The sequence below is a fragment of the Kribbella sp. NPDC050281 genome, assembly GCF_040655855.1.
Taxonomy (GTDB): Bacteria; Actinomycetota; Actinomycetes; order Propionibacteriales; family Kribbellaceae; genus Kribbella.
Map to the genome: position 1 here is coordinate 56241 of NZ_JBFAKS010000010.1, position 56363 is coordinate 112603.

Consider the following 56363-nt stretch of genomic DNA (forward strand, 5'->3'; position numbering starts at 1 on the left):
CGAGGCCGGCCGGACCTCCACCGAGAAGCTGGCCGGTCAGGACTCGTAGACGTCGAGCAAGATGTGGGCGAGGGCCGCCAGCTCGGCCCGCAGCTCCGGCGGCTCGAGCACCTCTACCGCGTTCCCGAACCGGCAGAACGCGGCGGCGGCGTTGGGGATCGACTCGATCGGCACAGTGACGGTCACGCTGCCGTCGTCGGCCGGCTCGGCGGCCGCAACCGCCTTCACCAGCAGGGGAAACGACACGTCGTGCATCTTCGCGGCGAGCCGGGCCGAGACCCGTACGACCGCCTGCCCGGTGAACCGAACCTGATCGAACTGGTCCAGGTGCTCCTGCCAGAATCCCGCCAGGTCGAACCCCTCCGACCGGTCGAACTCCTCCTCGGTCGGCGTCAGCTCGAGGATGTTCGACACGCGATACGTCCGCATCCCGTTGGCCGTCGCGGACACGACGTACCAACTGCCGTTCTTCAGCACGAGGCCGTACGGCTCGAGCACGCGCTCGACCTCGCGCGGCGCCTCCCAACGTCGGTAGAGCACCCTGATCCGCCGGTCGTGCAACACGGCATCGGCCACCTGCGCGAGGTACGGCGATGTCTCGGCGTCCTGGTACCACGCGGGCAGATCCAGGTGGAAGCGGTTCTTCAGCCGCCCGGCCCGGTCCCGCTGGTCGGGCGCCAGCGCGGCCAGCAGCTTCAGTTCGGCAGCGCTGGTCTGCTCGGTCAGCCCGAGGGCCGCGGCCGCGCCGGGCATGCCGACCAGGAAGAGCGCGGCGGCCTCCTGCTCGTTCAGTCCGGTCAGCCGGGTCCGGTACCCCTGGACCAGGCGATAACCACCCGCCCGCCCCTGATCGGCGTACACGGGCACGCCGGCCGCCGCGAGCGCGTCGACGTCGCGGTAGATGGTCCGGAGCGAGACCTCCAGCTCGTCGGCGAGCTCACGCGCGGTCAGCTGCCTGCGGGTCTGGAGCAACAGCAGGATCGACAGCAGCCGGCTCGAACGCATGCCCCGAGGTTATCCTTTTTGACTGCCATGGTTTGTCAGGTTTCACGGCCACGCTGGCTGCATGACGACTTGGACCAAGGCGACCGGCGACTTCGACTTCCTGAACGGGTACTTCGACGTCCGGCACCGCACCCTGAAACAAGCCTTCGCCGGTTGCGACGAGTGGCAGGAGTACGACGGGACGACCACGGCGCACACGTACTTCGACGGCGCCATCAGCATCGACGAGATGCGCTTCCCGACCAAGGGGTCGTACGGGCTCTCGGTCCGGCTGTTCGACCCGGTCGCGAGGGAGTGGAGCATCTGGTGGGTCGACAGCCGGACGATGCGGCTGTATCCGCCCGTGCGCGGCGGCTGGTCGGAGGACGGGTCGAGCTGCCGGCTGGTCGGTGACGACGAGCTGGACGGCAAGCCGATCCTGTGCAGCTACGAGTGGTCGGACATCACCGAGACCACGGCGCATTGGGAGCAGGCCTACTCCAACGACGGCGGGGAGACCTGGGAAACCAACTGGATCATGGACTTCACCCGACGCGACACTCCCCCGCCGCCGCTCGACGTACCCAAGCTGACCGGCGACTTCGACTTCCTGGTCGGCCGGTGGGACATGCACAACCGACGCCGCAAGCCGGCGCTCGGGGAACCGGCCGAGTGGTACGAGATGCAGTCGGAGATGGAAGTCACGACGTACTTCGACGGTGCCGTGAGCTTCGACGAGGGCTGGTTCCCGACCGAGGGCTTCCGCGGCGCGACGCTACGGATCTACAACCCGTCGGCGAAGACGTGGGCGATCCACTGGATCAACAGCCTCCGGGGCCAACTGGAGACACCGGTCATCGGAGCGTTCGGCCCCGACGGCACCGGCATCTTCGAAGGCCCGGACGTGTGGGAAGGCCAGCCCATCGACGTCCGCTTCACCTGGACCCCCGGAGTCGACAAAGCCGCCTGGGAACAGTCCTTCTCAACCGACGCCGGCCGAACCTGGACCCCCAACTGGAAAATGAACCACACCAGAATCCAGTAGCTAACTACAGCTCGCGGATTGCGAGGAGGGTGGATAGGGCTGCTTGGGTGGCTTCGTAGCCTTTGTCTTCTCGGCTGTCGGGGAGGCCGGCCCGGTCCAGTGCCTGTGGGTCGTTGTCGCAGGTCAGTACGCCGAAGCCGACCGGGATTCCCGTGGTCACGCCGACCTGCATCAACCCCTCGGTCGCGGCCTGGCAGACATACTCGAAGTGCGGGGTGTCACCGCGGATCACGACACCCAGAGCGATCACGGCGTCGTACCCGTTCTTCGCAGCATGCAGGGACGCGACCGGCAGCTCGAACGATCCCGGCACCCGCACCACGGTGTAGTCGGTCACGCCGGCATCGTCGAGCGCGCGGATCGAGCCGGCGACCAGTGCGTCGGTGACCTTCGGGTGCCATTGGGCGGCGACGACCGCCACCCGGGCGCCCTCCACCCGGGGGATCTCGATCGAGGGTGCTCCACTGCCCGACATCAGCCGGCTCCGTTCTCTTCGGTCAGCAGTCCGCCGGGCAGGTGGTGGCCCATCCGGTCGCGTTTGGTGCGCAGGTACCGCAGGTTGTGCTCGGTCGGGTCGATGGAGATGCCGCGGCGCTCGACCACGTCGATGCCGTAACCCTGCACGCCCGCCAGCTTGTCCGGGTTGTTGGTCAGCAACCGGACTTCCTTGACGCCGAGATCCGCCAGGATCTGCGCGCCGGTGCCGTAATCGCGTGCGTCCGCGGGCAGCCCGAGGTCCAGGTTCGCGTCGACCGTGTCCCGGCCCGCGTCCTGCAACTCGTACGCCTGCAGCTTGTGCAGCAGCCCGATCCCACGCCCCTCATGCCCGCGCTGGTACACCACGACGCCACCCTCGGCCGCGACCTGCCGCATCGCCTCGTCCAGCTGCGGACCGCAGTCACACCGCAGCGAGCCGAACACATCACCCGTCAGGCACTCCGAGTGCAGCCGCACCAGAGTCGGCCCGTCGCCGATCTCACCGCGCACCAACGCCAGCTGCTCAGACCCGTCCACCGTGTTCCGGTAGCCATGGGCAACAAAATCGCCGTACCTGGTCGGCAGCGTGGTCGTCGCCACCCGCTGGATCTGGGTCTCGTTCAGCCGCCGGTACCGGATCAGGTCGTCGATCGAGACCAGCACGAGCCCGTGCTCGTCGGCGAACGTGCGCAGCTGTGGGCCGCGCTTCATCGTGCCGTCGTCGTTCACCATCTCGGAGATCACCGCCGCCGGGGTCAGCCCGGCCAACCGGGCCAGGTCGATCGACGCCTCGGTGTGCCCCGGCCGGACCAGTACGCCGCCATCGCGGCCACGCAGCGGGAACACGTGTCCCGGCTGGACCAGGTCGTACGGCTCGGACGCGGAGTCGGTCAGCACCCGGATCGTCCGGGCCCGGTCCGCGGCCGAGATCCCAGTGCTGATGCCGTCGCGGGCATCGACCGAGATCGTGTACGCCGTCCGCATCCGCTCACGGTTGTGCGGGGTCATCAGTGGGATGCCGAGCCGGTCGAGCTCCTCGCCCTCCATCGGCACGCAGACCACGCCGGAGCTGTACCGGATCAGGAACGCGAGCAGCTCCGGCGTCGCCTTCGACGCGGCGAAGATCAGATCGCCTTCGTTCTCACGGTCCTCGTCGTCGACGACGATCACCGGACGGCCGGCGCGGATCTCCTCGATCGCATGCTCGATCGTGTCGAGCTTCAGTACGGTGCCCATGTCAGCCCACCACCACAGGTTCTGGAGTCACAGCGCGCTCCTTGTTCTGGATCTTCCACCAGGACGCGAATCCGACGATGCAGAACAGCCCGTAGACGACGTACATGGTGGCCGACGGGTAGAACTTCGACTGCACCAGCAGCGGTACGCCGACCACGTCGACGGCGATCCAGATCAGCCAGAACTCGACGAAGCCACGCGCCATGCCGTACGTCGCCAGGATCGAACCGGTCAGGATCCACGCGTCCCACTGCGGTCCCCACGAGCCCAGCTCGCGCAGGACGAAGTACGCGATCGCGTAGAGGACGACGCCGATGCCGAGCAGCTCGATCCGCTCCCGGGCGGTGGCCCAGCGCGGCTGGACTCCCGTCGCGGCACCTTGGTGGCGGGTCTGGTACCAGCGGTACCAGCCGTAGAGGCTGACCAGGGCGAAGAACACCTGGCGGCCGGCCTGGCCCCACAGGTCCTTGTCCTGCGGCGTGTCGAACACGCCGCCGACGAAGACCGTGAACAGCAGAACGTTGCCGATGATGCCGACCGGCCAGGCCGAGACCATCCGGCGCATGCCGAACAGGGCGCTGGCCAGGCCGAAGCCGTTGCCGACGATCTCCCGGATCAGGACCGGGGAGCCGGCGATCGTCACCTGCTCGTGCAGCAGCCAGTCGAGCGGGTTCACTTGGTGCCTCCAGCAAGTAGTCGTTCCACGTACTTCGCGATCACGTCGACTTCGAGGTTGACCGTGTCGCCGACCTTGTTCCGGCCGAGCACAGTCAGCTCGAGCGTGGTCGGGATCAGGCTGATGCCGAATGTGCCGGTCGCGTCGTCCACATCGGTGACGGTCAGCGAGACGCCGTCGACAGCGATCGAGCCCTTCTCGGCGACGTACTTGAGAATCTCCGGCGCGGCCGCGACCCGGACTTCCTCCCAGTGCTCGGCCGGCGTACGGCTCGCGATCGTGCCGACGCCGTCGACGTGGCCCTGGACGATGTGGCCGCCGAGGCGGTCGTGCGCGGACACCGCCCGCTCCAGGTTGACCTGCGAACCCTTGGCGGCCTGGCCGAGGCTCGTGCGCTGCAGGGTCTCGCGCATCACGTCGGCGGTGAAGGTGCCCTCGCCGGTCGCGACCACGGTCAGGCAACAGCCGTTGACCGCGATCGAGTCGCCGTGGCCGGCGTCCCCGGTCACCTTGGGGCCGCGGATGGTGAGCCGGGCGGCGTCACCTTCGAGCAGGTCGAGCGCCTCGACGGTGCCGAGTTCCTCGACGATTCCGGTGAACATTCAGTGCGTCCTTTGCGGTTCGAGCGGCGTCAGGATCAGCCGGACGTCGTCGCCGAGGCGAGTGACGTCCGCTAGCTTGAACCGCCGCAGGTGGTGGATCGATTCCGCGCCGAGGTCGCCGATCGCGGCGTACCCCGAGCCGAGCACGGCCGGGGCGACGTACGCGACGAGCTGGTCGACGAGCTGCGCGCGCAGGAAGGCGGCGGCCAGGGTCGGCCCACCCTCGAGCCAGAGGTGCCGGATCTGCCGATCGTCGAGCTGCCGGAGTACCTCGGCCGGATCATGAGTTGGCAGCAACAGAGTCTCGGCGCGGTCGTTGCGAACCCGCGCGGTCGTCGGGATCTCGCGGTCGCCGACGACGACGCGCAGCGGCTGCCGCCCGGCCGGTACGTCGTTCTCGTCGCGCACGGTCAGCTCCGGGTCGTCGTCCAGCACGGTCTGGGTGCCGACAGCAATCGCGTCGCACTCGGCCCGCTTGCGGTGTACGTCGGCCCGGGCCAGCGGACCGGTGATCCACCGGCTGGTCCCGTCCGGTGCGGCCGACCGCCCATCCAGGGTGGTGGCGAACTTCCAGGTGACGAACGGCCGCCCGGTCCGGACGCTGTGCAGCCAGACCTGGTTGACCGCCTCAGCCTCGGCCTGCAGTACGCCTTGCTGGACGGTGATGTTCTTGCGCCGGAGCTTCTCGGCGCCTCCGGACGCCTGCCTGCTCGGATCCGCGACGGCGTACACGACGCGGGTGATCCCGGCCGCGATCAGGGCGTCCGCGCAGGGTCCGGTCCGGCCGGTGTGATTGCAGGGCTCCAGCGTCACGTACGCCGTACCGCCGCGGGCCGCCGGTCCGGCCATCCGGAGGGCCTCGACCTCGGCGTGCGGGCCACCGGCAACGGCATGGAAGCCCTCACCGACCGGATGGCCGTCGGGGCCGGTGATGACACAGCCGACCACCGGGTTGGGATGGGTGGTGCCGATGCCGCGTGCGGCCAGCTCGATCGCACGGCGCATCCAGGCCACATCGATCGGCGAAGCGTTGTTCACTCACGGTCCCTCGTCGTCACGGACGCACTCCCGGGGCCATGACAACCGGCGCGGCAACCCCCGCCGTCCAGCCGGTCCTCAGAGGATCGAGGCCACGCGTTCACGCAGGCTCATCACCCACATGCCACGCCGTCCGAACGCCGGAGCTCTCCCGCCGATCGCGTGCGCCTCCCATCCGGACTTTCACCGTCGGTCCCGGAATTCCACCAGGTCAACCGACCGCCAAACCGCAGCGGCCGGGTCGCGGACTGTCACCGCCGGCTCGGAATTGCACCGACCCCGGAGCACGCGAGTGGGTTCACTCGTACTTCAAGTATGCCCTCCCCACCAACCCGCACCACGACCCAGGTCACATCCCGGTCATTCCCACCCACCGACCGGTCCTTCCCACCCACCGATCCTGGGCGGATTCGGGGCGTTCGGGTCCGGCGGGGCGGTCCCTCGGACCCTGTACCTTCTTGCCGGTGGAGGCGTTTGCTGGGCGGTATCGGCTGATCGACCTGATCGGGACCGGCGGGATGGGGTCGGTCTGGCGAGCGTGGGATCTCCGGCGGTCGGCGTACGTCGCGGCCAAAGTCCTCGGGCAGCACGACGCGGCCACCCTCCTGCGCTTCGTCCGGGAACAGTCCGTGCGGATCCAGCACCCCCACGTGGTCGCGCCGCACGGATGGGCGGCTGACGACGACAAGGTCGTGTTCGCGATGGATCTGGTCCGCGGCGGCTCTGTCGCCACCCTCCTCGGCGACCACGGTCCGCTCCCAGCGTCGTACGTCGCCGTACTGCTCGACCAACTCCTGCACGGCCTGTCCGCAGTCCACGCTGCAGGCGTCGTCCATCGCGACCTGAAGCCGGCGAATCTCCTGCTCGACGTGACCGGAACCGGACGCCCCCACCTGCGCCTGTCCGACTTCGGCGTCGCCGGCCTGATCGGCGAACCACGCATGACCCGCACCAGCACAATCCTCGGCACCCCCGGCTACCTGGCCCCCGAACAACTAGCCGGCGCCGACCCCGACCCCCGCCAAGACCTCTACACCATCGGAGCCGTAGCCCTAGAACTCCTAACCGGCCAACGCCCCACCCCCAGTCCCCTCTCACCCCCCGCCAACGCCCCATCACCCGCACCGGCCGAACCACTAGCGTCCGCCGCACCACTCGCCGAGTTCATCCGGCGTTGCATGGCAACCGATCCGTCCGAACGCCCCGAGTCCGCTCACGCCGCCGCCCGCCTCCTCGCCGAATCCGGCGTCCTCCCACACGCCGGGGAGACTCCCTGGGCCAACCACCCCGACTCCCCCGAGGTCTTCGACCAACTCCCACCCCTCCCACCTGCCTGGACCCCCACCGGCCCAGCCCAGTCCGCACCACCGCCCCGCCCCCAACCGATCCAGGCACCACAGCCAACTCCTCGACCCCAGCCAGCTCCTTCACCTGAGCCGGCTCCTCCACCCCAGCCAACCCGCACGCCCCAGCCCGCACAGGCAACTCGACCGGCACGCGTGGCGATCGCCGCCACAGCACCCACCGCCCAACCACCCGCCGCATCAGCTGCCGCGGCTCAGCCATCCGCTGCACCACACCCCGACACCACGCCGCCCAACGCAAGTCAACCGACCCGCGTAGCAACCGCCGATCCGTTGCCTACTTCGGAGAAGTCGAAGGCATCACTCAGGAGCAGAGGATTGGTGTGGGTAGCAGCAGGCTGCTTCGCAGGTGCCGCAGCCCTCCTAGGCAGCGCCGCCTGGCTTCTCCTGCACTAACCGCAAGCCCTCGGCCCCAGTGCAGGAGCAGGCCCCCCGCATGTGCCAGCCGTACGGCGCCCGCCTCGCCGGCTACTGCGCACCATGGCCCGATCGCCGACCCGGAGAGAAGCGGTGGGTGCTTCGGAGGTGCAGAGCACCGGTGACCAGCAAAGCCGCGGACCAACGGACCCGTCGGCCGACGGTGCAATTCGTTGGGCCGCTAGACCACTCGGTGCCCTCTGTTGGGCTGGTTGCTGGAGCCCGGGCCATCAGTCGTGGCCCGGCCTCTGCGTGTTGGTGGTTAGTGGGGTGGGTGTTGGCCGCCTTGGCTGGGGTGCTGCGGCGGGGCCTGGTTTGGGTACTGCGGGGGCTGGTTGGGGTGCTGGGGCCAGGGCTGCGGGGCTGGGTGGGCGGTGGCGGGCTTCTTGCGTAGGCGTAGGACGGTGAAGGTACCGATGAGCAGGAGGAGGAGACCGCCTCCGCCGAGGCCCGCGATCAGGGCGGTCGGGGTGCCGTCGTCGGAGTTGTCGCGGGTCTGGACCGGACCGCCTGCCTCGTTCTTGTCGCCGGAGTCTGCCGGTTGGGAGGGCGTGTTGGTCGGGGACGGTGTTACGGACTCGCCTGAGACCGGAGTTGCGCCGTCCACGTACTCCGGTTTGCCGGTGCCCGCCGTACCGACTACTCCGACGGTCAGGGTGAGGGGGATGGTGAAGGCCTTGTCGTTGTCCTTGCGGCTCAGCGATACGGCGATGTAGTACTCACCGGGCATCGAGGTACCGGTGTCCTGGTTGTTGGCTCCGTTGCGGTTGAGGTAGCGGATCTCTTTGGTCGTGACGGCCTTGACCAGGCCTCGCTTGGTGAGGACACCGCGGGTGTAGGAGCCGCCCGGCACGTTCTTGGCGAAGACTGCGTAGACGTCCTCGCCGATCGGCGAGATGAGCGCGCTGTCGAGGTAGCGGATCCCGTCGAGCGCCTCGGCCTGGGCTCCGGCCATCTCGGGCACCGTGATCTGCGCCTGAATCCGCTGACCCCAGTCGGCCTTCACCTTGTAGAGCTGCAACTCCCCCGGCATCAGCGTCGTCTTGTAGCTACCCGGCTCGAGCAGCGATGCATCCGGGAAGCTCGAACCGGGCACGATCTCGCGCGGGGTCGACCCGGGCATCGGAGCCCAGACCGGGTCGGTAGCCGGCGCCGGCAGGCTGGTGGTCGAGTCGACCGGCGGCTCCTCGTCGATCCGCAGCTCGTACGGCACGCCCTTGAGCTCCCGGAAGTCCTTGCCCGGATTCACGGTGAGCACCATCTGATCGGACCCCGAGCACTCCTCGTTCTGCTTCTCGTACTTCGACCAGCTGGCGGCCGTCCCCGTCGCAAGCCCCTGGTCACCGTCGAACCCTCTCGGGTAGCTCCATCCGCACTGCTCACCGCTGGGCGTGTTGAGCCGCACCTCGGTCTGGATGACGAAGCTGCCCCCGGACGGCCGACGGAAGCTGACGCCGGCACGGAGGGTCGAGCCGGTGATGGTCCGCTTGATCAGATAGTGCATCGCCGTGTCGTTCACCCCGAAGGTGTCCGAGTAGTGGCCCGGGGCAAGGACCGGGGCACCCTCCTGCTGGGGCGCACCATGGACCGGCGTGCCTGAGATGCGGAACGGGCGGAAGGCGCGGGTAGACAGGCGATCCAGGCCGGTCTCGAGATCGATGGTCGAGTCGGCGTCGTAGTAGTCGCCGCGGCCCTCACGGGCGACGCACTGCAGCTGGGTGCGGGCTTTCCCGCCGACACGGAACCCGACCACGTCGATCTTCAGATCGATACCCTGCTTGGCGATCGAGCGCGCCACCTCGCACGGCTCCGGAGCACAGGTCGCCTCACCGTCGGACACCAGCACGATCGTGCGCTGGCCGGTCGGACCGAGATCCTTCGCGGCTTGCTGCAGCGCGTACGCGATCGGTGTCTCGCCGTACGGCTTGTACTTGGCGATCGCGGCCTGCAGCTCGGGCCGGTTGCCGGTGCCGATCGGGACGGTCAGTTGGGTGTCGGTGCAGGCGCCTGGCTGGGTGCGCTTGAACACGGTCGCGCCGTAGACCCGCAGGCCGACCTGCGCGTCCTCGGGGAGCTTGCTCACCACCTGGGTCAGCGCGGTGCGCGCCGCGACGATCTTCGTCTTGCCGTCGCCGGCCGGCTCCTTCATCGACCCGGACGAGTCGAGCACCATCACGAGCTTGCCGGTGTCACCCGGCTCGGGATCGGCCGAGGCCGTCCCGGTGGTCAGTCCGGCCAGGACTGCGGTCAAGGTGATGGCGAGGAGCGCCCACACCGCGGGGCGGCGGTGTCCCTGCAGAGCCGTCATCGTTTCCTCCAGTGAGATTCGCTGCCGCAAACCTTGGCAGTTTGCGATCGCAAATGTCAAGACCGCTCGTTCCGCGCCTGGATATCCACAACTGCAAATAGATCCGCTGGCAATTTGCCTTCGCAACTGCGAAGATGTTTGCAGTCGGTCACGGACGGACGGCCGGGTAAGGGGATCACACTGATGGACCAGACAGCGCACAACCTCCAGCAGCAGATCGAGCTGTACGGCGAGACGCTCGGTGAAACCGTCCGCCGAGTCGCCCCGCCACTCGGCCTGACCCAGAGCGCGCTCGCGCAGGTGATCGGGCTGTCGGCGCCGATGTTGTCACAGCTGATGAGCGCGCAGCGGGTGAAGATCGGCAATCCTGCGGTGGTGTCGCGCCTTCGCGCCGTGTCCGAGCTCGCCGATCTGGCCATTGCCAATGAGCTCGGTCCCCACGACATTCCCCACGCACTGGACCGGATCCGCGCCTCGACGGGCGCCTACAGCGACGTCACCACCACACCACTGCGGCGATCACCCGGCCCCCCATCGGGGCAGACCACGAGCTCGACGACACCCTTCGCGACACCCCCTGGGCTGGCCGCGGACGCGCCGACGGGACAGTCCTGGCCATCAGGAGCCCCCATCGATGCGCCCACGAATGCGCCACCGACCGCCCGGGCCGTTGTGCGGGAGATCCAGGATCTGTTCCGTGCGGTCGCGTCCGCCGAGGAGATCCAACGAGCCGCCGACGCGGCCGCGGCGGAGTCACCGGCGATCGCCGAGTTACTGCTCGCCTACGGGACCGGCCGGACCGCCGATGCGGTCGCGCACTATGAGAAACACCACGGTTGACCAGCCGGCATCGACGCCCGCGCACGCGAATCAGGCGTTGATATAGCACAAGCCGAGTAGACATCTCGGCCTGTCTCACTGGGTGTCGGTGTGGAATGCCGGGCACCCAGGCGATGTTCTGTTGCCGCGGCAGGGTGGTTTGCCCTGCATTCGTTGACGTTTGTGAGGAGACAGTCGTGCGCGCCATCAGCGCCCTTCACCGGATCGCCGCAGTAGCCACCGCCGTCACGCTGGCGGCCGCGATGGTTGCCTGCGGCAGCAATGACGACCCGGCCGCGAGCGGACCGGACCTCGGGCTGATCAAATCCGGGACGTTGCGGATCGGGACGCTGACCGACGCGCCACCGAACGTGTACGTGAAGGACGGCAAGTTCACCGGGTTCGACAATGACCTGATCACCGCGGTCGCGGCGAAGCTCAACCTGAAGCCGGAGTTCGTCGGCACCGACTTCTCCGCCCTGCTGTCGCAGGTGAACGGCGGCCAGTTCGACCTCGGCAGCTCGTCCATCACAGTGACCGAGGCGCGCAAGAAGACAGTTGCCTTCAGCAATGGGTACGACTTCGGGTATCTCGGCCTGAACACCACCAAGACCTCCGGCATCACGACGTTCGACCAGCTCGAGGGCAAGCGGGTCGTCGTGGTCCAAGGCACCGTCCAGGATGACTACGCCACCGGGAAGAACCTGGACCCGGTCCGCGTGCCGAACTACAACGCAGCGCTCGGTCTGCTCAAGGCCGGTACGGCGGACGCGTGGGTGTCGCCCGCCGAGATCGGCGAGAAGATGGCCAAGGAACAGGGCGGCGGCACGGTGATCCTGGCGGCCAAGGAACTCAGTGACGCGCCGATGGCGTTCGCCGTGGCCAAGAGCAACGACAGGCTACGGGACGCGGTGAACAAGGCGCTCGACGAGGTGATCGCCGACGGAACCTGGAGCAAGCTCGTCGATCAGTACTACCCGGGTCGCGCCGTACCGGCGACCTTCAAACCGGGTAGCGGCAGCGTCACGCCCGCGGCGAGCACGACCGCCGCAGCCGGCTGATGGACGTCTGGTCCACGCTCGGCGACACCTTCCTCGACTGGGAGTCGATGAAGGCAGTCCTGCCTGAGATGCTCACAGTAGGCCTGGTCAACACGCTGATCCTGGCGGCCGCCTCGGTCGTGCTGGGCACCGTGCTCGGCATGGTCGTGGCGGTCCTGGCCCTGTCCCGGAAGCGTTGGCTGCGCTGGCCGGCGAAGATCTACACCGACATCTTCCGCGGTCTGCCGGCGATCCTGACCATCCTGCTGATCGGCCAGGGCCTGTCCCCGATCACCCGGCACTGGTGGGGTCCGAACCCGTATCCGCTCGGCATCCTCGCGCTCTCCCTCATCGCCGCCGCGTACATCGGCGAGATCTTCCGCTCCGGCATCCAGAGCGTGGAGAAGGGCCAGCTCGAAGCGGCGCGGGCACTCGGTTTCAGCTACCCGGATGGGATGCGGCTGGTCGTCATCCCGCAGGGCGTGCGCCGGGTCCTCCCCGCGCTGGTCAATCAGTTCATCGCCCTGGTGAAGGAGTCGAGCCTGGTCTACTTCCTCGGTCTGCTCGCCAGCCAGCGGGAGCTGTTCCGGATCGGGCAGGACGCGGCCGCGACCAACGGCAACCTGTCGCCGTTGCTGCTGGCCGGCATCTTCTACCTGATCATCACGGTCCCGCTGACCCACTTGGTGAACTACTTCGACAAGCGTCTGCGAGAGGGCCGCCCCGCCGAGTCGGAGGACGTCGTACTGGAGGAGCTGGCCCATGCAAACCGTTGAGATCACCACAGCGGCCAGCCTCGAGGTGTCCGGCGTCGAGCTCGCCTTCGGCACCAACAAGGTCCTGCGCGGAGTAGATCTGCGGGTTCCGGCCGGGCGTACGGCGTGCGTGATCGGGCCCTCGGGCTCCGGGAAGTCGACGCTGCTCCGAGCGATCAACCGGCTACTCGAACCCGACGCCGGCGACATCCGGCTGGCCGGCGAGTCGGTGCTCAGCGGCAACCCGGACGAGTTGCGGCGCCGGATCGGGATGGTGTTCCAGCACTTCAACCTGTTCCCGCACAAGTCGGTGCTGGAGAACATCACCCTCCCGCTGCGCAAGATCAACAAGCTCGACCCCGACCAGGCACGGGCCGCGGCGCTGGGACAACTCGAGCTCGTCGGACTGAGCCACAAGGCCGCGGCGCGACCGGGCAACCTGTCCGGCGGTCAGCAGCAACGGGTCGCCATCGCCCGCGCGCTGGCGATGGAGCCCGAGGTCATGCTGTTCGACGAGGCCACCTCGGCCCTCGACCCGGAGCTGGTCAAGGGCGTGCTCGCCCTGATGGCCGACCTCGCCCAGACCGGGATGACGATGGTCGTCGTCACCCACGAGATGGGGTTCGCCCGAGAGGTCGCCGACCAGGTCGCGTTCATGGACCACGGAGTCGTGGTGGAGTCCGGCGTACCCGAGCAGGTCTTCACCGCGGCGGAGTCGCCGCGGCTGCGGCAGTTCCTCTCGCAGGTGCTCTAGCGACAGGATGCAACGCCGGCGCGTCCGCTATGCGTAGTTTGTTGACGCGGCAGCGGCGTGGATCCCGGCGCCGAGCGTGATCCCACGGATCGTGGATGGGTGAGGTAGTGAGGCCCGCCCGCCCACGTCCGGGAGGACGCATGGATGTTCGCTTGACGCGCACCGGCCATCGGCTCATCGGTCTGGCGATGATGATGGTGGTCAGTGCGGTGATCGGCACCGTCGTCGTCGCAGCCGCCCGCAACCCGAGCCAGCAACCACAGAGCGCACCGCCTCCGCCACCGTCCGCAGCGCCGGCGAAGGCGACCCTCCCCACCAAGTACGTCGTACTGACGTTCGACGATGGACCAGATGCGGCGTACACCCCGAAGATCCTCGACATCCTGGCGAAGTACGAGGCGAAGGCGACGTTCTTCGAGATCGGCAAGAACGTCACGAAGCATCCGGAACTGTCCAAACGCATCCACGACGCCGGGCACAGCGTGCAGAATCACACTTGGACACACGCCGACCTGCGGCATCTGACAGCCACTGCCTTCCGGCAGCAGGTCACGTCGACCGACCAGGCCATCCAGGCCGCGATCGGCAGTACGCCGGCCTGCCTGCGACCGCCGTACGGCGGGATGGACCCCACCGTGCGGCAACGTGCCAAGGCGCTCGGCAAGGACCTCGTGGTGTGGACCGTCGACTCACGGGACTGGACCAAGCCCGGTACGACGGCGATCGCCCAACGCGTGCTGAAGAACGTCCACAGCGGATCGGTGATCCTGATGCACGACGGCGGTGGAAACCGCACGGAGACCGTGGCCGCGCTCCCCACCATCCTGAAATCCCTCAAAGCCAAGGGCTACGGCTTCCGCACACTGACCTGCTAGGGCGTCGGACACGCCCTAGTCGAGTGCGGCGACCAGGGGAACGACGTCGGCGATGGATTCGGCGATGCGGGTCGGGCGGTAGGGGAAGCGCTCGACTTCGTGTTCGCCGGTGGAGCCGGACAGGACCAGGACGGTGCGGAGGCCGGCTTCGAGGCCGCTGATGATGTCGGTGTCCATCCGATCACCGATCATCACAGTGGTCTCGGAGTGCGCCTCGATCCGGTTCAGCGCGCTGCGCATCATCAGCGGATTGGGCTTGCCGACGAAATACGGCGCGATGCCGGTGGCGCGGGTGATCAGCGCGGCCACCGACCCGGTCGCGGGCAGCGGCCCCTCGGTGGAAGGCCCGGTCGGATCCGGGTTGGTCGCGATGAACCGGGCACCGTCGGAGATCAGCCGGATCGCCTTGGTGATCGCTTCGAAGGAGTACGTGCGCGTCTCACCCAGTACGACGTAGTCCGGCGCGCGCTCGGTCAGCACGTACCCGACCTCGTGCAGCGCCGTGGTCAGCCCCGCCTCGCCGATCACGTACGCCGTACCGCCCGGGCGCTGGTCGTCGAGGAACTGGGCGGTGGCCAGCGCGCTGGTCCAGATCGCGTTCTCGGGGACGTCGATGCCTCCGGCAAGCAGGCGGGCGCGCAGGTCGCGGGGTGTGAAGATCGAGTTGTTGGTCAGCACCAGGAACTTCTTCCCGGACGCTTGCAACGACGCGATGAACTCACCGGCTCCAGGGATGGCGCGCTCCTCGTGCACCAGCACGCCGTCCATGTCCGTGAGCCAGCTCTCCACCGGCTTGTGCTCGGTCATGGGGCAATCGTAGGTGTGACGATCCGTTCACCGCCGGAAGTTGTCGGTGGGTGGAGCAAGAATGCCGTTCATGGAGTTGTCCGGGTACCGCGAGCTGTGGCGCACGCGCGGCGTGATCACGCTGCTGGCGTCGTCGCTGCTGGCACGGTTGCCCATGCTCGCCACGTTGGTTCCGGTCGCATTCCTCGCGAAGGACGCGGGCGGCTCGTTCCGCTGGGCCGGATTCGTGGCAGGTGCGTACTCGGTGGGCATGGCGATCGCCGGTCCACTCTGGTCCCGGACGGCCGATCGCCGCGGGTCACGTGGGGTGTTGCTCGTCACCGGCATGGCCTGGAGCGTGGCCCTCGCCCTGCTCGCCGCCCTACCGTCCGGGTTGTATCGGCTGATGCCGCTGCTGACTCTGCTCGCCGGTGCGCTCGTCCCACCGGTCATGCAGACACTGCGTGCCAGCTGGCCGCGCGTCGTCGAGGGGCCGGCGTTGCGGACGGCGTACTCGGTGGACGCGACCGCGCAGGAGCTGCTGTTCATGGTCGGTCCAATGCTCGGGGCAACGGCCGTGAGCGTCGCCAGCCCGCGGCTCGGGGTGCTGCTCGCGGCCTTGATGTCGGCGATCTTCATCTGGTGGTATGCGCTCCGACAACCCGCGCCGCTCGCCCGCGACGATCAGAGCGCGCCGCCGTTGACCGCACGCCAACTGCTGTGGCATCGATACCGGTTGCCGCTGATCCTCGCGTTCGGTCTGTGGGTGATGGCATTCAACGGCATCTCCCTCGGCATCGTCGCGTTCGCGGACGAGCACGGCGAGCGGTTGATCGCGGGCGTCCTCGAGGCCGTCTGGGCTTTCGGCAGCCTCGTGGGTGGCGCTGTTGCGGGTGCCTTGCCAGGTCGGCGTACGTCGTACTTGTGGCGCCGGGCCGCCCTGGTCACGGCGGGGATGCTGCTATGCGTGTTCGCGACCTGGTCACCGCTGTCGCTCGGGGTGGCACTGACGTTGTCCGGGCTGACGCTCGCGCCGTCGATCGGAGCCTTGTACGAGCGTCTGGGCGCACTGACACCGGACACCGTGCGGACCGAGGTGTTCGGCTGGATGGGCAGCGCGGCCATGGGCGGCGCTGCGATCGGGGCGGCGCTGTCGGGCGCGGTCGTCGAGAGCTTCGGGGTGCGCTACGTCTGGCTGCTCGCCGCCGTCTTCGCTGCGATCTCCTTGGTGCTGTTGCTCCGCATTCCGCCGCAGCACCAGCCCGAGCCGGCTCTACCGGCCGGTGGCCTGCTCGGCGAGACCGCGTAGCTGCTCGACCATCGCGTTCGGGTCGTCAGCGGCGTAGACAGCGGATCCGGCGACGAAGACGTCGGCTCCGGCCTCGGCGCAACGCTCGATCGTGTCGGCCGAGACGCCACCGTCGATCTCGATCCACAGGTCGAGACCGTGCTTGTCGAGCAACTGGCGGGTCCGGCGGATCTTCGGGACGCACACGTCGAGGAACTTCTGCCCGCCGAAGCCCGGTTCCACCGTCATGATCAAGATCATGTCGAGCTCGGACAGCAGGTCCTCGTACGGCTCGATCGGCGTGGCCGGCCGGAGCGCCATCGCCGCCCGCGCACCCTTGGCGCGGATCTCGCGGGCGGTCCGGATCGGTGCGCGACACGCTTCGACGTGGAACGTGACGCTGGCAGCCCCCGCCTCGACGTACCCGGGGGCCCAGCGGTCCGGGTCCTCGATCATCAGGTGGCAGTCGAGCGGCGTACTGGTCGCCTTGGCCAGGGACTCGACCACCGGCATGCCGATCGTCAGGTTCGGCACGAAGTGGTTGTCCATCACGTCGACGTGCAGCCAGTCGGCGTTCGACACGGCCGTCGCCTCGTCGGCCAGCCGGGCGAAGTCGGCGGACAGGATGCTCGGCGCGATCTGAATCCCCATGGCGTCAATCTACCGACGTGCCTCGACCCATTCGACGACCCGGTCCACCGACTCCACCGCGTCGACGCCAGCGGGGAGTGCTGGCCGACGGATGACGACGACCGGGATGCCGAGCAGCTGGGCCGCGGTCAGCTTTGCCGCGGTCTGCGGGCCGCCGCTGTCCTTGGTGACCAGGACGTCGATGCGATGGTCACGCAGCAATGTCAGCTCTCCGTCCACGTCGTACGGGCCGCGGGCGAGGATCAGCGTGCACCAGGTCGGTCGTGGCTCGGGCGGGTCGACACAGCGGGCGAGCATCCAGACACCGCAGCGCTCGAAGGCGTCCAATCCCTGACGCCCGATGGTGAGGAACGCTCGAGCACCCAGCGTCGGCAGGAGCTCGGCTGCGACAGACGTGGTGTCAACCCAGTGCCAACGGTCGCCAGGCGTCCACCCGGGACGGCGAAGAACGAGAAGCGGTACGCCGATCTCCCGGGCAGCACTGATGGCGTGCTCGGTCATCGTGGCGGCGAAAGGGTGGGTCGCGTCGACCACCGCGTCGACCGGGTTGTCGTGGAGCCACCTCGCCAGACCCGCCGCGCCGCCGAAGCCGCCTTGGCGGACAGCACCAACAGGCAACCTGGCATCCGCGGTCCGGCCGGCCAACGAAGAGACCACATCGACCCCAGCGGACACCAGGGTCTGCGCGAGTTCACGTGCCTCGCCGGTGCCGCCAAGCAGCAGGACCTTCATCGGGCTCGCGTCACCGAGTACAGATGGCTGTCGCGGAACGCTGTCGCCGCCAGCACCTTCCCGACGATGATGACCGCAGTACGACGGATGTCCGCGGCGCGCACCTGGTCCGCGATGTCGGCGAGCGTGCCGCGCAAGACGACCTCGTCGTCGCGGGACGCGCGGGCCACTACGGCGACCGGGCAGTCGGCGCCGTAGTTGGGTTCGAGTTCGTCGACCACACGATCGATCTGCTGGACGGCGAGGTGCAGGACCAGTGTGGATCGGCTCGCACCGAGGGTGGCCAGATCCTCTCCGGCCGGCATCGCGGAAGCCCGGCCGCCGATGCGCGTCAGGATGACGGTCTGCCCGAGCTCCGGCACGGTCAACTCACGACTGAGGGTGGCCGCGGCCGCCGCATAGGCAGGGACTCCGGGCGTCACGTCGTACGGGATGTCGAGGGCGTCGAGGCGGCGCATCTGCTCGGCCATCGCGCTGAAGACGGACGGGTCGCCGGAGTGCAGGCGAGCTACGTCGAGACCGTCGGCGTGGGCGGCGCTGAGTTCGGCGATGATATCGTCGAGGTTGAGCGAGGCGGTGTCGACCTTCCGGGCGCCGGGCGGGCAGTGGTCCAGGAGCTCGACCGGGACGAGCGCACCGGCGTACAGGCAGACCGGCGACAAGGCGATCAGGTCGCGGCCGCGGACCGTGATCAGATCGGCGGCGCCAGGACCGGCCCCGATGAAATGCACGGTCACGCGGTCACACTCCGGACAGTCACTTGGTCACGCTCCAGATCGTCACGGGCATGGCGGGCCGCCAGCCGGTCATGGTTCCGATCGCGGAGGCGCGTTGTACGTCGAGCCGGACCAGGTCACCACCGAGCTCGCCGTACCACTGCGCGATCAGGGCCTCGGTCTCCAGCGTCACGCCGTTCAGCACGAGGCGTCCGCCGGGCCGGAGCGCATTCCAGCAGGCGTCGACCAGGCCCGGTGCCGTCGCTCCCCCGCCGATGAAGATCGCGTCCGGCGTCTCCAAACCGTCCAGGGCCGCGGGCGCTGCGCCGACCACTGTGGTGACGACTGCGCCGAGGTTCGCCACGTTGCGGTCGAGGCGCTTCGCCCGCTCGGGATCACGTTCGATCGCGATCGCCCGGCAGGCCGGGTGGTGGCGCGACCACTCGATCGCGATGCTTCCCGCACCGCCGCCCACGTCCCATAGCAACTGACCTGGCACCGGTGCGAGCCGCGACAACGTCACCGCCCGCACCTCGCGCTTCGTCAACTGTCCGTCGCTCTCGTACGCCTGATCCGGCAGCCCGGGCACAGTCGGCAGCAGCGCCGCGTCAGCACCGGCCTGGCACAGCACACCGATCACGTTGAGCGCGTCAACGTCGTACGACCACTCCAAGGCGGTCGCAGTCCGCACCCGCTCCGACGGTCCGCCGAGCTGCTCGAGCACAGTCAGCTCGCTCGCACCATAGCCGCGCTCGGAAAGCAGTGCGGCGACCTCAGCTGGCGTGTGAGCGCCCCAGCTCAGCACTAGCAGCCGACGCCCCGGCTGGACGTGCGGGTGCACGCGTTCGGTCGGGTGCCCGACCAGACTGACCACCTGTACCTGGTCCTGCGGCCACCCGAGCCGTGCACACGCCAGCGACACACTCGACGGATGCGGAATTACTCGTACGGCGTCCGCCCCCAGCAGCCGCGTCAGCGTCGTACCGATGCCGTGGAACGTCGGGTCACCGCTAGCCAGCACACAGATCGGCCGGCCGGCGTACTGCGACAGGAGCCCAGGCAAGGCCTCGGACAAGGGCGACGGCCACTTGACCCGTTCGGCATCCACGGAGGGCACGAGAGCGAGTTGCCGGGCGCTCCCCATCAGTACCTCGGCCGCCAGCACGGCCGACTGAGCCGCCGGGGCCAACCCGTCCCACCCGTCTGCGCCGACACCTACGACGATGACCTCAGCCGGCATTGCCCAGCACCTTCGTCACGGTGATCTCGATGACAACGCGGCGTGGGTTCACCCGCGGTTCGCGGTACCGCTTCGCATATCGGCGTACGGCGTCCTCCACCCGGTCCGGGTCGTCACTGACGACCGCCCGGCCCTCGAGCGTGGACCAATGGCGTCCATCCACCTGAGTCACCGCGACCGCGGCGCCCTCGGGCCCCGCCTTCCGGATGGTCCGGGCCTTGTGCGACGTACCGGAGCAGATCACCCGGGCCGTCCCCGTCTCCGGGTCCAGCGTCGCGCCCACCGGTGTCGCATGCACCGTGCCGTCCGCACGGACGGTACTCAGCACGCACAGGTGCCGCTCCGTCCAGAACCCGATCAGTCCCGCAGTCCATCGCACCCCGCGATCGTAGACAGCAGGCGCCGCGAGGTCAGTGATCAGGGGCTCACCGTCAAAGCCTTCGGGATGAACAGAGCCTCCCCGGACGTCGACGCGACCATCAGATCCCACGCCCCAGGTGCGGCCTTCGTCAGATCGACGGCCACCGTCGCCGCGGTGTGGTCGGCTGACACCGACGTCACCACCCCGGCCATCGGGAGCCGACCCCTTGCAGTGAACCGTACGACGTCCGTCGACTCGAGCAACTCGCCGTGCACCGTCAGCGTCCCCGTCGTCCCTGCCGCCGCCACCGCCGGCGTGATGCCGCTGAGCCCGAAGACAGCGACCGGAGTCACGCCGGCCACTGGCACAGCCTCGACCGGTCCGGCCGCGCAGGGCTGCCGGCTGACAGGCCGGCCCGCCCGGTGAGGCACCGGGCGGGCCGGAGGCGCTGGACCCCTCAGACCAGCGCAGTCATTGGGACGGTCAGCCCACGTCCCGGCGGCGGAAGGTGGCGAACCCTGTCCCCATGAGCGCTGCCGCGATCGCGGTCAGCCAGATGACCGGAGCGACGGAGAAGTCGCCGCCCGGCAGCCGTGGAGTGTGCCCGTAAGGGCTGAGGTTCATCACCGACTGGGGCAGGTCGAAGATGCTGCCGAACTGCCCGATCAGCAGGAAGATGCCGAACAGGACCCACGCACCCGTGACCAGCTTCGGAGCGAACCCGAACAGTACGACGACCAGTCCGGTGACCAGCCAGATCGCAGGCAACTGCACGGCGGCCGCAGCGAGCATGCGGGGCACCTGACGGCCCATGTTGCCCAGGGAAGCACCACTGGAGATGCCGGACCCGAGTCCTGCGACCAGGATCAGCACAGCGGTGCCGAACAGCGCCATCAGCACGTGGCTGCCGACCCACTGAGCGCGGCTGACACCAGTCGCGAGCAACGGCTCGGCCCGGAGCGCGGTCTCCTCCGACCGGAGCCGGAGCGCCGCCTGGATGCCGAAGGCCGAGGCGAGCAGACCGACCATCCCCATCTCGGTCGCCAGGAACGCGTCGGTGATGCCGTTGACGCCGCCGAGCTTCTCGACCATCTCCCGGGCACTGTCGCTGGTCACGAACCCGTCCACGTTGCTGGCGATGTTGCCCACCAGCAGCCCGAGCAGCAGGAACGCGAAACCCCAGCCGTACAAGGAACCGCGGTGCAGTCGCCAGGCCAGCGCCAGCGGCGACCGCAGCGACGGCGCAGCGGTGGCCGGTCCCGGCCGCGGACGCACCAGGCCCGCACCGACATCGCGGCGCCGGATCAACGCCATCGAGCAGGCCACCAGCAATGCCATGAAGGCCAGCGGCACCAAGACGACAACGAATCGGTCGCCCGCGTACGCGCGGATCTGCTGCGACCAGCCGATCGGCGACAACCATGACACCCACTCGGACTTGCCGTCGCTGGACGAGTCGCCGATCGCCCGCAGTACGTACGAGACACCCAGGACGATCCCGGTGAACCCGTTGGCGGTTCGGGCCCCCTCGGTCAGCTGCGCGGTCAGCGCACCCACACCGGCGAAGGATAGACCGGCGGACGCCCACAGCAGCCCGAACGCCAACGAACCCGACGCCGGCAAGCCGACGCCGATCAACGCCAGCGCGGACAACAGTCCGATCAGTACGACGGTCCCTGACGACACGATCAGCGCCGCGGCCAGAGCGGCGTACCGGCCGACGACTCCGGCGCTGAGCAGCTCGAGCCGACCGGCCTCCTCCTCGGTCCGGGTGTGCCGGACCACCAGCATCGCAGCGAGCAGCCCCACCAGTACGGCGCCGAACGCGGTCAGCTTGAACAGCGAGAGCTCCCCGAGCGAGGTCTCGTCGAAGATCCGGCCGTACAGCGAGACCAGGGCGGGCGAGGCGTTCGACGTACGCGCCGCCTCGATCCTGGACTGGACGTCCGGGTAGAGGTCGATGGAAGCCTGTGCGGACCCGGCCGCCGTGATGACGAACACCACGATCCACACCGGGATCAGGACGCGGTCCCGGCGCAGCGCGAGGCGCACCAGGGTGCCGGTACCGACGAAGTCGCTCATCGCAAGGCCGCCTCGGGCTCGGCCGCGACGTCGTCCTCGTAGTGGCGCAGGAACAGCTCCTCCAGCGTCGGCGGTTGCGCGACCAGGCTCTTGATCCCGCTCGCAGACAGCTGCCGCATCACCGCGTCGAGCTGTGCGGTGTCCACCTCGCAGCGGACCCGGTTGCCCTCGACATTGAGGTCGTGAACGCCGGGCAGCTGGGCCAAACCGTTCACCGCCCCGGCCAGTTCGGCCTGGATCGACGTACGGGTCAGGTGCCGCAGCTCCGACAGCGTGCCGGTCTCGACCACCTTGCCGCGGCGGATGATGCTGATCCGGTCACACAGGGCCTCGACCTCGGAGAGGATGTGGCTCGACAGCAGCACGGTGCGGTCGTGCTGGCGCGCCTCCTCGATGCACTGCCGGAACACCTCCTCCATCAGCGGGTCCAGGCCGGACGTCGGCTCGTCCAGGATCAGCAGCTCGACGTCCGACGCCAGCGCCGCGACCAGTGCGACCTTCTGCCGGTCGCCCTTGGAGTAGGTGCGGCCCTTCTTGGTCGGGTCGAGGTCGAACCGGCGCAGCAGGTCGTCCCGCTTCTTGGGGTCCAGCCCGCCGCGGAGCCGGCCGAGCAGGTCGATCACCTCGCCGCCGGTCAGGTTCGGCCACAGGTTGACGTCACCGGGGACGTACGCCAGCCGCCGGTGCAGCTTCGCCGCGTCGTGCCATGGGTCGCCCCCGAGCAGCGAGACGTCACCCTCGTCACCGCGCAGCAGACCGAGCAGCACCCGGATGGTCGTGGACTTCCCCGCGCCGTTCGGTCCGAGGAATCCGTGCACCTCACCGGTCGCGACGTCCAGGTCGAGACCGTCGAGGGCGTGCGTACTGCCGTACGACTTGTGCAGTCCTGAGACCACGATGGCTGATGTCATGATTCATAACGTACACTTCATTCAGAAGATTGTGAATCTTACTAACGCGTCTCTCACGCGTCAGGTTTTTGGGTCACGTAGAGGGGATGATGGGGCGGTGAGTGCACAACGAGACGACGAAGCCGTCAGGCGGTACGCCGAACAGTTCGGCAACCTGCTGGCCGACACGGGCTGGCCGCGGATGGCGGCCCGGGTCTTCGCCGCCATCCTGTCCAGCGAGGAGGGCCGCTTGACGGCGGCCGAGCTGTCCGACCAACTCCAGGCCAGTCCGGCCGCGGTGTCCGGCGCGGTCAACTACCTGCTCCAGCTCCGCCTGGCCAACCGGGAGCGTGAGCCCGGCAGCAGACGCGACGTCTACGTGGTCCAGGACGACTTCTGGTACCAGAGCATGATGAGTCAGGACCAGGCGCTGGCCCGTTGGTCCGACTCGCTCCACCACGTCCTCGACGCCGCCGGCGAAGGCACCGCGGCCCACCGCCGCGTACGCGCCTCCCTGGCCTTCATCGATTTCATCGAGGAAGAAGTCAAAGGCCTCAGCGAACGCTGGTTCAAACGCAAAGCCGAGATCGACGCCGACCTAGACGCCCAATACGGCCCCCGCGACACCTGATCCCACCCGCCGTCCCCCGCCCCGGCGCCGTACCCGCCGTACCCCAGCCGGGGGCTTGAACCGGAAGTCGGGGGCTTCCACAGGCTATTTCCTGTTCAAGGCCACGGGGTGGCGTGCAGGGTCCCCGGACATGGCTGTCCACAAGTGCGGATCTGTGCGCCGCGGACGGGTGATTCGACGGCATGTTGCCGGTATGAACCCCAAGTTGAGTGTGCTGACCGCCGCCCGCCGCGGCTGGTTCACCCGGACCGACGCGATGGACGCCGGCTATTCCGACAGCGAGCTCCGGCGACGCCTCCGCGCCGGACACTGGACCCGCCTGTCCCGTGACGCGTACGCCGAACCTGCCGGCTGGCCAACCGGCGAGCCCCCGTGGGACAGGGCCAGGCGACTGCACCTGTTGAGGACGCGGGCCGTGGTCGAGCGGATGGGCGGCGCAGCGGTAGTCAGCCATCAATCCGCGGCCGTGTTGCATGGGCTTCCGAGCTGGGGTCTGGATCTGACCAAGGTCCACGTGACGAAGCCGAGCGGGCGCCAACGGTCGGAGGCGATCGCGGAAGTTCACCGTTCACGATTCGAACCGGGCGAGATCACCATGGTCGACGGCCTCCAGGTTGTCACGGCTGCCCGCGCGATCACCGAAACCACCTGCGTCTCGTCGTACGAGGTGGGAATTGTGCTGGGGGATGCGGCCCTTCATCAGCAGCTCGTGACAACGGAGGCACTGGTGACGATGGCGAACCGGCACAAGTACTGGAGTGGTGCGCCGGCGGCGTGCGCGGCTGCTCGGTTTGCCGACGGGCTGAGCGAGTCGGTCGGGGAGTCGCGACTGCGGGTCCTGATGGCGAACCACGGTCTGCCGGCGCCAAGGCTTCAAGCGGAGATTCATGATGCGACCGGGCGACTGGTCGGCCGAGTCGACTTTCTGGTGGGCGCCCGGCTGATCGTCGAGTTCGATGGCGCGGAGAAGTACGGCGAGACGGCCGATGCGATGCTGGCGGAGAAGTGGCGTGAGGACCGGCTGCGCGCCTGCGGGTATGGCGTCGTGCGGATGAGTTGGGGCGACCTGGATCAGCCGAAAGCTACCGCCGATCGCATCCGCTGGGCCCTCGGCCACCTGCCCGGCTTGGGGCCTGCGGACAGGATCCGGTGGCCTTGAACAGGACACTCCCTGTTCAAGGCCACCGGTTCTTGTGTTCGCCACCGGCTATCGCGCTATGCCAACGCCAACGCGGAGCGCGCCGCTACCGGAGGGTGGTGGTGGCTACTGTGTCTAGGGCTCGTTGGAGGAGGGGGTTGACTGTGTGGCGGGACTTCGAGTTGGGCAGGTGTACGGCGTTGCCGTCGACCGGGCCGTTGACCGGGTAGACCGACAGTTCGGCCGGTAGTGGGCTGGTGCCGCAGACCTGGTCCTTGCCGGGCAGTTCGCCACTGAAGACGAATCTGTCGCCGATCGCCTCCGCGCAGGCTGACGCGGAGCCGACGTACTGACCGTGCTGGCCCTCGTCGTCGATGGCGACGAACCGGGTCACCTTCGAGGTGTCCTTGTGTGTGCGCAGCGCACCTTCGTACGCCGTCGCCGGGTCGACCTCACCCTGGATCATCAGGATCCGTGGCGAACCGGTCAGGTCGAGCTTGCGGTCCTGCGGCTTGTACGGCCAGAAGGCGCAGAACGGTACGCCGTTCATGTAGCCGAAGAAGGTGTACTTCTTCGCCATCCGGTCGGCCTCGCGCAGGTAGAAGTTCGGGTCCTTGTTCCACGCGGTGTCGTTGCAGCGGACCGTCGTACCGATCGGGCCGAGGTTGACGGTGGCGTCGCCGGAGGACTTGGCCGCGGCCGCTCGGGCGTCGGCCAGGATCGACCGGGTCGAGTCGATCGGCACGGCCGAGTCGGTGCCCGCCGCGGCCGGCGTCACGCCGTACCGGGCCCGGATCGCGGCGAGGCTGTCGAACGCCTGCAGCTCCGGGGAGAGCCGGGCCCACGCCTTGTCCACGTGCCGCAGCTCGATCTCACCCGACGCCGACGGGTCCTTGACGTACTCGTCGTGCACCAGGATGTCGACCGTCGCCCGGATGAACCGGACGTTGCCGTAGATGGTGCTGTAGATGGTCCCGTCGAGGTTGTCGCCGCGGACGTTGCTGGTGCCGGCCTTGACCAGCTTCACCAGGTCGGCACGGACCTGGTTGTACTTCGCCGTCACCTGTTTCGGTGTGGCCCCGAGTCCCTGGATCTGGTCGGCGTGCCGGGCGATCCACGGGAAGAACTGGGTGTCGCGCCGGCGCTGGCCGGAGAACGGGTCGAAGTTCACGTTGTCCCACTGGGTGTGGGTCCAGTCCATGTTCGAGTCGATCACGAACCGGCCGACCCGCGACGGGTAGGTGTCGGCGTACCAGCCGCCGAGCCAGGTGCCGTAGCTGTAGCCGATGAGGTTCAGCTGGCGTGCGTTGAACAGCGCGCGCAGGAACTCCATGTCGTACACGGTCTGCTGGCTGCTGACGAACTGACCGAACTCCGTCGACGAGCACGCCTCGGCGTACAGCTTCGCCTCGGCCACCTCGGTCTTGTGGGTCTGCCGGGTGCGCTCCTTGTAGTCGGGCGTGGTCGGCAGCGCGTTCAGCTTGTCGGTCGTGGTCAGGCACTGCAGGGGCGTGCTCTGGCCGAAGCCGCGCGGGTCGAAGCCGAGCAGGTCGAAGTCAGTGAACAGCTGGGTCTTGTCGATGGCCAGCGAGGCCGACAGCGTCAGCCCGGCGCCACCCGGTCCCCCGGGGTTGGTGGTCATCAGGCCCTTCGACGTACTGGTGGCCTGGCTGTAGGCGATGGCGACCTGGACGTCGGGGTGCGCGTCCGGGTGGGCCCAGTCCATCGGGACCGTCACCTTGGCGCAGTTGGTTGTGGGTGCCTGCGGGTACAACGCCTTCACCGCGGCATCGAACGAGCACACCGACCACTGGATCTGCTGGTCGAGGTACTTCTGTGGGATGGATGGGACCGGCGGATCCACCGGACCCCTGGCCGGGCGGGCTGCCGAGGCCGAGCTGATGGCCAGCTGGGGCACGACCAGTGCCACAGCGAGGGCCAGAGCGATCTTGTGGAATCTGATCACGCTGCAACTCCTGTTGTCCGGGCGGGTTCAGGAGACAGCAACGTATGCCGGACCGGGCGGTCCTGAATACCCGTCAACGCAAGGTCAAGGGCATTCCCTAGCACTGAACACTAGAGCTCGTACACAGTGAAGATCGTGCAGTACATCGGTGGTGACTCCAGTCCGGGGTAGTACAGACGCCCTGCGTCATCGGTGATCTTGAAGTACGCCGTCGACGCGCCGACCTGGGACGGGGCCTGCAACCGCATCGTCACCGTCACGGTCTCCCCCGGTACGGCGTCCGGCAGCCGCTCGCGCTGCGGCGATCGCAGCCAGCCCGGCGCCCCGGCGGCGCCCTGTCTGGTCAGCCAGCGATCGCGCCACGACCGCTCTCCGCTGTTCCGGATCTCCCAAGCCTTCTCGAACGCCTGGTCCCGGCACACTCGCGTCCCGTCCGGCACCGTCTCACCCACCAACTCGGCCCGGTCCTCCGGATGGTGGTCGACCGGCACCGATCCGCCCAGCAGCACCGGCTGGACATGCCGCCGGATGTCCCGCTGGGACATATCGCGGCCGGCCCGAACCGCGGCATCCAGCTCCACCAGCTGGTTCACCAGGGCCTGGCCGGCACCGAACGAGGCGTCGTACCACTCGATCAGCTCGCGGCTGGGTTTGGTGTGGCCACGCTCGACCCGGGACAGGTGGCCCTTGTCCCAGCCGGACAGTACGGCGGCCCGCGACAGCGGAACGCCGGCGGCCTCCCGGAGCTCGCGCATCCGGCAGCCGATCACAAAGCGAGCCTGGGCTGGCCTCACACCGCACTCCCCGGTCAATCGTTGCCCACTGCGACAACACCGTAACCCTCTGATTCTCTGTAAATCAGTGTCAGTTCGCCACTCTCCGAGCGAAAGGACCACCGCCCATGCGTACCGCCCTTCTGCGCATCACCGCCCGCCTCGCCGCCACTGCCCTGCTCGGCGGAGCGGCCGTCTTCAGCGTCGGCGTCCTGCCGGCCAGCGCCGCCACCGGCACCGTCGTCACCGACAGCGGCCTCGGCGTGACCATCCGGTCCGGCAACGCCGTCAGCTTCGGCTCGGTCGGCACCCAGCCGAACGGCTCCGTCGAGATCGACTGCCAGCTCTACGGCGAGCCGGTGACCGGCAAGTTCGGCCGCAGCCTGATCTGGGACCACGTGCCCGGCAAGGGCTACATCTCCGACGCCTACGTGAACACCGGCAGCTCCGGCCTGGTCGCCCCGCTGTGCTCCACCAACCCGCGCGCGGACAAGGCGATTGCCTGGTACGTCGCCCACAACGGCTCGACCGCCTACCAGGGGTACTGCGAACTGGCGGCCGAGACGTCCTACGGCAAGTCCGGCATCTGGGGCTCGGCCAAGATCGACTGGAACGACGCCGTGGCCCGCGGCGTCGCGCATCGCGGTGACCTGAACCCGCCGAAGGGCGCACTGGTCTTCTGGGACCTCGCGGCGCCGTACGGCCACGTCGGTGTGGCCCGAGGGGACGGCTACTTCTGGGCTACCAGCGTCAACGGCAAGATCGGCCTGGCGAAGCTGCCGTACTTCTCCAGCTACCTCGGCTGGGCCTGGCCGAACTTCTGACCCTTCTCACCCGAGCACCCGGACGCGCGCCCGCCCCTCACGCGTCCGGGTGCTCCTCCATGCGCCGGACCCAGTCCGAGACCAGCGCGTGGTACAGCCCGTTCCGCCGGACCGGCAGGTCGTGATCCTCCTGGTCGAGTACGGCGTACGTCGCGCGCGGGTAGTCCTCGACGACGGACCAGGCATCGGCGTACCCGGTCATCGTGTCCTGGCGGCCGGTGACGATCAGGGTGGGCCGCTCGAACCGGGCCACGGGGTCCTCGCGCAGCGCGTACCTGCTGACGTCGCTCTGGATGTGACCCAGGAACTCCAGGTCGGCCTGCTGCTCGGCGGGGTCGTAGTACCTGTCCTGCTTGTCCTGCCACGCGGCGACGAAGGCCTCCGAGCGGAGCAGGAACTGATCGGTCGGCAGCGTGCGCTTGGTCCGGTCGACCACGACGCCGGGGACGCGCAGCAGCAATCCGAGGATGCGGGCCGGATCCCGCTTGACGAGGCCGCGGGCGTGCAGACCGCCGGCCGACGTACCGGCCAGCGCGAACCTCTCACCGCCGACCAGGTCCTCGATCGTGGCCGCGATGGCGTCGAGCATGCCGTCCTGGTCGGTGATCGACGGGACCGATGGCGTCTTGCCCGTGCCGGGCGGGTCGACGTAGATCCGTCGCCATCCCGGATGCTCCTCGAACACCGGCTCGTGCACGTCACGGCCCTCGCCGTTGGCGCCACCCCAGCCAGGCAGGAACACGATCGGGCGGCCCTCGCCTAAGGACTCGTAGTACATGCAACCGACCCTAGTCGGGCGGCTGAAGGTCAGCGAGGCCTTCTGTTGCCGGCAGAATCCGGTGAGCGTTCACCGGAGCCGCGCTGGATCAGGGCGCAGGGCAGCACGATCCGCTGGGGTGGCCGTCGGTCGGCGCCCGAGGCGCGGTCGAGCAGCAGGCGGGCCGCGCTCCGGCCGAGTTCGGCGATGTCGGAGGCAACGACTGTCACCGGGGTCGGCAGCATGTCCGCCAGCCGGAAGTCGTCGAAGCCGACCACCGCCGGCTCCCGGCCGAGTTCGCGCAGGGCCCGCAGTACGCCCTCGGTGAGGAAGTTGGTCGAGGCAAAGATCGCGGTCGGCGGATCGGCGCGGAGCATCACCTCGCGGGTCGCCTTCTCGGCGGCCTCGGCGTTGCCCTCGGGCAACTGGATGACGAGGGACTCGTCGACGTCGGCCTCAACCTCACGGTGCGCCCGCCGGTACCCCCGCAGCCGCCGGCCGGTGGTGTAGTACGACGGCGCGAGCAGGATCGCGATCCGCCGATGCCCCTGCGCCAGCAGGTGAGCGGCGGCGAGCCGGCCGCCCCCCTCGTTGTCGACCATCACGATGTCGGCATCGAGGCCGGTGGCCGGCCGGTCGACGAACACCACCGGTACGCCGGCGCCGGCCAGGAACGAGTGGTCGCCCTGGTCCGGCACGATCATCAGCCCGGCGACCTGACGGCTGACCAGCTCCTGGATCGCCCGCTTCTCGCCCTCCGGATCCTCGTCGACGCTGCCCAGTACGACGGCGAAGCCGGACTGCCCGGCGACCTCCAGCGACGCCTTCGCGATGCTCGCGAAGAACGGGTTGGTCAGGTCGCCCAGCACCAGCGCGAGACTCGACGACTTCTTCCCCGGCCGGAGCGCCCGGGCGACCTCGTTGCGCTGGAAACCGAGCTCGTCGATCGCCTTCCGGACCCGGTGCGCGGTCTCGTCCCGCACCCCGTGCCCGCCGTTGACCACCCGCGACACAGTGCCCAGGCCGACCCCCGCCCGACGGGCGACGTCGATCATCGTCGGCCGGCTGGCCTCGGGCGGTGGAAACGTTTCGGGCACGGTGTTGACTTCCTGTTCACGACACGGCATCGTCACCCAACAGTAAGTCCTTGGAAACGTTACCGTCCAGGAGGCCGAATGAGTCTTTCCGCGAGCCCAGCGAGGCGAGAGTGAGCCGGGCCTCCCGCGGTGGCATGAGTCGCAACGCCGGGTCCGACGTCAAGGCGGCGTACCTGTTCATCGCGCCGGCGATCATCGGCTTCACCGTCTTCGTGGTGTATCCGCTGGTCCGCTCGTTCTACCTCGCGCTGACCAAGTACAACGGCCTGACCGATCCGATCTTCGTTGGCCTGGGCAACTTCCGCCGGTTGTTCACGGTCGACCCGGCGTTCTGGCCGTCGCTGCGCGCGACCGGGTATCTGGTCCTGCTCTACGTGCCGTTGTCGCTGGTCCTCGGGCTGGCGCTGGCGATGTTCTGCAACCAGCGGTTCGCAGGTGTGCGCGTCGTCAGGACCCTCGCTTACCTGCCCGTCGTGCTCCCGGCGATCGCGACGATCACGTTGTGGAAGTTCATCCTGGACCCGCAGGTCGGTCTGCTGAACACGGTCCTGGATCGACTGGGCCTGCCGACCAGTCTGTGGTTGCAGAGCCCGAGCATGTCGATGCCCGCGGTCGTGCTGGTGATGCTGTGGGGTGTCGGCGGCACGATGATCATCTTCCTGGCCGCGTTGCAGGCCGTGCCGAACGAGTTGTACGAGGCGGCCCGGGTGGACGGCGCCGGGTCGTGGTCGGTGTTCTTCCGGATCACCATGCCGATGATCAGCCCGATCATGTTGCTGCAGGTGATCCTGCAGACCACGGCCGCACTGCAGACGTTCAACCAGCCGAAGATCCTCACCAACGGCGGACCCGGCTTCAGCACCAACGTCCTGATGCTGTCGATCTACAAGAACGGCTTCCCCAACCTCGGCCAGATCCCGCAGCTCGGCTACGCGTCGGCGCAGGTGTGGGTGCTGTTCGTGCTCATCATCGCCGTGATCGCCCTGACCGCGAAGTTCTCCTCGCTATGGACCTACAGTGACAACACTCCAGACTGAAGCCGCCGAGGGCACGGTCCTGACCCGGACCACGCACTCCCCCAAGAAACCCCGCCTGATCGGTACGACGTCCTGGTACGTCGTCGCGCTGTTCATCAGCGCGGTCATGGTCGTCCCGCTGCTGTGGATGATCACCATCGGCCTGAAGAGCCGGACCGCGGTGTTCGACATCCCGCCGAAGCTGCTGCCGCACGAGTTCACCTGGAGCAACTTCGTCAACGGGCCGGACGCGATCCACTTCCCGCGACTCCTGCTGAACTCGACCATCATCACCGCCTTCAGCGTGCTCGGTGGCGTGATGACCGCGATGATGGCCGGCTACGCGCTGGCCCGGCTGCGCTTCCCCGGCCGCAAGGTGTGGTTCTACCTGTTCGTCGGGAGCATGCTGCTGCCCGGTGTGGTCGGGCTGATCCCGTTGTTCCAGCTGTACAAGAGCATCGGCTGGTACGACACCTGGCTGCCGCTGATCGTGCCGGCCTTCCTCGGCGGGAACCCGTTGTTCATCTTCCTGGCCCGGCAGTACTTCCTGGCCATCCCGTACTCCATCGACGAGGCGGCGAAGATCGACGGCGCCGGGCACTTCCGGATCTTCACCAGTGTGATGCTCCCGCTGACCCGGCCGGCCTGGATCACGATGGCGATCCTGGCCTTCCAGGCGTCCTGGAACGACTTCCTCAACCCGTTGGTCTACCTGTACTCGTCGAACAAGTGGCCGCTGTCGGTCGGGATGGCGTCGTTCATCTCGCCGTTCGCCGGGAAGACGCCGGACTGGAGCTACTACATGGCCACCAACCTGCTCTACATGCTGCCGCCACTGATCGTCTTCTTCGCCGCGCAGCGCTACTTCATCCAGGGCCTCGGCTCGCTCGGCAGCACGACCCAGAAATAGAGGGGATCCTCCTGTGAAACGCACCTTCCTGGTAACCAGCCTGGCCTGTGCCGGTTTGCTGACGGCAACGGCCTGCAGCGGATCGGACTCCGGCGGCGGGTCGAGCGACGGACCGGTCACCGTGACCGTGATGACGTGGGAATCGGCCCAGACCAACGCCGCGATCAAGAAGGCACTGGCCGACTTCAAGGACGACAACATCACCGTCCAGCTGCTCGACACCCCGGCCGGCAACTTCGGCGACAAGCTCGCCTCGCTGACCCAGGCGAAGAAGCTACCGGACCTGTTCTGGTGCGGCAACGACACCGAGCAGCAGTACACCTCGCAAGGCCTGCTGGTCGACTGGACCGACAAGATCAAGGACGGCGACGGCGACTTCAAGTCCGACCAGTTCGTGCCGTCCGCGATGGAGAACTGGAAGACCGCCGACGGCCAGATGGGCGGCCTGCCGTCGCTGATGAACACCTACGGCGTCTGGTACAACGCCGACGCCTTCACCGCCGCCGGCGTACCGGTGCCGAAGGCCGGCTGGACCTGGGACGAGATGTACGCCGCGGCCGCGAAGCTGGCGAACAAGAACGGCGCGAAGTACGGGCTCGTGGCCGACCAGCTCACCTCCCTGGACGGTCCGTTCACGATGAGCATGTACTCCGTCTCGGCCGGCGGCGCACCGTTCACCGACAACGTGAACCACCCGACCAAGGCCGAAGCGGACGCCAAGTTCACCGAGGGTGTGCAGAAGCTCGTCGACGCGATCAAGAGTGGCTCGGTCTCCCCACCCGGGTACGACGCCGCGAACGTGCAGTCGCTGTTCTCCGCGGGCAAGGTGCCGATGATGTTCGGCGGGCAGTGGCTGGCGGCCGGGTTCCAGACCGACAAGCCGAAGGTGAAGTACGGGTTCGCGCCGTTCCCGCAGGTCGACGCCCCGGCGACCCTGTACGACTCGGTCGGCATCTGCACGCCGCAGTACACGAAGAACCAGGACGCGACGTTCAAGGTGCTGGAGTACATCAACACCAAGGTGTGGGACGCCGTTCTCCCGGCTTCTCCGGTCGCGCCCCCGGCATACACCCCGGCGCAGACCAGCTACTTCGACGCGTTGACCAAGGCACAGCAGTCGACCGTTGTCGACACGGTCAAGGCCGACCTGGCCGCGGAGAAGACGGTCGGCGTCCGGTTCACCACGCAGTGGGCGCAGCAGGTCGGCGACCTGACCACGGCGAACTACCAGCCGATCCTCAGCGGCAAGAAGCCGGTGTCCGAGCTGCCGGCGTACATCGACAAGATCAACGGGCTGATCAAGTCGGCTGGCTGACCTCAGACGGCCTGCCAGAGCGACAGGGCGAAGCGGGCTTCGGAGTCGGTCCACCACGCGGCCGACGCGAAGCCCGCTGTGTCCAGTTCGGCCTCGACACCGTGGCGGTGGAACTTCGCGGAGATCTCGGTGTGGAGCACCTCCCCCTCGGCGAAGTCGACCTCGAGGTGGACCTCCGGGATCAGCACCCGCATCGCGCGGTCGGCCCGCAGACGCATCTCGATCCACTCGTTCTCGGCGTCCCAGATCGCCACGTGGCTGAACGCCTCCACGTCGAAGTCCGCGCCCAGCTGCCGGTTGATCACTCGCAGAACGTTCCGGTTGAACTCCGCGGTGACGCCCGCGCTGTCGTCGTACGCCGCGACCAGCGTGGCCGGATCCTTCACCAGGTCGGTGCCGAGCAGCAGCCACTCGCCTGGCTCGAGCACCTCGCGGATCGACGCGTAGAACGTCGCGCGCTCGCTCGGCAGCAGGTTGCCGATGGTGCCGCCGAGGAACGCGACCATCCGTGGCGGGTCGCCCGGCAGCTTGTCGAGATGCGCGGTGAAGTCGCCGACAACGCCATGCACCTCGAGCGCCGGGTAGTCCACGTTGATCGCGTCCGCCGCGTCCCGGAGCGCGGACTCCGACACGTCCAGCGGTACGAACGTCGTCAGCGTGCCCCGGTCGCGCAGTCCGTCCAGCAGCAGCCGGGTCTTCTCCGACGATCCGGATCCGAGCTCGACCAGGGTGTGCGCCTTGGTGATGGCCGCGATCTCGCCGGCCCGGGCCCGCAGGATCTCCCGCTCGGCGCGGGTCGGGTAGTACTCCGGCAACCGGGTGATCTGCTCGAACAGGTCGCTGCCGCGGGCGTCGTAGAACCACTTCGGGGGCAGCCACTTCGGGTCGGCGGTCAGCCCGGCCCGGACGTCCTCTCGCAGCGCGCGGCCGGCGTAGTCCGGGGTCAGATGTACGTCGATCGGGGTCACTCTGGTCCTTCCATCGGCGTGATACTCAGCGTCGTGGCGGTGGCCACGAGCAACGAGCGGTCCGGTACTTCGTCCCAGTCGCCGGCCCCGAACCGCTCGGAGGCGACCGTGGTGGAGTCTGCGGTGCGCTGCACCCAGAGCGAATGCGTCCAGGAGGTGGCGACGATCTGCTCGCCATCGGTCAGCAGCACATTCAGCCGCGACCCAGGCGCCGCCGCCTCCACATCCTGTACGACGGAAGAGACGGCATCAGCTGCCGGTGCATCCTTCAAGCGGTTGCCGATGAGTGCCCACAGCAACTGGGAGTCGACCGGCGCCTCCAGCCGGAGCAGATCGGCGACCGGGAGCGTCTCGGCCAGTTTGAGGGTCGACTCCGGCCATCCCGGGATCCGGCCGTTGTGGCTGAACAGCCAGTGCCCGGTCTGGAACGGCGCGACCACGGCTTCGCCGTACGGCATGCCCACTGTCCCGTCGCGGACGGCCGCCAGTACGGCGCCGGACCGGACCGAGCCTGCCAGCCCAGGCAGGTTCTCGTCGGTCCAGATCGGCACATTCCGCCGATAGCGCACCGGTCGGCCGTCGACGTACCACCCGAGGCCGAAGCCGTCGGCGTTGACCGTGCCGCCTCCGCGCATGTCGTGCGGGGACCAGCTCTGCTCGTACAGGGAGTGGGTGGGGTCGAGGACCAGGGAGGCCGGCGTGACCGGTGGGCCGACATAGGCCAGGTGGCGGCACATCAGCCGTGCAGCTCCTCGGGCCGGGGGTCGCGGGCACACCGGAAGCCGGCGAAGATCTGCCGCCGGATCGGGTAGTCCCAGTTCCGGAACGTGCCTCGGGCAACGACCTCGTCAGTGCCGAACGAGCCGCCGCGGAGCACCTTGTAGTCCGGGCCGAAGAAGACCAGCGAGTACTCGTCGTACGGCCAGGCGCGGAAGCCCGGGTACGGCCGGAAGTCGCTGGACGTCCACTCCCAGACGTCGCCGATCAGCTGCTCGACGCCGAGCGGAGACGCGCCCGCCGGATACGCACCGACCGGCGCCGGCGCGAGGTGGCGCTGACCCAGGTTCGCGTGGTGCGGACCGGGGCTGTCGTCGCCCCACGGGAAGCGCCTGGTCCGCCCGGTCGCCGGGTCGAACCGCGCCGCGAACTCCCACTCCTCCTCGGTCGGCAGCCGCTTCCCGGCCCACTTCGCGTACGCCTCGGCCTCGTAGAAGCAGACGTGCATCACCGGCTCGTCCAGCGGCAGCAACTCACGGTTGCCGAACCGCGTCCGCCACCACACGCCGTCGACCTGCTCCCAGAACCGCGGTGCGACCAGCGACGCCTTCTGCACGTGCGCCCAGCCAGCCTCGGACCACCACTGCGGATCCTGGTAGCCGCCGCCGATCACGAACCGCAGGTAGTCCTCGTTCGTCACCGGTGCGGTGTCGATCACGTACGACGCGACCTGGACGGCGTGCGCCGGTCGCTCGTTGTCGAGCGCCCACGGCTCGACCGACGTACCCATCTCGAACACTCCGCCGGGCACCAGCACCTCAGGTGCGGCGAGCCGGCGTCCGATGGGTGGCGCCGGTGCATCGAGCACCGGGACCCCGATGCGGAGCTGGTGTGTCGCCAGCATCGTCTCGTCGTGCTGCTGCTCGTGTTGCGCGATCATCCCGAAGGCGAACGCGTTGTCGACCAGCTCACGCCCGCCGTCGAACTTCACGTGGTCGAGTACGTCCATCACCTTGTCCCGCACCTCGGTCACGTACGACCGGGTCTCGGCCGGGCCGAGCAGCGGCAGCGTCGGCCGGTCCGCGCGCGGGTGCATGAACGCGTCGTACAGCTCGTCGATGTCCTGCCGCAGCGGCTCGCGGCCGCCGACGTCGCGGACCAGCCAGAGCTCCTCCTGATTGCCGACGTGGGCGTAGTCCCAGACCAGCGGCGACATCAGTCTGGAGTGCTGCTTGACCAGATCGTCGGTGTCGACGGCATCGGTGAGGTGGACCGTCCGCGCCCGGGACCGCTCGAGCTGCTCGGCGACGAACGCGCGCAAGCCCTCGGGAGACAGTTCGGACAGTTGGTGATTCATGAAGCTCGCCTTCCGTGGGTTTCGTCGACGATGCGATGCAGCCGGGTCGCGACTTCATCGATGAGTTCGGTGTCCGCACCGGTCCGGTCCAGCACCCTGGCTCCCAGCTCGACCACGTCCTCCGCGGCCTGCCGGACCAGCTTGTCCTCCAGCCCTTCCCGGGCCGCCTCGAGCCAGCGTCCGGCCGCTGGCTCGGCAGCAGCGAGTACGTCGCCGAGCACGGCCGGGTCGGACATCAGTGCGGTGAGCAGCAGGGTCGGGGCGATCCACCCGTCCCCCGGCTGCGCGTCGAGGTAGCGCACCTCCAGATACCCACGCGCCCGGACCGGCGGGAACAGCGTGGACAAGTGATACGCCAGGTCGTCGTACGTCGGTTGGTCGCCGGGCAATTCGCCATCCGCCCATGCGCCGAAGGTCAGTCCGCGGGGCGCATCCCAGCGGTCGCCGCGGCGGAAGCACAGCACCGGCGCCTCCATCGCCATCCGAGCCCACGCGGCAGCCGGGTCGCCGTCGAGCGATGGCGGCTCGGTGAACGGGGCGTAGGTGCCGAAGGTGGCCTCGGTCCGCGCCGACGCCCAGCCGGTGTCGCTGCCGGCGCGGCGGCGGGAGTTGGCGAACAGCGCGACCAGCGCCGGACCGAGATCGTGCAGGGCGCGCCAGCGCAGAGCGGTCTGATCCGCTTCGCCCGCGTCGAGGCAGATCTGCAGGCCCGCTGTACTGCACATCATCCGGGGGCCGTGTGGCCCGAGTCGTTGGAAGGCGCGTTCCATCGCCGCGTAGCGCGGGACGGTGAGGATGCGGCGGGGGGTGCGGTGGGCGTCCAGGCCGTGGTCGCCCGGGACGAGGTCCGCGGTGCGAAGGAGCGCTGTCAGTTCGGCCGCGTCGGCGGCGGTGTCGTCGATCAGCCCGGCGACCGAGGCCGCGGCGGGACAGGAGATCTCGACCTGGCCACCGGGCTCCACAGTGACCAGAGCGCCCCGGCCGAGCGGCAGTTGCGGGCTGCCGGGGACCAGGGTCGCGGGCGCATGCGCGCCCAGGGCAGTGCGTAATCGGTCGGCGTCGAGGGGCCGGCGCGGATCTTCCGCATGATGCACGGTCCATTCGAGTTCGACGCCGTGCAACCGCGGCGGACCGTGCTTGAAACAGACCATCGCGACGAACCCCTCCGCTTCGGCCCGGGAGCCGATCGGAGTCGTCGCCGGAGTACCACCGGGCGAGGTCACGTCAGCGAACCTAACGCCGGACCTGCGGCCGGACAACCGACGGCGGGTTACCCGTCGGTGACGCCTGCAGCGCATCTCGAGTCATGCCCGCGATGCTGCCCGGCGCCACCGACAATTTCCGGGCCCGATCAATCCGGGGCGTGCAGGTTCGCTCTCAGCGAAATCGGCACGATGGTCAGCTCGGGCCTGGGTAACCGGCGCCGTACGCCTCGATCTCGTCGACGAACATGCCGGTGTTGCGGTCGTTGGTCCGCTTCTTGTCGAATGTGACCCGTACCCAGCGGGCGGCGGCCGGCGTGAACGACAGGTCGTACCAGACGTTCGAGGCGCCGTTCACGGCCGTCACCTGACCTCGGTCGGTGAAGTGCACTCCGTCTTCACTGGTGGCCACGGTGATCTTGTCCGGGCGGTAGTCGGGGTACTCCTCGTATGCGTGTACCCGCACGGTCCCGACCGCCTGCGGACGGCCGAGGTCGATGGTGACGACCGGCTGCACACTGTCGCCGACGTTCAGCAGCTCGTAGCCGAAGCTCTTGCCGTCGCCCCAGTCGTCACCGATCACACCGTCGGTCGCCTCGGTCTTGGCCGCATCCGGGAAGCGACTGGACGGATCGGTCCGCTCGTACGGCTTCCCCGCTGCGAGGTTCTGCTGGTGCAGCTGGTTGCCCGCGACCTGGAGGTCCAGCAGCTGGTACGGCGCCGTATCGCCGCTGGAGCCGGTCGCCTCGATCCGGATGTACTTCGCCTTGGCGTTCAGCCCGATGAAGTCGGTGCCACCGTCACCTGTCCCCAGACCGGCCTCGGCCCACTTGGTCCCGTTGGCCGAGACCAGCACGCGGTACTTGTTCGCGTAGGTGCTCCCCCAGCGCAGCCGCACGCCGTCCACCTGCGCCTGGCGGCCGAGGTCCACCTGCATCCAGTTGGTGCCGCTGCCACTCGCCGGCTGCCACGCAGTGGAGCCGTTGCCGTCCACCGCCTTCGCAGCGTTGCCGCTGGAAGCGGTAGCCGGCTTCCGATGCGCCAGGTCGTTGGCTACGACCGGCTTCCCGGCTGCAGCGTCCAGCGCGATCGCCCGGATCCGTTGCATGTAGGAGACATCCGGCGAGTACTTGTCACTCCGCTGCACCACGCTGGTCGCCAGGTCGTGCGCCAGCCCCGGGTTGGTCTTGCCGAGCTTGTTGAAGACCTCCCAGTCCTCCATGCCGTCCCGCAGCGACTCGTACCGTGGTGACGCCTCGATCGTGTTGTGTGCCTTGTCCGGGCGGACGATGTACCCGTCGCCCTTCACGTCCTGGTCGTCCATCGCGTACTGCCAGTTGCCGTAGGCCCAGTGCAGGTAGCCGGTCGCTCCACGGCCGTAGGCGAGCCACATGGTCTGCCGCTGGCTCCACTCAGGCTGGTCGATGAACCTGTTCAGGTGGTTGCCGACCGGGATGTTGCAGTTGTAGAACCACAACGGCTTGCCTTTGGCCTTCTCCGCGTCGTACGGCGCCGGGTTCCCGGTGTAGGTGTGCAGGTTGGGGATCACGATGTCCTCGGCCTTGGCCACACTCGGCGCCAGCTGGTTCACGATCGCGTCGCCGATCTTCACGTCCGGCCAGTACTGCCGCAGCTTGCTCGCCACACCGAACCAGCCGGGGTCACCACCAGCGCCCGGCTCGTCGCCGACATGCATCCAGAACATGTCCTTCCAGCCCTTGTCGGCCAGGTGCTCGCGCAGCGCCGGGTAGAACTGCTTGTACCAGTTCTCCGCCTCCGGGGTGTCCCACCAGACGTAGTCCGGGACCTGCCGCCCGGTCTCCTTCGGCGTCACCTCGACCAGGTACCGCGGCCACTGGCTGTTGTGCTCCGCGTTCTGCGGCCCGGCGCCGGTGAAGCCCTCGAGCCGGTTCACCACGCCCTTGTCCAGGAACCGCTGCACGACCTCGTCGAAGCGGCTGAAGTTGAAGCTGTAGTTGCCAGCGGCATCGACCTTGCTACCGCCGTCGGTGAGCAGGTTGAGCAGCGGCAACTGCAGGTTGTTCTGCCGGTACCGCTTCATCGTGTCGGCCCAGTTGTCGATCAACTGCCACCACTGCGGCGAGTATCGATCGTGCCCGTAGAAGAGCTTGACCGTGTCACCCTTGCCGGGGTCGTACGACGTCAGCCCGAGGAAGTTCGTCCACATCACGTTGGTGAACTCGCTCTGGTTCGCCGGCGGGATCACCACGTTGCGCGCGTTGACCGCGATCGGCACGTGCAGATCGCCGTTCGTGGTCCGCACCGTGGCCTGGCCCCGGTAGACGCCGCCGTCCGCGGTCGCGGGCACGTGGACACGGACCCACAGCGACTGCGTCTGGCCCGCCGGTACAGCGATGCTCGTCTCGTTCAGCAGCCGGTCCGGGAAGTCGCCCGGGGCCTGCCGTGTCGTCGGCACGACGAACTGGTTGCCGCCGAACACCGAGTTGTGGTTGAGGTACTCGTACCCGACCGGGTTGTAGCTGAGCTCGCTCGCCGCGATCGCGTCCGACGGCCCGGTCAGCGCCGTGAAGTCGACCTTGTTCACCGTGAACGCCACCGGCCCGCGCACCACGATCTGCGCTGCCTCGTAGTCGTTCTTGGCCGTGTCGAGCCGGATGTCGTCGCGGGCCTCCGGCGATCGCCCACTGTCCTTGAAGACGGAGTTGTACGCCGTCTCGGTCCAGACGCCGGGCTTCACGCCGGCCGCCTCTCGTGCCTGTGCCACCGGCACGAACGCTGCCGAAGTCACCAGGAGTCCGCCTGCCACCACCGCATGTGTCCACCGCATGCCGAACAGCCAACGCGCGGAACCGCACGGCGGCAATCCTTCGGATGAAGGCGGCCTAGACCAATCAGCGGAAACGCGGGCAGGTGGTGCAGGCGTTCACGTTCGGCAGTACGTAGACATAGCAGCACGACGTCCGCTGCTTCTGCTCCAGCGAGACGGCGAACGCCTCAGCGGCCTGATCGGCGTACGGCGCCTCGTCCGGCAAACGGATCGCGGCCCGCACCTCGTCGTCGACCGCACCGAAGCGCTGCAGCGACCCCAGCTTCACCGCGGGCACATAGGAGTCCAGAAACGCTGCCGTGTGGGCCTTCAGCTGTTCGGCCGCCGTGGCCATCGGCACGACCTCCTGCGACAGCAGCGCGACCTCGACCGGATAGTGCGCGGTCGGGTGCCGCCGGAACGCCAGTGCCGACGGCGACACCTCAGGTGAGACACCGGTTGCGGCAGCCGTCACGCCGGCCACCAGTGAGGGGACCTGGACGTACCACATCAGCGTGAACATCGCGGCGACCTGCACCGGCGGATCGATGGCGTACTCCCGCCCGTAGTCCTGCTGCACAGCAGTCCGCCACGCGTACGTCGGATCGCCACCACTCTGCTGCTCCGAGAGCACGTGAGCGCACGACACCCACTCCGGTCCGGGCACGGAGTCCGCCGTACGCACGGACATCCACGGCACCGAGTCGGCGAGGACGTCCGCGAGATCGCTGACGGAGTGGCTCACCCGACCAGCCTACGGTCCGGGACGACGACCGGTGCTCCCCCGACGTCGACCACGGTGGCCTGCAGACCGAAGACGTCGTCCAGCAGTTCCTCGGTCAGTACGTCGACCGGCCGCCCCTCGGCCGCGATCCGGCCCTCGCCCATCACCACGAGGTGATCGGCGTACTGCGCAGCGAGGGTGAGGTCATGGAGGACTACCACCACGGTCCGGCCGGACGCGTGCGCGGCGGCGTGGACGACGTTCATCACGTCGACCGCGTGGGCCAGGTCCAGGTACGTCGTGGGTTCGTCGAGCAGCAGGTGTGGCGTGCCCTGGGCCAGGACCATCGCGATCCAGACCCGTTGCCGTTGGCCACCAGACAGCTGGTCGACCGGGCGCTCCCGCAGTTCGGTCAGCTCGACGGCCGCCAGGGCCTCGTCGATCGCGGCGTCGTCCTCAGCGGTCAGCCGCCCGAACAGTCCGCGGTGCGGATGGCGTCCCCGCGACACCAACTCGGCAGCAGTGATCCCCTCCGGCGTCACCGGCCCTTGCGGCAGCACGCCGAGCTTCCGGGCCAGCTCACGCGCCGGCAGCTTGTGGATGTCCTTGCCGTCCAGCAGCACGTGGCCACTCTGCGGAGTGAGCAGGCGGCTCATCCCACGCAGCAGTGTGGACTTGCCCGATCCGTTCGGCCCGACCACAGCGGTCAGCTGTCCGGCCGGCACCTCCAGCGTCAATCCGGACACCACCGGCGCATCCGCGCCGTACGCAAGGGTGAGGTTCTCGACGTGCACTGATCAACGTCCCTTCTGCTGGCGGCCGATGAGATGTAAGAGGTACGGCGCTCCGCACGCAGCCGTGATGACGCCGACCGGGAGTTCGTACGGCCCGACCTGCAGCCACTGCAGGCCGTTTCGCGCGACCAGATCGGCCAGTACGACGAACAGCGCACCGAGCATCGCGGTGGTGAGCAGCGGCGGTCGCTCCATCCGGGTCAGCCGCTGCGCGATCTGCGGCGCCACCAGTGCGACGAACGCGATCGGTCCCGCTCCCGCCGTCGCCATCGCGGCCAGCACCGTCGCCACGATCAGCAACGCCAGCCGGATCCGGGCGACCCGCACGCCGAGCGACGACGCGACATCGTCCCCGAGCACCAGCGCGGACAGGTCCCGGTTGAACATCATTGCTACCGGCAACAAGAGCACCACGGCGAACAGCACCGGAATCGCGTCGCTCCAGGCCCGCGCGTTCAGCGAACCGGCCAGCCACGCGGCGGCCCGGCCCGCGTCGTTGACATCACCGATCACCAGCAACCACGCGACGAGCGAGTTGGCCGCGGCCGCGATCCCGACCCCGATCAGCACCACGCGTCCCGCGTCGACCACACCACGCTGGATCGACAACGCGCCGACGATCAACGTCGCGATCAGCCCACCCAGTACGGCGGCCAGCGGGATGCCGACCTTGGCCGCGGCGCCCGAGATGTTCCCACCGCCGCTGCCGGCCAGCACGATCACCGCGACGGCACCCGCGGAAGCACCGGAGTTGACTCCGACGATGTCGGGAGAGGCCAGCGGGTTGCGGGACAAGGTCTGCAGCAGAGCACCGGAGACGGCGAACGCAATGCCGACCAGCAGGCCTGTGGCCACACGTGGCAGCCGCAACTCGAGCACCACGAGACGGGTGCCGCGACGGCCACCACCGAGCAGGACCTCGATCACGTCGGCGAGCGGGAGCTTCGTCGTACCGACACTCAAGGAGACGAGCGCGATCACGATGGCGAGGACCGCGAAGGCCACGCTGAGCATTACCGTCCGCGACTTCACAGCGCCACCGCCCGGCGCCGTACGACGATCACGAACAAGGGCGCGCCGACGATGCCGAGGACGACGCCGGCCTGGACCTCACCGGCACCGCCGACCAGCCTGCCGACCAGGTCGGCCAGGACCAGCGCGGTCCCGCCGATGACAGCCGCGCCCGGGATCAGCCAGGTGTTGCGGGCGCCGAAGATCCGGCGAGCGACGTGGCCGGCGAGCAGTCCGAGGAACCCGATCGGCCCGCAGGCCGCGACTCCCGCGGCGGTGAGCAGGCCGATCGCAACCAGGCCGACCAATCGGGCCCGGCGGATCGACAACCCGAGACCGGCGGCAACATCGTCGCCGAGCGCCAACAGGTCGAGGTCGCGAGCGTTGACCAGGGCGAGGATCAGACCGACCGCCGCGAACGGCAGCACCTGCCCGGCGACATCCAGGCCGCGGCCCGCGACCGAACCGACTGCCCAGAAGCGGTAGCCGTCGAGGGTGGTGGCGTCGAGCAACACGATTGCCGAGGTCAACGCACCGAGCATCGCGGCCACCGCGGCGCCGGTCAGCGCCAACCCGACCGGCGACGCTCCGTTCCCCCGCGAGGCCAGGCGCTGTACGCCGAACGTCGCCACCAACGCGCCCACCAGCGCGATCCACACGGTCGACGAGACCGACTCGACCAAGCCGATCTGCAACCCGAGAACGACGGCGAACGCCGCGCCCGAGCTCACGCCGAAGATCCCCGGCTCGGCCAGCGCGTTGCGGGTGTGGCCCTGCATGAGCGTCCCCGCGACCCCCAGACAGACACCGATCAGGACAGCCACCACCGTGCGGGGGAAGCGCAGGCTGCGGACGATCACATCCGGGTCGGACCCGTTGTTCGCGGTCAACGCATGCCACAACGCGCCAGGCCCGAGCCACCGCGATCCGAACGCGAGACTGGCCGCGAAGGCCAGCACCAGAACGACGACGAGCACGAGCAGCGCGGCAGTACGACGTACTGCGGGACGGCCGGCGCGGACCGGTGGCGGCACGACCGGGCGTGCGGACGGGACGGCGGAGGACATATGGTTAGGGTTGCCTTAGTTCAACGTTGTGGTGAGTCACCTTAACCTGCGAGCCGTCCTGACCAGGAGACACCTGTGCGCCTGCCCCGAATCACCGCCCTGCTCGCCGTCGCCGCCCTGGCTCTGACCGCCTGCGGCTCGTCCGCGGACTCCGAGGACTCCCCGGATGCGGCCGCAGCGTCGTCCGCCGGGTTCCCGCGCACCGTCGAGCACGCGATGGGCAAGACCGAGATCCCGGCCAAGCCGAAACGGGTGGTGGCACTGGACGCGAGCTTCGTCGACGCGACGCTGATCCTGGACACACCGGTGGTCGGGTACACCGACTACCGCAGCATCAACAGGAAGCTGCCGGACTACCTCGGCGACGACCGCAACACCCTGGGCGGCGAGGCGGAGGCGGTCGGCACGCTGGCCGAGCCGAACCTGGAGAAGATCGCCGCGCTCGACCCGGACCTGATCATCACGGCGAAGGTCCGGCACGAGAAGCTCTACGACCAGTTGTCCGCGATCGCGCCGACGGTCATGTCCGAGACCACCGGGCCGACCTGGAAGGACAACATCCGGCTGGAGGCGAAGGCGCTCGGCGCGGAAGACCTGGCCGAGAAGGAGATCTCGTCGTACGAGAAGGCGGCCAAGACCGTCGGCGACGCGATCAACGCGAAGGCGAAGAACCCGGCGATCTCGGTGGTCCGGTTCGTCGACGGGCCGACCCGGCTGTACCAGAACGCCAGCTTCTCCGGCATCGTGCTCAAGGACGCCGGACTGAAGCGGCCCACGCCGCAGGACGTGAACGACTTCGCGCTGGAGATCAGCCCGGAGCGGATCAAGGACGCCGACGGCGACGCGATCTTCTTCACCGTGTACGCCGACGAGAAGGGTCTGAGCGCCAAGACCGCCGGGCAGTTCAAGGCCAACCCCCTGTGGACGCCGCTGGCGCCGAAGGTGCACGAGGTCCCCGACCTCACCTGGATGACCGCGGTCGGATTGCAGGGCGCGTGGTCGATCCTGACCGACTTGGCCAAGACCTTCGACGTGCCCGCTCCGGTCAAGGCCGACTGAGCATCACTGTCGGACGTGGCCGAGGATGACGCCGAGACTTGGACCCACCTAGCACTCGATAGGGTCCGCGGTATGACGGCTCTGACCCGATGGCATGTCGGTCCGTGGACCACGCGAGGTACTCGTCCCGGCTCGCCGTTCGAGCCGGGGCTGAAGCGGACGCCCGACGAGTTGAACTTCGACATCGTCGGGCTGTCCCGGATCCTCGGCCGGCGGCAGACGCTGCCGGAGGAGATGCTGGTCCGCCGCTGCCAGGCCGCGCTGCGCCCGACCGATCCGCGCCCGTGCGGCATCCAGACCCTGACCGATCCGGACCTCGCGCGCGACCTCGCCGAAACCGCCGAACGCGCCTTCACCTGGATCGCCGACCGCGCCCCCTCCGGCTACGAGTTCGCCCTCACCGACGCCGTAGAACTCCGCCCGTTACTGGACCTGGACGCCCCCGTGGTCGCGATCGAGGCCGTCATCCACCTGGCCAACGCCGACCTCCCCGCCGCCCGCCTCGCCGCCTCCCACGTACGCCGCTCGACATCCGGCCACTGGTACGCCGGCGACGCGGTCTGCAACTGGTCGGGTCCCCACGACACGGCAGACGCTGCGATCACCGCCGTACAAGCTGCCCGAGAAGACCTGGTCGCCCAACTACGGCCCGCCGGCCGCGAAGACCTCGCCACCACCGCATCCCGCTGGCCCCCAGTCCCCGTCGAACCCACCTAGCACCACCCCCTCCCAGTCCCACCACGTGCCCCCTCGGGCACTGCCGTTTGATGGGTTGACCCACCAGACGGTGGGTTGGCCCACCGCACGCGGGTAGCCAACCCACCGTCTCGTGGGCTGACCCAACCCAGGGGCCACCCCAGACACGGCGGGCCACACCGAGCAGCGCCATCCGGTGGGTGGACCCACCAGACGACGGCTTCGCCCACCGCACGCCGGTGGCCAACCCACCATCTCGTGGGCTGACCCAGCCCACGACCCACCCCAGACACGGCGAGCCACACCGACCAGCGCCATCCGGTGGGTGGACCCACCAGACGACGGGTTGGCCCACCGCACGCGGGCAGCCAACCCACCATCTCGTGGGCTGACCCAGCCCAGGGGCCTGCGGTTAGGTGGAGTGGGTGAGGGGTGGTGGGGTGGGGGTGGCGTGGGGTTGGAGGTGTTGGCGGAGGAAGGTGAGCTCGGCGCCTACTGCGGCCTCGTGGGCGTCGAGGAAGGGGGCGTAGTGGTTGCCGGGGAGGCGTACCAGGTCGGCTTTGGCGGACATGGAGGCGGCGCTGATGGCTGGGGCGGCGAGGGCGGAGCGGTCGTCGTCGCAGACCACGTAGAGCAGTGGGCAGCGGATGTCGGCGGCGTACTTCGCTGGGCGGTAGAACGCGGCGCGGGGGATTGAGCGCGCGGCCAGCGTCTGCTGCCAGTCGGGGTACTTGTTGCCGGGGTTGAGGACCGCATCGCCCAGCTGGGCGTCGGGGGTGTTGAGCAGCGCGACTGTCCCACGCGGGCCGGACAGCGCCACCAGCTTCGGGGGTCGCCTGACAAGTGCACCGAGGGTGTCCAGTACGGCGCGGCCGGCCAGGCGGAGTGCACCGAGCGGGCTCTGGTAGCGAGACGCCTTGCGAGTCACGACCGGCCCGTCGACGTTCGGGGATTGCGCGATCGCGGCGGCGATCCGATCGTCTTCCGCGGCGAGCTGTACGACGTACCCGGCGCACAACGAGAACGACCAGAGCGCGACCCGCTCGACCCCGGGAAGGGTCGCGGCGAAACCGATCGCCGCCCGCCAGTCCGCCAGCTGCCCGGCGATCGGCGCGACCTGACGCGGCTCACCACCGCTCTCACCGAAGTTGCGATAGTCGAACGCCAGAACACTGAACCCGGCCGCCGCGAACCGCTCGGCGAACCGGTCCGTGCCCGGCTCCTTGGTGACACCGAACCCACCGGTCATCACCACGCAGCCGCCGTTGGACCCCGGATAGTGCCAGCCCGCGCACTCCACACCCGCACTGCTGAACCACACCTTCTCGCGCATACCCAGAAGTGAACCACGCGGTTCGCAAACTGTCCATGGCTCTGCCAGAACCGCCAGCCCCCAGAAATCAGGCGGACTCTTCGCGCTCGAGCGCCCGGACCAGCGCGGCGAACCCGGCCTCGATCCCGGCCCCGTCACCACTGGTACGCCACTCGATCAGGAACCCGCGCAGCGTCGCGAGGATCAACTCCGCGACCTCGCCCTTCCGCTGCTCGGACCACGCCGCCGGACAGATCGAGAGCAACGCCGGCAGATACTGCTTCGACGCCTCCCGGGCCAGGTCGGCGTACCGCGCCGGATCGTACATCGCCAGGCCGATCGCCTGGTCCAGCACCCACGACTCCGGACCGACCAGGATCGGCCACATCGACCGGACCCGATCAGCCAGCGGCCGATCGGCACCCTCGGTCGCGGCCGCGAGACTGCGGCTGATCCGCCGCTCACGCAGCTGCAGGACCGACTCCGTCAGCAGTTCCTCCGGGCCTGCGAAGTGGTACAGCAGCACCTTGTGCGTCGTACCGGCCGCCCGTGCGGCCCGGCGGAGCGAGAAGTCCACCAGCCCGTTCTGGCCAAGGTCGTCGGCGACGCGATCGAGCAGTTCCCGCCGCCGCGCCTCCCCGCGCGGCGACTTCGCCGATCGCCGGTAGCCCACCCGTTCCTCAGTCACCCGGACAGTGTCACTTAAGTGAAGCTGGCAACGAAGTAGCCGACGCCGTAGGGGGCGGCGTCGTACGTCAGGTTGCCGGTCAGAGCGGTCTGGCTGAGTGCACCCGCGAGGACCTGCCATGGAGCGCGACCTGCCGCCTGAAGAACGCTCGCCAGATCCGGGTCGAGGGCAGCGAGGACGTCCAGATCCACGGTCCGCAACGCCTTTGCGACCGTCGCGTCGAAGATCTCGGCCCGAGGATGGAGGTGGACGGGAGCATGATCGCTGCGTCGAGCCGAGCCGTCGCCCATCACCAGCAACCCGATCCGGTCGTTGCCCTCGGCAATCTCTCGCCCGAGGGCCAGGCACACCTCTGGCGGGTCGTCGGCCACTGAGATCGAGGTACGCCGTACGCCGGCGGCCTTGCTCTGGCCGACCAGCCAGGCCCCGACCAACAAGGACAACGGCAACACCGCCTCACCGTCTCCGACCCGCACCTGCGGAGCGCCGTACGCCGCGAAGGTGCCTCCCGCGGAAGCGTCGTACCGGCGCCCGGTGACCGGTCCGGACCCGACGATCACCAGGGCGTCGGCCTCTGCGAGTACGTCGATGGCCGCCAGACAGGCCGCGCGCAGCGGATCGAGCTCCGGCGCGGCGCCGAAGGCGAGCTCGGGCACGATCACCGGCGGATGCGGGCAGACCGCGGCAGCGACGACAGGCACTAGCCGAGTCCCCGGCCGTGGCGCAGGAACAGGAACCCGTCGTCCGTGGCGAGGACCTGCAGCAACGGCAGCGACCGCGCCTCGGTGGCCGCCAGTCCGTCGGTGATCCGGCGTGCTCCCGGTCCCGCCAGCAACGGCGACACGGTCAGGCAGAGCTCGTCGACCAGATCAGCACCGGTCAGTGCGCCGAGAAGATGCGGACCACCCTCACACAGGATCTGCGGCAGTCCGCGCTCGACCAGCCCGGCCACCGCCTGGTTCAGGTCCACGGTCTCGTCACCGCAGATCATCACGTCCGCCACCTCGGCGAGCGCCTCACGCTGGTGGTCCGGCGAGGACGCACAGGTGATGACGATCGGCCGTGCGGGCGCCTCCGTGAAGACTGTGCTGTCGGCAGCCAGTTCGAGTCGGGCAGAGACCACGGCGAGTGTCGGGTTCTCGGGCCAGCCGTGCTCGTTCCGCCATCCACGACGCTTCGCGCCGAGCCGGAGACCGCCGTACCCCTCGGCGCGGAGCGTGCCCGCGCCGACCAGGACGACGTCAGCGAGCATCCGCAGCCGGCCGAGCATGCTCTGGTCGTCCTTGCTGGACAGGCCGCCGGACAGACCCTCCAGGGTCACGGCGCCGTCGAGGCTGGTGACGAAGTTCGCCCGCAGCCGCGGGACGGACCGATCGGGCACCGTGTAGGCAGCGATCAGTTCGTCCTCGGTCAGCTCCGCCCCGACAGCACAGTTCCGGATCACACCAGGCTCCTTCGGGTGTACGCGGGCGTCGCCGTCTTCCGCAGTACGGCGATCAGGTCGAGGGCCTGCCGGGTCCCGGCGATGTCGTGGACCCGGAACACTCGGGCGCCGAGCCAGGCGGCGATGCTGACGGCCGCCAGCGTCGCGGGTCCGCGCCGGCCGGACGGCAGGTCGAGGGTCTCGCCGAGGAAGTCCTTGTTCGACATCGCCACCAGGACCGGCCAGCCGGTCGCGGCCAACTCGTCGATCCGGCGGGTCACCTCGAGCGAGTGCAGTGTGTTCTTGCCGAAGTCGTGGGTCGGATCGATGACGATCCCGTCCGGCCGGACCCCGGCGGCGATGGCTCGCTCGGCCAGTGCGGTGGTCGTCCGGATCACGTCCGCCACCACGTCGTCGTACGCCATCCGGTGCGGGTCGGTGCGGGGTTTCAGCCCACCGACGTGGCTGCAGATCAGCCCGGCGCCGGACTCAGCGGCCGCCGCCGCGATGTCAGGATCGTGGCCGGACCAGGTGTCGTTGATGAGGTTCGCACCGGCCGCACCGACCCGGCGCGCGACCCCGCTGCGGAAGGTGTCCACGCTGATCAGGAGCTCCGGGTGGCGATCGCGCACGGTGGCGACGAAGTCCACGGTCCGGCGCAGTTCCTCGGTCTCGTCGACCGCTTCGCCGTACCCGGCCTTGACGCCGCCGATGTCGACCAGGTCGGCCCCGTCGGCCACGGCCTGGTCGATCGCCGAGAGCGCGGCCTCTTCCGCGAAGGTGGCGCCGCCGTCGAAGAACGAGTCCGGGGTGCGGTTCACGATCGCCATCACCGCGAACTCCCCCGGCCCGAACGACCGGCTGCCGAGCCGCAGCACACCACTGGGTTCCTGAGCCACGCGCCGACTCTATCGGCCGGTCCCAGGGCCGCCGCCGGGCGGCCTGAGCGCCGGCCGACGGTATCGCTCGCGCCACATATCCTATAGGATTCCCCGCGACAGACCGCCCACAGCTGCAGAACGGGTCCTCCATGCCACGGTTCACCGAGTTAGAGACGTACGACGTCCGCTTCCCCACGTCGCTGGACCTGGACGGCTCCGACGCGATGAACACCGACCCGGACTACTCGGCGGCGTACCTGATCCTGCGGACCGATGCCGGCGACGGGCTCGAGGGGCACGGGTTCGCCTTCACCATCGGCCGTGGCAACGACGTCCAGACCGCGGCGATCGAGGCGCTCCGCGACCACGTGATCGGGCTCGACCTGGACGCGACGCTGTCCGACCTCGGCGGTTTCTGGAAGTCGCTCGTCCACGACTCGCAACTGCGCTGGCTGGGCCCGGAGAAGGGCGTCATGCACATGGCCATCGGCGCCGTCGTGAACGCGGTCTGGGACCTGGCCGCCAAGCGGGCCGGCGTACCGCTGTGGAAGCTGCTGGCAGACCTGACTCCGGAGCAGATCGTCGACCTGGTCGACTTCCGGTACCTCACCGACGCGCTGACCCGGGACGAGGCACTGGAGATCCTGCGTGCCGCCGAGCCCGGTCGCGCGGAGCGCGAGGCGACCCTTCGCGAGCGCGGCTATCCGGCGTACACCACCACGCCGGGCTGGCTCGGGTACGACGACGACAAGCTGGTCCGGCTGTGCCACGAGGCGGTCGCCGAGGGCTTCACCCAGATCAAGCTCAAGGTCGGCGCGGACCTGGACGACGACATCCGCCGGATGAGGCTGGCCCGCAAGGCCGTCGGCCCGGACATCCGGATCGCGATCGACGCGAACCAGCGCTGGGACGTCGCCGACGCGATCCGGTGGGTCGAGGCGCTGGCGCCGTACGACGTCTGGTGGGTGGAGGAACCGACCAGCCCGGACGACGTACTCGGGCACGCGGCCATCGCGCGCGCGATCGCTCCGATCCAGGTCGCGACGGGTGAACATGTGCAGAACCGGGTCGTGTTCAAGCAGTTGCTGCAGGCCGAGGCGCTGTCGATCCTGCAGCTCGACTCGGCCCGGGTCGCCGGGGTGAACGAGAACATCGCGATCCTGCTGCTGGCGGCGAAGTTCGGCGTACCGGTGTGCCCGCACGCGGGCGGGGTCGGACTGTGTGAGCTCGTCCAGCACCTGTCGATGTTCGACTACGTCGCGGTCAGCGGGTCGATGGACAACCGGGTGATCGAGTACGTCGACCACCTGCACGAGCACTTCCTGGACCCGGTGGTGATCCGGGACGGGCACTACGTGGCGCCGGTGCGGCCCGGGTTCGGTGCCGAGATGGATTCCGAGACGCTCTGCGACTTCCGGTACCCGAGTGGCAAGATCTGGACCGACCTCACAAAGGAGAACAAGTGACGGACTTCGCCGGCCTCCGTGCAGTTGTCACCGGTGGCGCGTCGGGCATCGGCCTCGCGGCCGCCCAACTGCTGGCCGCCCGGGGCGCCCGGGTGGTCGTCTTCGACCTCAAGCCCGACGTCGCGGAACCGCTGACCGGGATCGCCGCGGATGTGACCGACGACAGTTCGGTCCGCGACGCCGTTGCCGCGGCGGCGCTGCAGCTCGGCGGGATCGACATCGTGGTGAACAACGCGGGCATCGGCGCGCAGGGCACGGTCGCGGCCAACGACGACGACGAGTGGCACCGCGTCCTCGACGTCAACGTGGTCGGCATCGCCCGGGTGACCCGGGCCGCGCTGCCGCACCTGCGCAAGTCCGAATCCGCCGCGATCGTCAACACCTGCTCGATCGCCGCCACCGCAGGTCTGCCGAATCGGGCCCTGTACTCCGCGAGCAAAGGCGCCGTACTGGCTCTGACCATGGCGATGGCGGCGGACCACGTCCGCGAGGGGATCCGGGTGAACTGCGTGAACCCGGGTACTGCGGACACCCCATGGGTCGGCCGGCTGCTCGACGTCGCGGACGACCCGGCGGCGGAGCGGGCGGCGCTGGAGGCGCGGCAGCCGATGGGCCGGTTGGTATCGGCCGACGAGGTCGCGCACGCGATCGCCTACCTGGCCAGTCCGTTGTCGGGTTCGACCACGGGTACGGCGGTCGCCGTCGACGGCGGGATGCAGAACCTGCGGCTTCCGGCGGTGAAATCGTGAAGCTCTTCGGTGACGACCAGCGGATCGGACTCGGCGGTGCGCCGCTGGGCAACCTGCTGGGCGAGGTGCACGACGCCGACGCGGTCGCGACCGTGAACGCCGCCTGGGACGAGGGGTGGCGGTACTTCGACACCGCTCCGCACTACGGTCTCGGGCTGGCCGAGGAACGGCTCGGGGTCGGCCTGCGGGGCAAGCCGCGGGACGAGTTCGTGCTGTCGAGCAAGGTCGGCCGGATCATCTACGAGGCCGAGGACGCGGCGACCGACGACGAAGGGTTCGAGGTCAGCTCGAAGCGGCGGCGGCGCTGGGACTTCTCCCGCGACGGTGTGCTGAGGAGCATCGAGGACTCGCTGCGCCGGATCGGGACCGACCGGCTGGACGTCGTGTTCGTGCACGACCCGGACGACCACTACGAAGAGGCCGTCGCGACCGCCTTCCCGACGCTGATCGAGCTCCGCGACCAGGGCGTGATCGGCGCGATCGGGTCCGGCATGAACCAGACCGCGATGCTGACCCGGTTCGTCCAGGAGATCGACATCGACGCGATCATGCTGGCCGGCCGCTACTCCCTGATCGACCCCGACGGCCTGGACGACGTACTGCCGGCCTGCCTCGAGCACGACGTACAGGTAGTTGCTGTGGGCATCTTCAACTCCGGTCTGCTGTCCCAGCCCCGGCCGGCGCCCGGGGCCACCTTCAACTACGAGCCGGCCGCCGCATCCCTGGTGGACAAGGCGAATCGCCTGGCTGACGTCTGCGAGGCCCACAACACCACCCTGCCTGCCGCGGCTCTCGCCTTTCCCCTCTTCCACTCGGCAGTAGCCGGCATCGCCGTCGGCTGCCGCACCCCGGGGGAGGTCCACACCAACGCGACGCTGGCCCGGACCGAGGTCCCCCAAGCCCTCTGGTCCGACCTGAAGTCCGAAGGCCTCCTCCGCGAAGACGCCCCCACGCCGTAGCGTCAGACTGGCGTCTCACCTACGGACTTCCACACGACCTGCAAGCTGTCTCGCCGGCCGATCTGCTCGATGCGTTCTCCGACGTGTGCGCTCACCTCATCCAGCCGCGCCGGGTCGGCTTCCACCCGCAGCACCAGCCCGTCCTGCTCGGCCCGGATCCGCCAGGTTGCCTCGCCCAGGTCGATGACCAACTCCCCCGGCTCGCTGGACACCAACTTCATCCCACCCGGTTGATGGGCGAAGTGACTGCTCAACTGCTCGACATATCGTTCCGCGCGCGTCGTACCAACGTGCGCCTCGACCACTGCCATCACTGACACTCTCCTGTTGTTAGTTCGCCGCCAACCGCTCTGGTGAGAGGTTGAGGCGGCGGAGTAGTTGGGCGTTGAGGGCCACGACGATGGTCGAGATGGACATCAGGATGGCGCCTACGGCCGGCGAGACGAGGATGCCTGCGAACGCCAGTACGCCGGCAGCCAGCGGGACCGTGATCACGTTGTAGCCCGTGGCCCAGATGAGGTTCTGCCACATCTTGCGGTAGCTGGCCTTCGAGAGAGTGATCACGGACAGGACGGCTCTGGGGTCATCGGCGGCCAGGACCACGCCGGCGGATTCGATCGCGACATCGGTGCCGGCGCCGATGGCGATGCCGACCTCGGCGCGGGCCAAGGCGGGCGCGTCGTTCACGCCGTCGCCGACCATCGCGACCTTGAGCCCACGAGCCTGTAGTTCGGCGACCTTGGCGTCTTTGTCCTGCGGGAGGACCTCGGCGAAGACCTCGTCGATCCCGAGTTCCCTGGCGACCGCGTCAGCCACCTGGTGCGCGTCGCCGGTGATCATCGCGACCTTGACACCGCGCCGGTGCAGCGCATCGACGGCCTGGCGAGATTCCTCGCGAACCTCGTCCTCCAACGCGATCGCTCCGAGCACCCGCCCGTCGCGAACCACGTGCAGCACCGCGGCCCCGCGCTCCTTCCACGCCGCGACATCCGCCTCCAGCTCAGCCGGCTCAGGTACGCCGTACTCCCGCAGGAACGCCGGACCGCCGACGGCGATCTCCGCGCCGTTCACAACCGCCTGGACACCGCGTCCGGTGAGCGACCGGAACTCCGACGCGACCGCGGCGCGGCCGCGACCCGCTGGGACCCGATCGGAATGCGCCCGGACGATCGCCTTCGCCAACGGATGCTCGCTGTCCGCCTCGACCGCGGCCGCCAGTTCCAGCAACTCCTCGTCGGACATGGATCCGGCCGCGGCCACCCCGGTCACGGCCGGCTCGCCTTTGGTCAGCGTGCCGGTCTTGTCGAACAGGACCACATCGATCGTCCGCATCCGCTCCAGCGCCAACCGATCCTTCACCAGTACGCCGGCCTTCGCGGCGCGCTCGGTGGAGATCGCGATCACCAGCGGAATCGCCAGCCCCAGCGCGTGCGGGCAGGCGATCACCAGCACCGTCACGGTCCGGGTCACGGCTTCGTCGAGCTCGCCGAGCAACGTCCACACCACGAACGTGATCAGTCCGGCGATCGACGCGAAGTAGAAGAGGAACGCCGCGGCCCGATCCGCCAGCGCCTGCGCACGGGACGACGAGGCTTGCGCCTCCGCCACTAGCCGTTGGATGCCGGCCAGTGCCGTGTCATCCCCGACAGCGGTGATCTCGACCCGCAGAGCGTTGTCGGTGGCAACGGTCCCCGCCACCACCGAGTCGCCGACCGCACGGGCGACGGGCCGCGATTCGCCGGTGATCATCGACTCGTCGACCTCGGCCTGCCCTTCGACCACAGTGCCGTCCGCAGGCACGCGCCCGCCCGACCGCACCAGTACGACGTCACCCTCGCGCAGGTCGTGCAGCATCACCTCGACCACGCCGTCGTCAGTCACCTTCTCGGCCGAGTCGGGCAGCAGGGCGGCCAATGCGTCGAGCGCACCGGACGCGGCGCCGAGCGCCCGCATCTCCAGCCAGTGACCGAGCAGCATGATCACGATCAGCAGCGCGAGCTCCCACCAGAAGTCCAGGTCGAACCCGCCGATCTCCAAGGTGGTCACCCACGACGCGACGAACGCAACCGTGATCGCCATCGAGATCAGCAGCATCATCCCGGGCCGGCGGGACTTCAGTTCGCTCCATCCGCCGGTCAGGAACGGCCGGCCGCCGTACACGAAGATCACCGTGCCGAGGACCGGTGCGATCAGCCCGGAGCCGGGGAAGTCCGGGCGGGTGTAGCCGAGCAGGTCGGCGAACATCTCGCTGAAGTACACCACCGGCACGGCCAGCGCCAGACTGATCCAGAACCGGTCCTTGAACTGCGCCGCGTGATCCGCATGCCCGGCATGACCTGAAGGCCCGGCGTGCTCCGCGGGCTCAGCGTGCGCGCCGTGCTCGTGCTCCTCCATACCCCGAAGGTACCCCCTAGGGGTATGGAACCACTAGAGGGGGTCGATGTCGGTCAAGGTCTCCGGGGTGAGCTCGAGCCAGCGGGTGATGCCGATCTCGCGCAGGAACGGCACGTCGTGGCTCGCGATGATCAGCGCACCGCTGTACGACGAGAGCGCGTCCTTGAGCTGGGCAACGCTGGCCAGATCGAGGTTGTTGGTCGGCTCGTCGAGCATCAGCAACTGCGGCGGAGGCTCGGCCAGCAGCAGTGCTGCCAGCGTCGCCCGGAAGCGTTCACCACCGGACAACGTGCTGACCAGCTGATCGGCAGCCCGGCCACGGAAGAGGAAGCGCGCCAGCCGCGACCGGCGTTCCTGGTTCTCCGTGCTCGATGCCAGCAGCGCCAGGTTGTCCACGATCGACAGGTCCTCGCGGAGCAGATCGAGCCGCTGCGGCAGGTACCGGAACGGGACGACCGGCAACGAATCACTCGTGATCGACTGCAGCAGCGTCGTCTTACCCGCGCCGTTCGGCCCGGTCAGCGCGATCCGCTCCGGCCCACGGA

At 68.9% G+C, this 56363-nt stretch carries 57 protein-coding genes and 1 riboswitch (2 of these 58 cut by a window edge); of the genes, 20 read left to right on the forward strand and 37 right to left on the reverse strand.

Annotation, left to right across the window (positions count from 1 at the left end; translation table 11 throughout):
- Positions 1 to 49 carry the 3' portion of a MarR family transcriptional regulator gene (locus AB0I34_RS13150; RefSeq protein ID WP_360444244.1) on the forward strand. The gene continues 452 nt to the left of window position 1, outside the view, so the window shows 49 of its 501 coding nt (coding positions 453-501); its start codon lies off the left edge, out of view; the stop codon is at positions 47 to 49.
- Here the strand turns inward: AB0I34_RS13150 and AB0I34_RS13155 are convergent.
- A complete protein-coding gene (locus AB0I34_RS13155) occupies positions 37 to 1005 on the reverse strand; it encodes a WYL domain-containing protein (protein WP_360444247.1) in 969 nt (322 codons plus the stop codon). The two genes, AB0I34_RS13150 and AB0I34_RS13155, sit on opposite strands and share 13 nt — an antisense overlap.
- 61 nt (positions 1006 to 1066) lie before the next feature.
- Between AB0I34_RS13155 and AB0I34_RS13160 the strand changes: the two genes are divergently transcribed.
- Positions 1067 to 2029 carry a hypothetical protein gene (locus AB0I34_RS13160; protein WP_360444250.1) on the forward strand — a complete coding sequence of 321 codons (963 nt, stop codon included), beginning with the start codon at positions 1067 to 1069 and terminating at the stop codon, positions 2027 to 2029.
- Between the two features lie 4 nt (positions 2030 to 2033).
- On the opposite strand, the gene ribH is transcribed toward AB0I34_RS13160, so the two are convergent.
- The 5 genes from ribH to ribD are packed head-to-tail and all read right to left on the reverse strand — an operon-like array spanning position 2034 to position 6058.
- Positions 2034 to 2504: a 6,7-dimethyl-8-ribityllumazine synthase gene (gene ribH / locus AB0I34_RS13165; RefSeq protein ID WP_360444252.1), complete on the reverse strand. Its 471-nt coding sequence runs from the start codon at positions 2502 to 2504 to the stop codon at positions 2034 to 2036.
- The gene (locus AB0I34_RS13170) at positions 2504 to 3742 is read right to left on the reverse strand and encodes a bifunctional 3,4-dihydroxy-2-butanone-4-phosphate synthase/GTP cyclohydrolase II (protein WP_360444255.1); all 1239 of its coding nucleotides are present in this window, start codon (positions 3740 to 3742) and stop codon (positions 2504 to 2506) included. Before AB0I34_RS13170 ends, ribH begins: the two co-directional genes overlap by 1 nt.
- A gap of 1 nt (position 3743) precedes the next feature.
- Positions 3744 to 4418: a nicotinamide riboside transporter PnuC gene (pnuC, locus tag AB0I34_RS13175; protein ID WP_360444258.1), complete on the reverse strand. Its 675-nt coding sequence runs from the start codon at positions 4416 to 4418 to the stop codon at positions 3744 to 3746.
- Positions 4415 to 5020 (reverse strand): riboflavin synthase, encoded by a 606-nt coding sequence (locus tag AB0I34_RS13180; RefSeq protein ID WP_360444261.1) that lies wholly within the window; start codon positions 5018 to 5020, stop codon positions 4415 to 4417. The genes pnuC and AB0I34_RS13180 overlap by 4 nt, the downstream gene beginning before the upstream one ends.
- Positions 5021 to 6058, reverse strand: a complete 1038-nt coding sequence (gene ribD / locus AB0I34_RS13185) for a bifunctional diaminohydroxyphosphoribosylaminopyrimidine deaminase/5-amino-6-(5-phosphoribosylamino)uracil reductase RibD (RefSeq protein WP_360444264.1) — start codon at positions 6056 to 6058, stop codon at positions 5021 to 5023.
- Positions 6059 to 6216: 158 nt separating this feature from the next.
- A riboswitch (FMN riboswitch) is annotated at positions 6217 to 6350 on the reverse strand.
- 172 nt (positions 6351 to 6522) lie between these two features.
- Between ribD and AB0I34_RS13190 the strand changes: the two genes are divergently transcribed.
- Positions 6523 to 7818: a protein kinase gene (locus AB0I34_RS13190; protein ID WP_360444267.1), complete on the forward strand. Its 1296-nt coding sequence runs from the start codon at positions 6523 to 6525 to the stop codon at positions 7816 to 7818.
- 283 nt (positions 7819 to 8101) lie between these two features.
- Here the strand turns inward: AB0I34_RS13190 and AB0I34_RS13195 are convergent, their stop codons facing one another.
- On the reverse strand, positions 8102 to 10147 hold the full coding sequence (locus AB0I34_RS13195) for a VWA domain-containing protein (protein WP_360444270.1): 2046 nt from the start codon (positions 10145 to 10147) through the stop codon (positions 8102 to 8104).
- A gap of 183 nt (positions 10148 to 10330) precedes the next feature.
- Here AB0I34_RS13195 and AB0I34_RS13200 point away from each other — a divergent pair, with 183 nt between their 5' ends.
- The 5 genes from AB0I34_RS13200 to AB0I34_RS13220 all read left to right on the forward strand — a co-directional run bounded on the left by AB0I34_RS13200 (position 10331) and on the right by AB0I34_RS13220 (position 14390).
- Positions 10331 to 10987, forward strand: a complete 657-nt coding sequence (locus AB0I34_RS13200; protein ID WP_360444273.1) for a DNA-binding protein — start codon at positions 10331 to 10333, stop codon at positions 10985 to 10987.
- A 176-nt stretch (positions 10988 to 11163) separates the two neighbouring features.
- Positions 11164 to 12027 carry an ABC transporter substrate-binding protein gene (locus AB0I34_RS13205; RefSeq protein ID WP_360444276.1) on the forward strand — a complete coding sequence of 288 codons (864 nt, stop codon included), beginning with the start codon at positions 11164 to 11166 and terminating at the stop codon, positions 12025 to 12027.
- On the forward strand, positions 12027 to 12782 hold the full coding sequence (locus AB0I34_RS13210) for an amino acid ABC transporter permease (protein ID WP_360444279.1): 756 nt from the start codon (positions 12027 to 12029) through the stop codon (positions 12780 to 12782). The genes AB0I34_RS13205 and AB0I34_RS13210 overlap by 1 nt, the downstream gene beginning before the upstream one ends.
- Entirely contained in the window at positions 12769 to 13515 is a 747-nt protein-coding gene (locus AB0I34_RS13215; RefSeq protein WP_360444281.1) for an amino acid ABC transporter ATP-binding protein, read from the forward strand. Before AB0I34_RS13210 ends, AB0I34_RS13215 begins: the two co-directional genes overlap by 14 nt.
- 140 nt (positions 13516 to 13655) lie before the next feature.
- On the forward strand, positions 13656 to 14390 hold the full coding sequence (locus tag AB0I34_RS13220) for a polysaccharide deacetylase family protein (protein ID WP_360444284.1): 735 nt from the start codon (positions 13656 to 13658) through the stop codon (positions 14388 to 14390).
- Positions 14391 to 14405: 15 nt separating this feature from the next.
- Here the strand turns inward: AB0I34_RS13220 and AB0I34_RS13225 are convergent, their stop codons facing one another.
- Positions 14406 to 15197, reverse strand: coding sequence for an HAD-IIA family hydrolase (locus AB0I34_RS13225; RefSeq protein ID WP_360444287.1), 792 nt, complete (start codon positions 15195 to 15197; stop codon positions 14406 to 14408).
- 61 nt (positions 15198 to 15258) lie between these two features.
- Between AB0I34_RS13225 and AB0I34_RS13230 the strand changes: the two genes are divergently transcribed.
- Positions 15259 to 16485, forward strand: coding sequence for an MFS transporter (locus AB0I34_RS13230; RefSeq protein ID WP_360444289.1), 1227 nt, complete (start codon positions 15259 to 15261; stop codon positions 16483 to 16485).
- Here AB0I34_RS13230 and rpe read toward each other — a convergent pair.
- The 8 genes from rpe to AB0I34_RS13270 all read right to left on the reverse strand — a co-directional run bounded on the left by rpe (position 16450) and on the right by AB0I34_RS13270 (position 23157).
- The gene (rpe, locus tag AB0I34_RS13235) at positions 16450 to 17115 is read right to left on the reverse strand and encodes a ribulose-phosphate 3-epimerase (RefSeq protein ID WP_360444292.1); all 666 of its coding nucleotides are present in this window, start codon (positions 17113 to 17115) and stop codon (positions 16450 to 16452) included. The genes AB0I34_RS13230 and rpe overlap by 36 nt on opposite strands.
- 9 nt (positions 17116 to 17124) lie before the next feature.
- The gene (locus AB0I34_RS13240) at positions 17125 to 17847 is read right to left on the reverse strand and encodes a cobalt-precorrin-6A reductase (protein WP_360444294.1); all 723 of its coding nucleotides are present in this window, start codon (positions 17845 to 17847) and stop codon (positions 17125 to 17127) included.
- Positions 17844 to 18584 carry a precorrin-4 C(11)-methyltransferase gene (gene cobM, locus AB0I34_RS13245; RefSeq protein WP_360444297.1) on the reverse strand — a complete coding sequence of 247 codons (741 nt, stop codon included), beginning with the start codon at positions 18582 to 18584 and terminating at the stop codon, positions 17844 to 17846. The genes AB0I34_RS13240 and cobM overlap by 4 nt, the downstream gene beginning before the upstream one ends.
- Positions 18585 to 18603: 19 nt before the next feature.
- Complete coding sequence (gene cbiE / locus AB0I34_RS13250; RefSeq protein WP_360444299.1) at positions 18604 to 19803, reverse strand: precorrin-6y C5,15-methyltransferase (decarboxylating) subunit CbiE; 1200 nt, start codon at positions 19801 to 19803, stop codon at positions 18604 to 18606.
- Positions 19793 to 20182: a TIGR03618 family F420-dependent PPOX class oxidoreductase gene (locus AB0I34_RS13255; RefSeq protein WP_360444302.1), complete on the reverse strand. Its 390-nt coding sequence runs from the start codon at positions 20180 to 20182 to the stop codon at positions 19793 to 19795. The genes cbiE and AB0I34_RS13255 overlap by 11 nt, the downstream gene beginning before the upstream one ends.
- Before the next feature lie 38 nt (positions 20183 to 20220).
- A complete protein-coding gene (locus tag AB0I34_RS13260; protein ID WP_360444305.1) occupies positions 20221 to 20526 on the reverse strand; it encodes a hypothetical protein in 306 nt (101 codons plus the stop codon).
- 121 nt (positions 20527 to 20647) lie between these two features.
- The gene (locus tag AB0I34_RS13265) at positions 20648 to 22246 is read right to left on the reverse strand and encodes an ABC transporter permease (RefSeq protein WP_360444308.1); all 1599 of its coding nucleotides are present in this window, start codon (positions 22244 to 22246) and stop codon (positions 20648 to 20650) included.
- The gene (locus AB0I34_RS13270) at positions 22243 to 23157 is read right to left on the reverse strand and encodes an ABC transporter ATP-binding protein (protein WP_360444310.1); all 915 of its coding nucleotides are present in this window, start codon (positions 23155 to 23157) and stop codon (positions 22243 to 22245) included. Before AB0I34_RS13270 ends, AB0I34_RS13265 begins: the two co-directional genes overlap by 4 nt.
- A 97-nt stretch (positions 23158 to 23254) precedes the next feature.
- Here AB0I34_RS13270 and AB0I34_RS13275 point away from each other — a divergent pair, with 97 nt between their 5' ends.
- Both AB0I34_RS13275 and AB0I34_RS13280 read left to right on the forward strand, forming a co-directional pair.
- The gene (locus tag AB0I34_RS13275) at positions 23255 to 23767 is read left to right on the forward strand and encodes a MarR family transcriptional regulator (protein ID WP_360444313.1); all 513 of its coding nucleotides are present in this window, start codon (positions 23255 to 23257) and stop codon (positions 23765 to 23767) included.
- Positions 23768 to 23960: 193 nt separating this feature from the next.
- Positions 23961 to 24926, forward strand: coding sequence for a type IV toxin-antitoxin system AbiEi family antitoxin domain-containing protein (locus AB0I34_RS13280; protein WP_360444316.1), 966 nt, complete (start codon positions 23961 to 23963; stop codon positions 24924 to 24926).
- 85 nt (positions 24927 to 25011) lie between these two features.
- On the opposite strand, the gene AB0I34_RS13285 is transcribed toward AB0I34_RS13280, so the two are convergent.
- Complete coding sequence (locus AB0I34_RS13285) at positions 25012 to 26871, reverse strand: alpha/beta fold hydrolase (RefSeq protein WP_360444319.1); 1860 nt, start codon at positions 26869 to 26871, stop codon at positions 25012 to 25014.
- Between the two features lie 110 nt (positions 26872 to 26981).
- Positions 26982 to 27665, reverse strand: coding sequence for an NBR1-Ig-like domain-containing protein (locus AB0I34_RS13290; protein WP_360444322.1), 684 nt, complete (start codon positions 27663 to 27665; stop codon positions 26982 to 26984).
- Between the two features lie 107 nt (positions 27666 to 27772).
- Between AB0I34_RS13290 and AB0I34_RS13295 the strand changes: the two genes are divergently transcribed.
- Complete coding sequence (locus AB0I34_RS13295) at positions 27773 to 28468, forward strand: CHAP domain-containing protein (RefSeq protein ID WP_360444325.1); 696 nt, start codon at positions 27773 to 27775, stop codon at positions 28466 to 28468.
- A gap of 37 nt (positions 28469 to 28505) precedes the next feature.
- Here the strand turns inward: AB0I34_RS13295 and AB0I34_RS13300 are convergent, their stop codons facing one another.
- On the reverse strand, positions 28506 to 29246 hold the full coding sequence (locus tag AB0I34_RS13300; protein WP_360444328.1) for an alpha/beta hydrolase: 741 nt from the start codon (positions 29244 to 29246) through the stop codon (positions 28506 to 28508).
- A 29-nt stretch (positions 29247 to 29275) separates the two neighbouring features.
- Positions 29276 to 30322, reverse strand: a complete 1047-nt coding sequence (locus AB0I34_RS13305) for a LacI family DNA-binding transcriptional regulator (protein ID WP_360444331.1) — start codon at positions 30320 to 30322, stop codon at positions 29276 to 29278.
- Positions 30323 to 30456: 134 nt separating this feature from the next.
- On the opposite strand from AB0I34_RS13305, the gene AB0I34_RS13310 reads away from it, so the two are divergent.
- From AB0I34_RS13310 to AB0I34_RS13320, 3 genes are all read left to right on the forward strand, one after another.
- The gene (locus tag AB0I34_RS13310; protein ID WP_360444334.1) at positions 30457 to 31359 is read left to right on the forward strand and encodes a sugar ABC transporter permease; all 903 of its coding nucleotides are present in this window, start codon (positions 30457 to 30459) and stop codon (positions 31357 to 31359) included.
- Positions 31340 to 32248, forward strand: coding sequence for a carbohydrate ABC transporter permease (locus AB0I34_RS13315; protein WP_360444337.1), 909 nt, complete (start codon positions 31340 to 31342; stop codon positions 32246 to 32248). Before AB0I34_RS13310 ends, AB0I34_RS13315 begins: the two co-directional genes overlap by 20 nt.
- A gap of 130 nt (positions 32249 to 32378) precedes the next feature.
- Entirely contained in the window at positions 32379 to 33563 is a 1185-nt protein-coding gene (locus tag AB0I34_RS13320; protein ID WP_360444339.1) for an extracellular solute-binding protein, read from the forward strand.
- A 2-nt stretch (positions 33564 to 33565) separates the two neighbouring features.
- Here the strand turns inward: AB0I34_RS13320 and egtD are convergent, their stop codons facing one another.
- The 9 genes from egtD to AB0I34_RS13365 all read right to left on the reverse strand — a co-directional run bounded on the left by egtD (position 33566) and on the right by AB0I34_RS13365 (position 44191).
- Positions 33566 to 34531: an L-histidine N(alpha)-methyltransferase gene (egtD, locus tag AB0I34_RS13325; RefSeq protein ID WP_360444342.1), complete on the reverse strand. Its 966-nt coding sequence runs from the start codon at positions 34529 to 34531 to the stop codon at positions 33566 to 33568.
- Positions 34528 to 35268, reverse strand: a complete 741-nt coding sequence (gene egtC, locus AB0I34_RS13330; protein WP_360444345.1) for an ergothioneine biosynthesis protein EgtC — start codon at positions 35266 to 35268, stop codon at positions 34528 to 34530. The genes egtD and egtC overlap by 4 nt, the downstream gene beginning before the upstream one ends.
- On the reverse strand, positions 35268 to 36605 hold the full coding sequence (egtB, locus tag AB0I34_RS13335) for an ergothioneine biosynthesis protein EgtB (RefSeq protein WP_360444348.1): 1338 nt from the start codon (positions 36603 to 36605) through the stop codon (positions 35268 to 35270). The genes egtC and egtB overlap by 1 nt, the downstream gene beginning before the upstream one ends.
- Positions 36602 to 37828: a glutamate-cysteine ligase family protein gene (locus AB0I34_RS13340; RefSeq protein WP_360444351.1), complete on the reverse strand. Its 1227-nt coding sequence runs from the start codon at positions 37826 to 37828 to the stop codon at positions 36602 to 36604. Before AB0I34_RS13340 ends, egtB begins: the two co-directional genes overlap by 4 nt.
- Positions 37829 to 38003: 175 nt before the next feature.
- Entirely contained in the window at positions 38004 to 40616 is a 2613-nt protein-coding gene (locus AB0I34_RS13345) for a glycoside hydrolase domain-containing protein (protein WP_360444354.1), read from the reverse strand.
- Positions 40617 to 40680: 64 nt separating this feature from the next.
- Positions 40681 to 41340 carry a (2Fe-2S)-binding protein gene (locus AB0I34_RS13350; RefSeq protein ID WP_360444357.1) on the reverse strand — a complete coding sequence of 220 codons (660 nt, stop codon included), beginning with the start codon at positions 41338 to 41340 and terminating at the stop codon, positions 40681 to 40683.
- Positions 41337 to 42113, reverse strand: a complete 777-nt coding sequence (locus AB0I34_RS13355; protein WP_360444360.1) for an ABC transporter ATP-binding protein — start codon at positions 42111 to 42113, stop codon at positions 41337 to 41339. The genes AB0I34_RS13350 and AB0I34_RS13355 overlap by 4 nt, the downstream gene beginning before the upstream one ends.
- A gap of 3 nt (positions 42114 to 42116) precedes the next feature.
- The gene (locus AB0I34_RS13360) at positions 42117 to 43145 is read right to left on the reverse strand and encodes an iron chelate uptake ABC transporter family permease subunit (RefSeq protein WP_360444363.1); all 1029 of its coding nucleotides are present in this window, start codon (positions 43143 to 43145) and stop codon (positions 42117 to 42119) included.
- Positions 43142 to 44191 carry an iron ABC transporter permease gene (locus AB0I34_RS13365; protein ID WP_360444366.1) on the reverse strand — a complete coding sequence of 350 codons (1050 nt, stop codon included), beginning with the start codon at positions 44189 to 44191 and terminating at the stop codon, positions 43142 to 43144. Before AB0I34_RS13365 ends, AB0I34_RS13360 begins: the two co-directional genes overlap by 4 nt.
- Before the next feature lie 75 nt (positions 44192 to 44266).
- On the opposite strand from AB0I34_RS13365, the gene AB0I34_RS13370 reads away from it, so the two are divergent.
- The gene (locus AB0I34_RS13370; protein ID WP_360444369.1) at positions 44267 to 45250 is read left to right on the forward strand and encodes an iron-siderophore ABC transporter substrate-binding protein; all 984 of its coding nucleotides are present in this window, start codon (positions 44267 to 44269) and stop codon (positions 45248 to 45250) included.
- Positions 45251 to 45322: 72 nt separating this feature from the next.
- The gene (locus AB0I34_RS13375; RefSeq protein WP_360444372.1) at positions 45323 to 45967 is read left to right on the forward strand and encodes a hypothetical protein; all 645 of its coding nucleotides are present in this window, start codon (positions 45323 to 45325) and stop codon (positions 45965 to 45967) included.
- Positions 45968 to 46358: 391 nt separating this feature from the next.
- On the opposite strand, the gene AB0I34_RS13380 is transcribed toward AB0I34_RS13375, so the two are convergent.
- From AB0I34_RS13380 to folP, 5 genes are all read right to left on the reverse strand, one after another.
- Positions 46359 to 47279 carry an alpha/beta hydrolase gene (locus AB0I34_RS13380; RefSeq protein WP_360444375.1) on the reverse strand — a complete coding sequence of 307 codons (921 nt, stop codon included), beginning with the start codon at positions 47277 to 47279 and terminating at the stop codon, positions 46359 to 46361.
- Positions 47280 to 47346: 67 nt separating this feature from the next.
- Positions 47347 to 47946 carry a TetR/AcrR family transcriptional regulator gene (locus AB0I34_RS13385; RefSeq protein ID WP_360444378.1) on the reverse strand — a complete coding sequence of 200 codons (600 nt, stop codon included), beginning with the start codon at positions 47944 to 47946 and terminating at the stop codon, positions 47347 to 47349.
- A 14-nt stretch (positions 47947 to 47960) separates the two neighbouring features.
- Positions 47961 to 48647 carry a class III extradiol dioxygenase subunit B-like domain-containing protein gene (locus AB0I34_RS13390; RefSeq protein WP_360444381.1) on the reverse strand — a complete coding sequence of 229 codons (687 nt, stop codon included), beginning with the start codon at positions 48645 to 48647 and terminating at the stop codon, positions 47961 to 47963.
- Positions 48647 to 49390 (reverse strand): pyrimidine reductase family protein, encoded by a 744-nt coding sequence (locus AB0I34_RS13395; RefSeq protein ID WP_360444384.1) that lies wholly within the window; start codon positions 49388 to 49390, stop codon positions 48647 to 48649. Before AB0I34_RS13395 ends, AB0I34_RS13390 begins: the two co-directional genes overlap by 1 nt.
- Positions 49387 to 50199, reverse strand: a complete 813-nt coding sequence (folP, locus tag AB0I34_RS13400) for a dihydropteroate synthase (RefSeq protein WP_360444672.1) — start codon at positions 50197 to 50199, stop codon at positions 49387 to 49389. The genes AB0I34_RS13395 and folP overlap by 4 nt, the downstream gene beginning before the upstream one ends.
- Positions 50200 to 50399: 200 nt before the next feature.
- On the opposite strand from folP, the gene AB0I34_RS13405 reads away from it, so the two are divergent.
- The 3 genes from AB0I34_RS13405 to AB0I34_RS13415 are packed head-to-tail and all read left to right on the forward strand — an operon-like array spanning position 50400 to position 53424.
- Complete coding sequence (locus AB0I34_RS13405) at positions 50400 to 51716, forward strand: L-fuconate dehydratase (protein WP_360444387.1); 1317 nt, start codon at positions 50400 to 50402, stop codon at positions 51714 to 51716.
- Positions 51713 to 52465 carry an SDR family oxidoreductase gene (locus AB0I34_RS13410; protein ID WP_360444390.1) on the forward strand — a complete coding sequence of 251 codons (753 nt, stop codon included), beginning with the start codon at positions 51713 to 51715 and terminating at the stop codon, positions 52463 to 52465. Before AB0I34_RS13405 ends, AB0I34_RS13410 begins: the two co-directional genes overlap by 4 nt.
- Positions 52462 to 53424: an aldo/keto reductase gene (locus AB0I34_RS13415; RefSeq protein WP_360444393.1), complete on the forward strand. Its 963-nt coding sequence runs from the start codon at positions 52462 to 52464 to the stop codon at positions 53422 to 53424. Before AB0I34_RS13410 ends, AB0I34_RS13415 begins: the two co-directional genes overlap by 4 nt.
- Before the next feature lie 2 nt (positions 53425 to 53426).
- Here the strand turns inward: AB0I34_RS13415 and AB0I34_RS13420 are convergent, their stop codons facing one another.
- The 3 genes in view from AB0I34_RS13420 to AB0I34_RS13430 are tightly spaced (at most 33 nt apart) and all read right to left on the reverse strand, a layout consistent with a single transcriptional unit that may run on beyond the window.
- A complete protein-coding gene (locus AB0I34_RS13420; RefSeq protein WP_360444396.1) occupies positions 53427 to 53735 on the reverse strand; it encodes a DUF2218 domain-containing protein in 309 nt (102 codons plus the stop codon).
- A gap of 19 nt (positions 53736 to 53754) precedes the next feature.
- On the reverse strand, positions 53755 to 55818 hold the full coding sequence (locus AB0I34_RS13425) for a copper-translocating P-type ATPase (protein ID WP_360444399.1): 2064 nt from the start codon (positions 55816 to 55818) through the stop codon (positions 53755 to 53757).
- Positions 55819 to 55851: 33 nt separating this feature from the next.
- On the reverse strand, positions 55852 to 56363 hold the end of the coding sequence (locus tag AB0I34_RS13430) for an ATP-binding cassette domain-containing protein (protein WP_360444402.1). It continues 1069 nt past the right edge of the window; the window shows 512 of its 1581 coding nt (coding positions 1070-1581); its start codon lies beyond the right edge, outside the window; the stop codon is at positions 55852 to 55854.

Coding starts and splice junctions, on each gene's coding strand:
- folP (WP_360444672.1), bottom strand. CDS start 50,199: ATGGCGATCGTGAACCGCACCCCGGACTCGTTCTTCGACGGCGGCGCC.
- rpe (WP_360444292.1), bottom strand. CDS start 17,115: ATGGGGATTCAGATCGCGCCGAGCATCCTGTCCGCCGACTTCGCCCGG.
- AB0I34_RS13375 (WP_360444372.1), top strand. CDS start 45,323: ATGACGGCTCTGACCCGATGGCATGTCGGTCCGTGGACCACGCGAGGT.
- AB0I34_RS13265 (WP_360444308.1), bottom strand. CDS start 22,246: ATGAGCGACTTCGTCGGTACCGGCACCCTGGTGCGCCTCGCGCTGCGC.
- AB0I34_RS13200 (WP_360444273.1), top strand. CDS start 10,331: ATGGACCAGACAGCGCACAACCTCCAGCAGCAGATCGAGCTGTACGGC.
- AB0I34_RS13365 (WP_360444366.1), bottom strand. CDS start 44,191: ATGTCCTCCGCCGTCCCGTCCGCACGCCCGGTCGTGCCGCCACCGGTC.
- AB0I34_RS13225 (WP_360444287.1), bottom strand. CDS start 15,197: ATGACCGAGCACAAGCCGGTGGAGAGCTGGCTCACGGACATGGACGGC.
- AB0I34_RS13320 (WP_360444339.1), top strand. CDS start 32,379: ATGACGTGGGAATCGGCCCAGACCAACGCCGCGATCAAGAAGGCACTG.
- AB0I34_RS13210 (WP_360444279.1), top strand. CDS start 12,027: ATGGACGTCTGGTCCACGCTCGGCGACACCTTCCTCGACTGGGAGTCG.
- AB0I34_RS13160 (WP_360444250.1), top strand. CDS start 1,067: ATGACGACTTGGACCAAGGCGACCGGCGACTTCGACTTCCTGAACGGG.
- AB0I34_RS13180 (WP_360444261.1), bottom strand. CDS start 5,020: ATGTTCACCGGAATCGTCGAGGAACTCGGCACCGTCGAGGCGCTCGAC.
- AB0I34_RS13405 (WP_360444387.1), top strand. CDS start 50,400: ATGCCACGGTTCACCGAGTTAGAGACGTACGACGTCCGCTTCCCCACG.
- AB0I34_RS13380 (WP_360444375.1), bottom strand. CDS start 47,279: ATGCGCGAGAAGGTGTGGTTCAGCAGTGCGGGTGTGGAGTGCGCGGGC.
- AB0I34_RS13425 (WP_360444399.1), bottom strand. CDS start 55,818: ATGGAGGAGCACGAGCACGGCGCGCACGCTGAGCCCGCGGAGCACGCC.
- AB0I34_RS13240 (WP_360444294.1), bottom strand. CDS start 17,847: ATGAAGGTCCTGCTGCTTGGCGGCACCGGCGAGGCACGTGAACTCGCG.
- egtB (WP_360444348.1), bottom strand. CDS start 36,605: ATGAATCACCAACTGTCCGAACTGTCTCCCGAGGGCTTGCGCGCGTTC.
- AB0I34_RS13310 (WP_360444334.1), top strand. CDS start 30,457: ATGAGTCGCAACGCCGGGTCCGACGTCAAGGCGGCGTACCTGTTCATC.
- AB0I34_RS13295 (WP_360444325.1), top strand. CDS start 27,773: ATGCGTACCGCCCTTCTGCGCATCACCGCCCGCCTCGCCGCCACTGCC.
- AB0I34_RS13155 (WP_360444247.1), bottom strand. CDS start 1,005: ATGCGTTCGAGCCGGCTGCTGTCGATCCTGCTGTTGCTCCAGACCCGC.
- AB0I34_RS13345 (WP_360444354.1), bottom strand. CDS start 40,616: ATGCGGTGGACACATGCGGTGGTGGCAGGCGGACTCCTGGTGACTTCG.
- egtC (WP_360444345.1), bottom strand. CDS start 35,268: ATGTGCCGCCACCTGGCCTATGTCGGCCCACCGGTCACGCCGGCCTCC.
- AB0I34_RS13270 (WP_360444310.1), bottom strand. CDS start 23,157: ATGACATCAGCCATCGTGGTCTCAGGACTGCACAAGTCGTACGGCAGT.
- AB0I34_RS13300 (WP_360444328.1), bottom strand. CDS start 29,246: ATGTACTACGAGTCCTTAGGCGAGGGCCGCCCGATCGTGTTCCTGCCT.
- AB0I34_RS13220 (WP_360444284.1), top strand. CDS start 13,656: ATGGATGTTCGCTTGACGCGCACCGGCCATCGGCTCATCGGTCTGGCG.
- AB0I34_RS13280 (WP_360444316.1), top strand. CDS start 23,961: ATGAACCCCAAGTTGAGTGTGCTGACCGCCGCCCGCCGCGGCTGGTTC.
- AB0I34_RS13170 (WP_360444255.1), bottom strand. CDS start 3,742: ATGGGCACCGTACTGAAGCTCGACACGATCGAGCATGCGATCGAGGAG.
- AB0I34_RS13195 (WP_360444270.1), bottom strand. CDS start 10,147: ATGACGGCTCTGCAGGGACACCGCCGCCCCGCGGTGTGGGCGCTCCTC.
- ribH (WP_360444252.1), bottom strand. CDS start 2,504: ATGTCGGGCAGTGGAGCACCCTCGATCGAGATCCCCCGGGTGGAGGGC.
- AB0I34_RS13420 (WP_360444396.1), bottom strand. CDS start 53,735: ATGGCAGTGGTCGAGGCGCACGTTGGTACGACGCGCGCGGAACGATAT.
- AB0I34_RS13230 (WP_360444289.1), top strand. CDS start 15,259: ATGCCGTTCATGGAGTTGTCCGGGTACCGCGAGCTGTGGCGCACGCGC.
- AB0I34_RS13215 (WP_360444281.1), top strand. CDS start 12,769: ATGCAAACCGTTGAGATCACCACAGCGGCCAGCCTCGAGGTGTCCGGC.
- cbiE (WP_360444299.1), bottom strand. CDS start 19,803: ATGCCGGCTGAGGTCATCGTCGTAGGTGTCGGCGCAGACGGGTGGGAC.